Annotated in this window: 36 protein-coding genes and 2 pseudogenes (1 of these 38 cut by a window edge); 24 read left to right on the plus strand and 14 right to left on the minus strand. The window is 67.9% G+C overall.

The genetic code is table 11. From position 1 onward, the window contains the following. The 5 genes and pseudogenes from AB0L59_RS26790 to AB0L59_RS26810 all read left to right on the plus strand — a co-directional run. On the plus strand, window positions 1–1,827 hold the 3' portion of the coding sequence (locus AB0L59_RS26790; RefSeq protein WP_365588298.1) for a BTAD domain-containing putative transcriptional regulator. The gene continues 78 nt to the left of window position 1, outside the view; 1,827 of the gene's 1,905 nt are visible here — the last part of the coding sequence; its start codon lies off the left edge, out of view; its stop codon occupies window positions 1,825–1,827. A gap of 790 nt (window positions 1,828–2,617) precedes the next feature. Beyond that, window positions 2,618–3,199 (plus strand): sigma-70 family RNA polymerase sigma factor, encoded by a 582-nt coding sequence (locus AB0L59_RS26795; protein ID WP_365588301.1) that lies wholly within the window; start codon window positions 2,618–2,620, stop codon window positions 3,197–3,199. A gap of 133 nt (window positions 3,200–3,332) precedes the next feature. Beyond that, window positions 3,333–3,866, plus strand: a pseudogene (locus AB0L59_RS26800) (winged helix-turn-helix domain-containing protein). Then, window positions 3,863–4,390, plus strand: coding sequence for a transposase (locus AB0L59_RS26805; protein WP_365588302.1), 528 nt, complete (start codon window positions 3,863–3,865; stop codon window positions 4,388–4,390). The pseudogene AB0L59_RS26800 and the gene AB0L59_RS26805 overlap by 4 nt, the downstream one beginning before the upstream one ends. Window positions 4,391–4,475: 85 nt before the next feature. Further along, a complete protein-coding gene (locus AB0L59_RS26810) occupies window positions 4,476–4,943 on the plus strand; it encodes a hypothetical protein (RefSeq protein WP_365588305.1) in 468 nt (155 codons plus the stop codon). Between the two features lie 233 nt (window positions 4,944–5,176). Here the strand turns inward: AB0L59_RS26810 and AB0L59_RS26815 are convergent, their stop codons facing one another. The 5 genes from AB0L59_RS26815 to AB0L59_RS26835 all read right to left on the minus strand — a co-directional run bounded on the left by AB0L59_RS26815 (window position 5,177) and on the right by AB0L59_RS26835 (window position 9,621). Beyond that, window positions 5,177–6,343, minus strand: a complete 1,167-nt coding sequence (locus AB0L59_RS26815; RefSeq protein WP_365588307.1) for an MFS transporter — start codon at window positions 6,341–6,343, stop codon at window positions 5,177–5,179. 690 nt (window positions 6,344–7,033) lie between these two features. Continuing rightward, window positions 7,034–7,690, minus strand: a complete 657-nt coding sequence (locus AB0L59_RS26820; protein ID WP_365588310.1) for a PP2C family protein-serine/threonine phosphatase — start codon at window positions 7,688–7,690, stop codon at window positions 7,034–7,036. 253 nt (window positions 7,691–7,943) lie between these two features. Continuing rightward, window positions 7,944–8,579, minus strand: coding sequence for a hypothetical protein (locus AB0L59_RS26825; RefSeq protein WP_365588313.1), 636 nt, complete (start codon window positions 8,577–8,579; stop codon window positions 7,944–7,946). A gap of 54 nt (window positions 8,580–8,633) precedes the next feature. After that, a complete protein-coding gene (locus tag AB0L59_RS26830; RefSeq protein ID WP_365588405.1) occupies window positions 8,634–8,843 on the minus strand; it encodes a PAS domain-containing protein in 210 nt (69 codons plus the stop codon). Between the two features lie 124 nt (window positions 8,844–8,967). Continuing rightward, on the minus strand, window positions 8,968–9,621 hold the full coding sequence (locus AB0L59_RS26835) for a TetR family transcriptional regulator C-terminal domain-containing protein (RefSeq protein WP_365588315.1): 654 nt from the start codon (window positions 9,619–9,621) through the stop codon (window positions 8,968–8,970). A 186-nt stretch (window positions 9,622–9,807) separates the two neighbouring features. On the opposite strand from AB0L59_RS26835, the gene AB0L59_RS26840 reads away from it, so the two are divergent. From AB0L59_RS26840 to AB0L59_RS26880, 9 genes and pseudogenes are all read left to right on the plus strand, one after another. Continuing rightward, window positions 9,808–10,356, plus strand: a complete 549-nt coding sequence (locus tag AB0L59_RS26840) for a carboxymuconolactone decarboxylase family protein (RefSeq protein ID WP_365588318.1) — start codon at window positions 9,808–9,810, stop codon at window positions 10,354–10,356. 110 nt (window positions 10,357–10,466) lie between these two features. Continuing rightward, window positions 10,467–11,261, plus strand: coding sequence for an isocitrate lyase/phosphoenolpyruvate mutase family protein (locus AB0L59_RS26845; RefSeq protein ID WP_365588320.1), 795 nt, complete (start codon window positions 10,467–10,469; stop codon window positions 11,259–11,261). Window positions 11,262–11,312: 51 nt separating this feature from the next. After that, window positions 11,313–11,960 carry a nitroreductase family protein gene (locus AB0L59_RS26850; protein ID WP_365588322.1) on the plus strand — a complete coding sequence of 216 codons (648 nt, stop codon included), beginning with the start codon at window positions 11,313–11,315 and terminating at the stop codon, window positions 11,958–11,960. A gap of 48 nt (window positions 11,961–12,008) precedes the next feature. Then, window positions 12,009–12,926 carry an NADP-dependent oxidoreductase gene (locus AB0L59_RS26855; RefSeq protein WP_365588325.1) on the plus strand — a complete coding sequence of 306 codons (918 nt, stop codon included), beginning with the start codon at window positions 12,009–12,011 and terminating at the stop codon, window positions 12,924–12,926. A gap of 132 nt (window positions 12,927–13,058) precedes the next feature. Next, window positions 13,059–13,442: an MmcQ/YjbR family DNA-binding protein gene (locus tag AB0L59_RS26860; protein WP_365588328.1), complete on the plus strand. Its 384-nt coding sequence runs from the start codon at window positions 13,059–13,061 to the stop codon at window positions 13,440–13,442. A gap of 29 nt (window positions 13,443–13,471) precedes the next feature. Continuing rightward, on the plus strand, window positions 13,472–14,359 hold the full coding sequence (locus AB0L59_RS26865; protein WP_365588330.1) for an SDR family oxidoreductase: 888 nt from the start codon (window positions 13,472–13,474) through the stop codon (window positions 14,357–14,359). Window positions 14,360–14,849: 490 nt separating this feature from the next. Next, the gene (locus AB0L59_RS26870) at window positions 14,850–15,284 is read left to right on the plus strand and encodes a hypothetical protein (RefSeq protein WP_365588332.1); all 435 of its coding nucleotides are present in this window, start codon (window positions 14,850–14,852) and stop codon (window positions 15,282–15,284) included. Between the two features lie 223 nt (window positions 15,285–15,507). Then, window positions 15,508–15,732 (plus strand): annotated as a pseudogene (locus tag AB0L59_RS26875) (helix-turn-helix domain-containing protein); the annotation flags it as partial. Window positions 15,733–15,895: 163 nt separating this feature from the next. Then, entirely contained in the window at window positions 15,896–16,762 is an 867-nt protein-coding gene (locus AB0L59_RS26880; RefSeq protein WP_365588335.1) for a DDE-type integrase/transposase/recombinase, read from the plus strand. Window positions 16,763–16,805: 43 nt separating this feature from the next. Here the strand turns inward: AB0L59_RS26880 and AB0L59_RS26885 are convergent, their stop codons facing one another. Next, window positions 16,806–17,135, minus strand: a complete 330-nt coding sequence (locus AB0L59_RS26885) for a hypothetical protein (RefSeq protein ID WP_365588337.1) — start codon at window positions 17,133–17,135, stop codon at window positions 16,806–16,808. A 176-nt stretch (window positions 17,136–17,311) separates the two neighbouring features. On the opposite strand from AB0L59_RS26885, the gene AB0L59_RS26890 reads away from it, so the two are divergent. Further along, on the plus strand, window positions 17,312–17,665 hold the full coding sequence (locus AB0L59_RS26890) for an AAA family ATPase (protein ID WP_365588339.1): 354 nt from the start codon (window positions 17,312–17,314) through the stop codon (window positions 17,663–17,665). Between the two features lie 119 nt (window positions 17,666–17,784). Further along, entirely contained in the window at window positions 17,785–18,411 is a 627-nt protein-coding gene (locus AB0L59_RS26895) for a nucleotidyltransferase family protein (protein WP_365588341.1), read from the plus strand. On the opposite strand, the gene AB0L59_RS26900 is transcribed toward AB0L59_RS26895, so the two are convergent. After that, a protein-coding gene (locus AB0L59_RS26900) for an IS5 family transposase (RefSeq protein WP_365588408.1) occupies window positions 18,403–19,211 on the minus strand; the annotation gives its coding sequence in 2 pieces (ribosomal slippage) (window positions 18,403–18,872 and window positions 18,872–19,211; 810 coding nt in all). The two genes, AB0L59_RS26895 and AB0L59_RS26900, sit on opposite strands and share 9 nt — an antisense overlap. A 162-nt stretch (window positions 19,212–19,373) precedes the next feature. Beyond that, window positions 19,374–19,499: a hypothetical protein gene (locus AB0L59_RS26905; protein WP_365588344.1), complete on the minus strand. Its 126-nt coding sequence runs from the start codon at window positions 19,497–19,499 to the stop codon at window positions 19,374–19,376. A gap of 335 nt (window positions 19,500–19,834) precedes the next feature. Here AB0L59_RS26905 and AB0L59_RS26910 point away from each other — a divergent pair, with 335 nt between their 5' ends. The 3 genes from AB0L59_RS26910 to AB0L59_RS26920 all read left to right on the plus strand — a co-directional run bounded on the left by AB0L59_RS26910 (window position 19,835) and on the right by AB0L59_RS26920 (window position 23,221). Continuing rightward, entirely contained in the window at window positions 19,835–21,223 is a 1,389-nt protein-coding gene (locus AB0L59_RS26910) for a hypothetical protein (RefSeq protein ID WP_365588347.1), read from the plus strand. Window positions 21,224–21,707: 484 nt separating this feature from the next. Continuing rightward, window positions 21,708–22,256, plus strand: a complete 549-nt coding sequence (locus AB0L59_RS26915) for a hypothetical protein (protein WP_365588349.1) — start codon at window positions 21,708–21,710, stop codon at window positions 22,254–22,256. Beyond that, the gene (locus AB0L59_RS26920) at window positions 22,253–23,221 is read left to right on the plus strand and encodes a hypothetical protein (protein ID WP_365588352.1); all 969 of its coding nucleotides are present in this window, start codon (window positions 22,253–22,255) and stop codon (window positions 23,219–23,221) included. The genes AB0L59_RS26915 and AB0L59_RS26920 overlap by 4 nt, the downstream gene beginning before the upstream one ends. Window positions 23,222–23,293: 72 nt before the next feature. Here AB0L59_RS26920 and AB0L59_RS26925 read toward each other — a convergent pair whose 3' ends face one another. Beyond that, window positions 23,294–23,569, minus strand: coding sequence for a hypothetical protein (locus AB0L59_RS26925; protein WP_365588355.1), 276 nt, complete (start codon window positions 23,567–23,569; stop codon window positions 23,294–23,296). Window positions 23,570–23,746: 177 nt separating this feature from the next. Further along, window positions 23,747–25,837, minus strand: coding sequence for a P-loop NTPase fold protein (locus AB0L59_RS26930; RefSeq protein ID WP_365588357.1), 2,091 nt, complete (start codon window positions 25,835–25,837; stop codon window positions 23,747–23,749). A 342-nt stretch (window positions 25,838–26,179) separates the two neighbouring features. On the opposite strand from AB0L59_RS26930, the gene AB0L59_RS26935 reads away from it, so the two are divergent. Then, complete coding sequence (locus AB0L59_RS26935; RefSeq protein ID WP_365588360.1) at window positions 26,180–28,261, plus strand: hypothetical protein; 2,082 nt, start codon at window positions 26,180–26,182, stop codon at window positions 28,259–28,261. Window positions 28,262–28,270: 9 nt separating this feature from the next. After that, window positions 28,271–28,897 carry a nucleotidyltransferase family protein gene (locus tag AB0L59_RS26940; protein ID WP_365588341.1) on the plus strand — a complete coding sequence of 209 codons (627 nt, stop codon included), beginning with the start codon at window positions 28,271–28,273 and terminating at the stop codon, window positions 28,895–28,897. Here AB0L59_RS26940 and AB0L59_RS26945 read toward each other — a convergent pair. Then, a protein-coding gene (locus AB0L59_RS26945) for an IS5 family transposase (RefSeq protein WP_365588411.1) occupies window positions 28,889–29,697 on the minus strand; the annotation gives its coding sequence in 2 pieces (ribosomal slippage) (window positions 28,889–29,358 and window positions 29,358–29,697; 810 coding nt in all). The two genes, AB0L59_RS26940 and AB0L59_RS26945, sit on opposite strands and share 9 nt — an antisense overlap. A 142-nt stretch (window positions 29,698–29,839) precedes the next feature. Here AB0L59_RS26945 and AB0L59_RS26950 point away from each other — a divergent pair. Further along, the gene (locus tag AB0L59_RS26950; RefSeq protein WP_365588362.1) at window positions 29,840–30,895 is read left to right on the plus strand and encodes a hypothetical protein; all 1,056 of its coding nucleotides are present in this window, start codon (window positions 29,840–29,842) and stop codon (window positions 30,893–30,895) included. 297 nt (window positions 30,896–31,192) lie between these two features. Here the strand turns inward: AB0L59_RS26950 and AB0L59_RS26955 are convergent, their stop codons facing one another. Continuing rightward, complete coding sequence (locus tag AB0L59_RS26955) at window positions 31,193–34,084, minus strand: N-6 DNA methylase (RefSeq protein WP_365588414.1); 2,892 nt, start codon at window positions 34,082–34,084, stop codon at window positions 31,193–31,195. 253 nt (window positions 34,085–34,337) lie between these two features. Beyond that, window positions 34,338–38,777 carry an AAA family ATPase gene (locus tag AB0L59_RS26960; protein ID WP_365588365.1) on the minus strand — a complete coding sequence of 1,480 codons (4,440 nt, stop codon included), beginning with the start codon at window positions 38,775–38,777 and terminating at the stop codon, window positions 34,338–34,340. A gap of 125 nt (window positions 38,778–38,902) precedes the next feature. Here AB0L59_RS26960 and AB0L59_RS26965 point away from each other — a divergent pair, with 125 nt between their 5' ends. Together AB0L59_RS26965 and AB0L59_RS26970 are read left to right on the plus strand one after the other, a co-directional pair. Beyond that, a complete protein-coding gene (locus tag AB0L59_RS26965; RefSeq protein ID WP_319697824.1) occupies window positions 38,903–39,760 on the plus strand; it encodes a hypothetical protein in 858 nt (285 codons plus the stop codon). Between the two features lie 303 nt (window positions 39,761–40,063). Continuing rightward, the gene (locus AB0L59_RS26970) at window positions 40,064–41,011 is read left to right on the plus strand and encodes a DUF6602 domain-containing protein (RefSeq protein WP_365588368.1); all 948 of its coding nucleotides are present in this window, start codon (window positions 40,064–40,066) and stop codon (window positions 41,009–41,011) included. 182 nt (window positions 41,012–41,193) lie between these two features. Here the strand turns inward: AB0L59_RS26970 and AB0L59_RS26975 are convergent, their stop codons facing one another. Continuing rightward, window positions 41,194–42,225: a hypothetical protein gene (locus AB0L59_RS26975; RefSeq protein WP_319697820.1), complete on the minus strand. Its 1,032-nt coding sequence runs from the start codon at window positions 42,223–42,225 to the stop codon at window positions 41,194–41,196. Window positions 42,226–42,409 lie beyond the last annotated feature (184 nt).

Here is a 42,409-nt window from a genome sequence, read left to right on the forward strand (position 1 = left end):
GTGCTCGGCCCAGTTCGGCTCCACAGACAGGGTGGCGAGGCCGGAGCTGGTCAGCCGAGGCAGTGCGCTGTCCTCGCGTCGCTGTTGCTCAGGGCAGGCAAGCCTGTAAGTCTCTCGAAGCTGGTGGAGGACGTGTGGGGCGACGAGGCCCCACCGTCGGCGGTAGGCTCCGTGCGCACCTACGTCTACCGGCTCAGGCAGGCACTGGGGGAGCAGAGTGACAGCTCCGTAAGCCTGGTCGACGGGGGTTACCTGCTGCACATTCAACCGGACGCTCTGGACCTGAACAGATTCAAGGAGACCACGGCAAGGGCAAGGGAGGCCCGCAGCACCGGCGACTTGGTGTCCGCAGCGAGACTGCTGCGCGAGGGCCTCGACATGTGGAAAGGAGTGGCCCTTGCCGGGGTCCCAGGGCCGTTCGCGGAGCAGCAGCGCAATGTCCTCGGCGAGCTACGCCTCGCCTGTGCTGAGGAGCAGCTCGCCTGCGAAGTGGAGAGAGGGCGCTACGCAGAAGCCGCTGCAGAATTGTCCTGTCTGCTTGCCGAGCACCCGCTTCGGGAGCGCATATGCAGCCTCCTCATGACGGCGCTCTACGGTGCGGGGAGGCAGTCCGAGGCACTGACGATCTACCACGCGACCAGTCACCTGCTGCGTCAACGCCTTGGCGTCAGCCCATCGCCCGAACTGCAGCAGGTCCACGAGCGCATCCTCTCCCGGCGATTCCAGCTCCCGCAGAGCGCCGACCGCCCGGAGGGCGCGCCACGGACGCCCCCGCCCCACGTCCCGGCTCAGCTCCCAGCCGCCCTTCCGAGCCTCGTCGGCCGCGAGAGAGAGCAGGAGCAGGTCGAGCGCTTGGTCGCCGATGCTGAGGCGACGTCCTCTGTCGCCATCTGCATGGTCGGCGGACTAGCCGGCGTTGGCAAGACGGCTTTCGCCACCACGGTCGCCCACCGTCTGGCTGACCGCTTCCCGGACGGCCAGCTCTTTGCAGATCTGCAAGGAGCCGGTCCGGAGGCCGAGCCCCGAGACCCCTCGCACGTGCTTGAGGACTTCCTCCAGTCCCTGGGGGTCCGCCCCGAGCACATGCCCGAGACCCCGCAGGCACGGGCGCTCATGTTCCGCGGCTTGCTGGCCAACCGCCGAGTGCTCGTCGTGCTCGACAACGCGTGGAACACGGGACAGCTAAAACACCTCCTCCCCGGAGGTGCCGGCTCCATGGCCCTTGTCACCAGCCGCATGCAACTGCACGCGCTCGTAGCTGCCTACCAGGCGCTTCCGCTGACACTCATGCCCCTGAGCCGGACGGACGCACGCAGTCTCCTCGCCCGCCGACTCGGCGCAGCAAGGACAGCAGCTGAACCAGAGGCCGTCGACCGCATCATCCGGCTGACCGGGCAGCTCCCCTTGGCCCTGGCCAACGTCGCCGCCCGCGCGGCCTATCGACCGCAGCTGTGCTTGGCGAGCCTGGCCGACGAGTACGAGGGGCCAGAGCACAGCACTCTGGACGCCTTCGCGAGCGGTGAGGACCAGGCGCTCGACGTCCGCGAGTCCATCGCCCGGTCGTACCGCCTCCTCGACACGGAGACAGCCGCGCTCTTCCGTGCGCTGAGTGCCTGCCCAGCCTCCATCTTCGCGGCATCGCAGGTCGCGGAGCTGGCCAGACGGCCCGAACGCCGGGTCCGCCAGGTCCTGTCACGCCTCACCCGAACCCACCTCGTCTCGGAAATCGGCCCTGGACGGTACAGCTGGCACCGGCTTGTGGCCGCATACGCAGCGGAGCAGGCGGGGCAGGGGTTTCTCGACCAGGAGGAACCAGCCCGTCGGTAGGGCGAGCCCGGCAGGCATTCATGTCCTTGCCACAGGCACCCGGCAGCGAGGGGCGAGCTCGTCGCCGGCGCCGCAATCTTCCCACTGCTCACGGACAGGGGAGGCAGAACCGGTGGGACTGCCCCTCTCACGCGGCCGTCGTGCTCGCCGGCGAGACATCCGCGTGAACGCTGTGACTCCAGTCGTCACCATGCGACCTGTTCAAAAAAGGTGTTTCCCGTAGACCAGTTGGACAGTGCGAGGGAGCCGTTGAGCAGCCTGCACCCGCTTGACAGGGTCGGCACCCCGCAGGACCTGGCGTCCGCGGTCATGTTCCAGTTCTCGTCGGCCTCGAACTGGACCACCGGCACCCTCCCCACGTCCACGGCGGGCTCATCGCAGACCCAATTACCAGACGCACCTGCAAGTCGATTTTGGTCGCGCGCGCATCGGCTCAGGCGTGGGAGCCCGGAAATCAGTGCATCAGCCGAGAGTGAGGGGCTGGGCGACTCAATCGGCGCACGCCCCGCGCCGTGCGCGAGTCCCTCGTCTAAACACGCCGGAATCCTGTCCGTGAATTCCGAGGATGTGCGCACGCCGAGGGCAGCGATTTTGCGTAGACGTTGTGTAGATGGTCTCGTGATTGGTTGGTCCCCACGAAATGACCTGGGGATGGAGAACCATGCACTCTGCGGATGTTAGAAGAACGTGCCGCTCGGCTCCGGATGGACACGCCGGAATCAGCTGTAACGCCCCGGCAGCAGGAACCGCCTCGGAACGAGGGCAGCTCGACCCGGAGTCCGCTGCGTGGGTGGACGCGCTCGAGGGCGGTCGTGGGCCGCAGTACGAGCAGGCCTGCACGCAGCTGTACGAACTGCTGGTGCGGATCGCCATGAACGAAGTGTTCCGACGGGGCCCTCGTTACCGAATTGCCGGGCCCGAGCTGAGCGATCTCGCCCACCAGGCGGCCGCCGACGCACTGATGGGGATCACGCGTAAAATCCAAGAATTTCGAGGCGACGCTAGGTTCACCACGTGGGCGTTTCGATTTGTCGCACTTGAAGTGTCCAGCAAGCTGAACCGCCATTTCTGGCGTGTTCCAAATGCCCGGTTGGACCTGGTCGAAGGGCAAGTACCCGACCGCTCCGGCATCGATCCCGTCAGCCACTGGCAGGCACGAGAGCTGGTTGAAGCCACGCGCGACGCAGTCGAGACAGCACTGAGTGCCCACCAGCGGCGGGTCTTCACCGCGGTCGTCAACGGAATTCCTCTGGAGACGCTCGCCAGTGAGCTGAAGACGAACCGTAACGCGCTCTACAAGACGATGTTTGACGTCCGTAAGAAACTGCGGGCTCAGCTGATAGCTGGCGGACATCTCAGCGCTTTGGGCTAATGCGGCGACGACGTCGTCGGCCAGGGGGTGGCTGAAGATCGCGATTTGCAGCTGGAGTACTACTGAAGTTGAAAGGGTGAAGTCGGGTCGGTTTGCCTGACGGGTGCTGACCGGCGCTGGTAGCCATCTGGGTGTGAGGTACGCGCAGGGCGGCGGTTTGACCGCTGCGGGGAGGGCCGCCCGGGAGCGGGTCAGGCTGCAGGCCGTGGAACGCTTCGAACGCGAGGATAAGAACCGGGAGATCGCGGCCGCGCTGCGGGTCAGTGAGCGGTCGGTTGAGAGATGGCGCCGAGCTTGGCGGGAGCAGGGCGCGATGGGGCTACTGTCCGCAGGCTCGCCTGGACGGCCCAAGCTCAGCGCGGCCCAGGTCGACAGGCTGGAACGTGAGTTGGAGCGGGGACCGCTGGTCCACGGCTGGGCAGATCAGCGGTGGACGCTGGCACGGGTGAAGGCCCGGATCGGCCGTCTCTTCCATGTCACCGTGGAGGGCACCTGGCAGTTGCTGAAGCGGCATGGCTGGTCATGGCAGCAGCCTGCTCGGCGGGCGATCGAGCGGGATGACGAAGCGGTCGAGCTGTGAAAGAAGGAGGTCTGGCCGCGGGTAAGAGCACCGCGGCGGCGCTCGGGGCCTGGATCGTCTTCCAGGACGAGGCCGGGCAATCGATGACGCCGCCGCGTGCCAGGACCTGGGGCCGGGTCGGCCGCACTCCGGTGGTGCGGGTCCGCGGCCGGGGATCCGGACGGGTCTCGATGGCAGGAATGGTCTGCTACAGGCAGGGGAAACGGTCGCGGCTGATCTACGCCGTCCGCGAGTACCGCGGCCGCAAAGACGAGCCGAAGGGCTTCGGCTGGCGCGATCTGCGGGACTTGCTTGTCCGAGCCCGCATCCAGCTTGGCGGCCCGATCGTGCTCGTCTGGGACAATGTGCGCCTGCACCTGACCGCCGGGATGAGGGAGTGGGCCGCCGCGAACGTGCACTGGTTCACCATCTTCCAACTGCCCGCATACGCACCTGACCTCAATCCGCAAGAAGGCATCTGGTCGCTGGTCAAACGAGAGGCTGGCAACCGCGCCGCGGCCGACCTCGCCCAGATCACCAAGGCCGTCAAGCGCAGGCTCAAGCAGATCCAGTACCGGCCGGACATAGTCGACGGCTGCCTCGCCGGCACTGGCCTTGCCATCCACGAGTAACGAACCCGGGAACGGCCAGCCGGCACGGGGCCCTACGATCGCGGCACCCCACCGAACGCCTGTGCCCGACGAATTGAGTGAGTCCGTGAGCGACGACGTCCTGTCGATCATTCCGACCGATCCCCAGTGGCAGCCCGACCGGGCGGCGGCCGAGCGGACTGCCGCGCTCGCCGCGGATCTGGCTCCCGGACTGCCGGATGGCGTGGAGGTCGAGATCGACGTCACCTGGCACGACGCCCTCACCCCCGTCGACTGCGGCGACAACCTGGAACGGATCGGCTGCCCGCACTGCGGTGCCTCGATCGACACCGAGTGGTACGCCGACCTGCTGGAAACCCACTGTGAGGACGGCTTCGCCACCTTGGCCGTGGAAGTGCCCTGCTGCGGCGCCGCAACGTCGCTGGACGTGTTGGAGTACGACTGGCCGTGCGGCTTCGCCCGCTTCGAGATCGCCATCTGGAACCCCGAACGTGACTGGTTCGGCGACGAGGAACTGGCCACTATCGGCGACACACTCGGGCATCCGGTGAAGCAGGTCAGAGCCCACATCTGACTCGGGTCCCAGCAGGAACCAAGTGCAGCCGTCCAGCCCGACATCACCCATTCAAGTTCAGTAGTGTCCGTCGTGCGTCGACGGGGAAGGTCGGCTGGCCGCCCTTCCGAGTGGCCGAAGCGGACTCCGACCCCGTTGCTGCAGTAGTACCGTGTCAACGAGGCTTCGTGGACGGCTTTTTGGCGCAGACACCCCTTTTGGCTATGGGGAGGTCCTGCCTTCAAGCGTGATGATTATTGACCATGCCGGCTGTTCCCGGTCGGGTCCGTATGCGGGTTGTGTGCTGCCAGGACAGTGATCACGGTGGCAACGAGGGCGAGTGCCCCGTACCCGAGAGCGATCTGCGATAGCGAGAAGGCGTTGGAAAGCTGCCCGGAGATGAAGCTGAGGACGGCGGCGCCGACGTAGCAGAGGAGGTAGATCGCGCTGAAGATCGGTGCCCGGTCGGCGAGCGTGCTGCCGTGCAGCAGACCGCGGGTGGCGGCACTGATGGCGATGCCTTGACCTGCACCTGCCACGATGGTTGCGGCGATGAACAACGCCAGTGCGCCTACGTCGATTGCTGCGATGATGCCAATCCATCCGGCCTGGAACATGAGCATGCCGGTGCGTTGGGCCGTCGCGGATGTGAACCGGCCGCCGAGGGGTGCGCCAAGAACGCTCGGGGCCATATAGGCGGCGAACACCAGTCCGAGGATGAGCGAGCTGTGGGTGTGGAGTTGGTCCTCGACGAGCGAAGGCATGAAGGCCTGGTAGAAAGCCCCGGTCGTCCAGGTAGCCACGAACACCGCGGCCGCGGCAGGAAGCAGATGCCTGACCCGTGCCGGCACACGGACTCGGGGCACCATTGATCGCCAAGCGCCGGGCGTCGGTTTCGCAGTCTCCGGGCTGATGACGATAAGTGCGGCAGACAGCACGAGCAGACCGGCGGAAATCAGGTAGATGAGGTGGCGTGGCCAAGGGCCGAACTGTACCAGGGCGCCGGAGGCGATCGCGCCGAGGGAGAGGCCGAGCATCGGTCCCTGGCTGGACGCGACGGAGGCCAACCAGGCCGGCCTGGCGGGTGCGGCGTCGACGATGTAGGAGGTAAGGCTGCTGCCGGCCAACCCTGTGCCGACGCCCATCAGCAGGCGAGCAGCCAGCAGAATGCCGATGTCCTGCACGTTCAGCAGCAGCAGACAGCCCAGTACGAGCAAGCCGAGGCTGGCGATCGCGGTGAGCCGTCGGCCTAGGTGGTTGGACAGTCGTCCCAGCACCAATAGGGCAGCGATAGTGCCGACGGAGTTGGCGACGACGGCCAGCGCGATATCGGCGTTGGTGAACCCGTCCTCGGCCCGGTAGGTGTTGAACAGGGGAATCGGCGTGACCAACGCGGCGAACGAGGCCACCAGGGAGACCACCGCAGATGAGAATGCCAGTCGGAGCGTTCTGCGCCCGCGAGCCAGGTTGATCACTGATGCCACGTCTTGCATCGCGCCGTGCCTTTCCGTTGTTGCGTCGTCGTCCGTCTCCTTCGCGTCGATCCGTGGCGCCGTCTTACCAAAGCTGTTCCGGTCTCGCGCCCGCTCCCTCGTCGCCCTCGCGGCGCAGCGGGCTGCGCCTGCATGAGCCGCTGCTGGCTGAGAATCTCGCGCCGGCCCTACAGCGACATTCACACGACGAGCGCGTACCGGTACTGGGGCGCCGGCTGTCCTGCGCTCGGCCCGCCGGACCAGGCGTACCTGTCAGTAGCGGGGTCTCCGTACCGGCTCGGACGGGTGTCCACCAGGGTGGGTGCATGCCCGTCGCAGGATCCGGGCCAGGTCGAAAACCCGTACACCGCTTCTCCGGACGCAACCCGGACGTATCGATGCCCTGTCAGCCTGCTGGCCGGCGCCGGAACGCGGGATCATTCGCTGCTGGGCTGTTTGCGCTCTCGAGTCTCATGCGCGTCGGATGACCAGCACGGCCACGTCGTCGAGGTGATCGAGCTCGGCCACCGCGTCGAGTATTCGGTCTGCGGTCGCCTCGACGCCGAGCCGGTCGTGGAGGGCTCGACCGGCCAGTGCTCCCGCTCGCTCCAGTCCGTCGTCCAGGGTCAGGCGCGGCCCTTAGACCACGCCGTCGGTGACCATGACCAGCGCGGTGCCCTCTTCCAAGGTGAAGGTCTCCTCGGGGTACTCGGTGCCAGGGACGATTCCCAGGACCGGCCCGGCGGGGAGTGTGCGGATGGTGTGGCTGCCGTCGTCGCGTGCATGGAGCAGTGGCACATGGCCTGCGCTGGTGCCGATGACCTGTCCCTCGTGCGGATCGAGGTGCAGCATGGTGCAGCTTGCGAAGCGTGGCGCGTCCGTCGCGACGAGCAACTCGTTGGTGCGCGTCAGCACCGTTGCCGGGTCGGGTTCGTGGGCGGCGATCGCGCGCATGGACGAGCGCGCCTGGCCCATGAACGCCGCGGCGTCCACGTCGTGTCCTTGAGCGTCGCCGATTTCCAGTGCGACTGCACCGTCGGGCAGGAAGAACGCGTCATACCAGTCTCCGCCGATGTCCGGGCCGTCGCGGCTGGGCTGGTAGCGGGCGGCGATTTCCAGGCCTGGGAGGTGCTCCGGCAGCGTCGGGAGCATGCTCTGCTGGAGCGCCGTGGACAGCTCGACGTGGGCTTGCTGCAACCTGATGCGCCTCAGTGCCTGGCCTGCCGGTTCGGCCAGAGCCGTAATGAAGGCGAGCTTCTCGGAGGACGGGGGGTGCTCGCTCTCGTACGTCACCACCCAGGCCCCCAGCGGCCGGTCGCCGGCCGGGCGGGGGGGTGATCGACAAGGCAGTGCCGGGAACGGGGTGCGGCGGGGACAGACCGTCATCCTGCAGCAAACGCCGGACGAGCTCCTCGTGGTTGGGGAAGAACTGCCTCTGACCGGTACGGATCACGCTGGGCAACGGCCGGTCCTCGTCCAGCGACAGGCCGTGCAGAGCATCCTCCTCCCACGTGGGATCCCGGCGTCCGAGGAGACCCGCAAGCGCCCGTCATCGACGACGGCGAAAGAGCGCGCCGCAACCTCCGACGGCCGCGGCGAGCCGCGCCAGGACAACCTGCTGCAGTTCCTGCTCGGTGGCGGCGGTGAACAGGGCGGAGGAGAACGCGGTGATCCCATCGGCGCGCTCCCGCTCCGCGTTCACCGCGGCCGGCATCGCTTGGCGGTGTGTCTCGGACTCGATGTCGTCGCGGATCACCGCGAGGACACGTTCGGGGCCGCCGTATCCCAACCGGATCCGGCGGGTCTGGCCCGCGAGAACATGCCAGCCATCGTGCTCGGTGAGGAACCGCGTCATGATCCACGGGGACCGGGCGGCGGACGAGCGCACAAGCCGCCGTACGTTCCTGCGGTCCTCAGGGTGCACTCGCCTGATCATCTCGGACAGGGGCACCGACGCCTGCGGGAAGAGCGCGGCCAGGGCGGGTGCGCCACCCAGTGACTCCACGTAGTGCTCATCGGGGGAACACATCCACAGGCCGAGGCCGGCATCCTTCGCCGCAAGCTGGAACGGGATCAGCAGACCACCGAGGTCGTTTCTGGCGTCCAACGAATGCAGGTTGAGGGATCCGCTACCGGTTGCGCCTCGACGAGGCAGACCACGGATGCGGTGCTCGAGCCGGGACATTCCAGCGCGCGCACCGCAACCCCGTTCGCCGTGGCCCCGTGCGCCAGCAGGCTCTCAGCCGAGATGCGCTGGTCCTTCGGAGAGCAGATCGACGAAGCCGCGACCCACGCACTGTTTCCACGGCCTGCCCAGCTGAGTGGCCATCGCGGCGTTGAGGGAGCGTATGACACCGTCCAGGCCCAAAAAGCCGACGGCGTCGCCCTTTGAAGAAGTTCGTCCGCGGCGTCCACGTGCCGCTCCCTGACCATCGTCGAGCGATGTGATCTCTTCTCACCCAGAGTATCTGCCGCAGCGTCCCGGGCGAAGGGCGGCACCGCGGTCGTCGCCTGTCCAGGCCCGCAAAGGCGTCCACCGTGGCGTGCTCCGCAGACCCTGCGCGTGGAAGCGGCTACCGAGCTTGGGGCAGGCCGGCGTCGGGAGACGTCGCGAAGGTCTGCAGGTGGTCGATGGCCGCATGCAGCGCGTCCTTCAGCGGGGTGATGTCCCGCGCGACCAGTGCGAGGAGCATGCCGCCCTGGAAGGCGGCAAGGAGCAGATTGGCCAGTCGCGTGGGATCTGCCTCAGCGCTGATGCGGCCGAGTTGCTGCATGCGCTCGATTCCATCGCGGAAGATCCCCCTCCACTGGTCGAACGCGCTCGCGAGCTCGTCGTGCACGTCGAGGTCCGTCTTGATGATCTCGCTCGCCAGGGAGCCGAGGGTGCAGCCCTCCTGGTAGGCGCGCTCGTAGCCGACGTAGAAATCCGCCCAGGCCCGGAGCGCGTCGAGGGTGTCGAAGCCGGCGAATCGCTCGTCGCGGTGGAATGTCAGGACGCGCTCGGCCTGCCATGCGATCACGGCCAGGACGAGACTCTCCTTGGTCGGGAAGTAGTGGTTGAGCTGCGATCCGCTGACGCCGGCGGCGCGGCGGAGCTGCTCGTTGTTCGTCGCGTGGACCCCATTGGTGTAGATGAGTTCCGCCGCGTGCTCCAGGATGCGGGCCCGCGTGGCCTGCCCCTTTGACGTGAGCTTGTGCGGCGCGGGAGCCGCCGTTGTGGTGGTCATGTCTCAAGGATACCCGGGACTGGGCTTGACAGCCCAGAACGCATGATGTTCACTCCGAGAAGTGGGCTGTGCAGCCCAAAAATGCGACAGGGTTCGCAGCCACATCGGGGCTGGACCGCCGAAGCAGTAAGAACCGGCCTGGTCTCGACGCTGACTCCTCACCCATTCACCGGAGGTTGATTCGCCATGTCACGACTGAACGTCCTCTCTGCTGACGAGATCCCCGACGAGGCGAAGGGCGTCATCGACAACGTCGGCGCGCAGTTCGGCTTCGTCCCGAACATGTTCGCCACGCTCGCGTCGAATCCGGCCGTCCTCGACGTCGTCATGACGCTGCAGGGCTCCTTGAGCCGGGTCCTGGACGCGAGGACGCGGCACACCGTCGCGCTCGCCGTGTCGCAGGCCAACGGGTGCGATTACTGCCTGGCGATGCACACGTACGTGTCGTCCGAACTCGGCGGCATGTCGAGCGACGACATCGCCCTGGCCCGGGCCGGGAGCTCGACCGATCCCAAGCGCGCCGCGGTCGCCCGGTTCGCTCAGCAGGTGGTGGAGAGCCGCGGCCAGGTCAGCGACGCCGACCTCGCGGCCGTGCGAGACGCCGGGTACACCGACCCGCAGATCCTGGCGATCGTCACGGTGGCGGTGCAGGTCCTGCTGACCAACTTCATCAACAACGTCAACCAGACCGACGTCGACATCCCAGCCGTCAGCCCGGCCGGTACGCCCGGCTGATCGCCGGGGCCCCGTCCGAGGCCGCGCACACAGCCGATACACCCTCACCGCACCAGAACGATCATCCGGGAAGGATCGATATGCCCGGCTCCGAGCTCTACGAAAAGTTCATGGCACTCCACACCCGCGACGGCGGCTTCCTCATGCCGAACGCATGGGACGGCCTCTCGGCGCTGATCCTGGCCGACGCCGGCTTCGAGGCGATCGCGACGTCATCGGCGGCCCTCGCCACCACACTCGGCCGGTCCGACGGGCGTCACGAAGTCACCCGTGGCGAACACCTCGAGCATGCGCGGCTGCTCGGCCGGCTCACCGGGCTGCCCGTCAACGGAGACTTCGAGGACGGATACGGCGACACGCCTGAAGACGTCGCGGCCACCGTGGAAGCCGCCGTCGCCTCCGGCCTGGCCGGTGTCGGGATCGAAGACACCTCGGGCAATCCCGATCAACCGATCCGCGACTTCGACGACGCCGTCAGCCGCATCCGCAGCGCCGTCGAGGCGGCCAAGGGTCGCATCGTCGTCACCGGCCGCACCGACAACTTCCTCCAGGGACGGCCCGATCTCGACGACACCATCCGGCGTCTGACGGCCTTCGCCGAGGCCGGCGCCGATGTGCTCTACGCCCCGTACCCACCCGACCTCGACGCACTCGTCGCGATCGTCGCCGCCGTCGCGCCGAAACCGGTCAACGTCCTCATCTCGCCGGCGGACAAGGTGCTGACCGTCGCTGAACTGCAGAAGGCCGGGGTCAAGCGCATCAGCGTGGGTCCAGCGCTCTACACCCACGCGATGGAGGCACTCCAGCAGGCCACCAAGGCCCTCGTCGCCGGAGACCTCACCGCCGCGACCACCGGAATGAGCTTCGACCGCATCAGCGACCTGCTCGCCCGCACCGCGAACTAACAGGCCCAGCCCACCGCTTCTCACCCACTCATCGCACGAAGGAAGAGTGACATGAACCTCGACAAGCTCATGAGCAAGCACCTCACCAGGTACTTCGATCCCAGCAAGACCATTCCGGAGGAAACCCTCCAGCAGCTGCTGAAGTTCCTGCGCTCCACGCCGTCATCGGTGAACGTCCAGCCCAACCACTTCTACGTCCTCGCCACGCCCGAAGGAAAGGAGCGGCTCGCCAACAACCTGGGCGAACGATTCAAGGACAACGCCGAGAAGATCCTGAACGCGTCGCACACCATCATCCTCACCACCCGGGCAGATCTGCCCGACGGCCACCTCGAGGCGGTGTTCGCGAAGGAGAGGGCCGACGGCCGGTTCCCCGACCCGGCCAAGCAGGAGAGGTGGGAATCCATGACCCGGGACTTCCTCAACCTGCGCACCTACGGCTACAAGGACCTGAACCACTGGATGGAGAAGCAGACCTACATGGCGGTGGGCCTGACCATGATGGCGGCCGTCGAGCTCGGCGTGGAGGCCACGCCGCTGGAGGGCTTCGACCCGGTCAGTGTCGACAAGGCCTTCAAGATCCGCGAGAGCGGACACACCACGACGGTGCTGCTGGCCCTCGGCTATCCCGACCCGGAGAGGGTGTACACCACTCCGATCTCGCGATTCGACGCCGATCAGCTGTTCACCTTCATCTAAACCGGGAAACGAAAACCCGCCATACGTACAAGGAAAGGGATAATTTCCATGAAGGCCATTGTGGTCACCGACCAGGCTGCGGGAACGGCCGGAATGACGCTGACGGAGCGGCCCGAGCCAGTGGCAGCGATCAACGACGTCATCGTCCAGATCCATGCATCGGGCTTCGTTCCCACCGAGATGGAGTGGCCCTCGACCTGGGCCGATCGCGCCGGCCGGGACAAGACACCGTCGATCCCCGGCCACGAGCTGGCCGGAGTGGTCACCGCCCTCGGCTACGGCACGACGGGGCTCTCGGTCGGGCAGCGGGTGTTCGGCCTCGCCGACTGGCACCGCGACGGCACCCTGGCGCAGTACGTGGCGATCGAGGCACGCAACCTCGCACCGCTGCCCGGCGACGTCGACTTCACGGTAGGCGCGTCCCTGCCCATCTCGGGTCTGACCGCCTGGCAGGGGCTGTTCCAGCACGGCCGCCTCCAGGCCGGCCAGACCATCCTCGCCCATGGCGCGGCCGGGGCGGTCGGGACGATGGTGACCCAGCTCGCACGTGAGGCCGGCGCCTACGTCATCGGCACCGGACGGGCCGCCGACCGCGAGAAGGCGCTCGACTTCGGCGCGCACGAGTTCGTCGACCTCGAGAACGACACGCTGAAGGACGTCGGCGGCGTCGACCTGGTCCTCGATGTCATCGGTGGCGACGTCCAGAAGCAGTCCGCCGCCCTGATCAAGGCCGGAGGAACACTGGTGTCCGTCGTCGGCCCGGTCGAGGCACGGCCCACCGACGGTCTGGCCATCGACTTCGTCGTCGAAGCCGACCGCGCGCAGCTGGGTGAGATCGTGCAGCGGGTGCGGGACGGACGGCTGCGGACCAACATCGGTGATGTCGCGAGCCTCGACGATGCCGTAGACGCCCTCAACCCGACCACGCGACGCCGCGGGAAGACGGTCATCCGCGTCCTTCCGTAGGCAGCAGACAGCCACCGTCCGACCGGCAGGCCATGGCCCTGATCTACGCCATGGCCTTCGGTCACCGACCGGCGCAAGAACCCGGACCGACACACGCGCCCGGCTCGCGAACCGACAGAGGAGGTGATCACCTTGGACGGACAGCAACTGCAGAAGATCGCACGCGACCACAGCGCGGAACTGCCCGGAACTGACCAGGAGCGTCGTTTCGGCCCCGACTGGGAGCTGCACAAGGTGGGCGGCAAGGTCTTCATGCTCATGACCGACATGCCCGGACGGCCCGTCGTGATCCTGAAAGCCGATCCGGACGACGCCACGGCCCTGCGTGAGCAGTACGCAGACATCACCGCCGGCTACCACATGAACAAAAGACACTGGATCACAGTGGAGGGCGGAGACACCATCGACGACAAGCTGGTCAAGGAACTCGTGACCGACTCCTACCGTCTCGTGGTCGGCGGCCTCCCCAAGTCCAAGCAACCCGTAAATCCCCCCACCTACAACCGCCGCGCCTGACACGGCGCCGCAGCACTCTGGAGCCTCCCATGCGCGTGTTCGTCACCGGCGTCAGCGGCAGCATCGGCTCAGTTGTCGTTCCCGAGCTCATCGCCGCAGGCCACGAGGTCCTCGGCCTCGTCCGCTCCGACGCCGCCGCTACGGCCGTCGCCGCCGCCGGCGCCACGCCGCTCCGCGGCGACCTCACCGACCTCGACAGCCTCCGCAGCGGCGCCACGCAGGCCGACGGTGTCATCAACCTGGCCTTCAGCAACGACTGGAGCAACCTGGAACAGGGCATCGACGACGAAGCGCGCGCCGTGCAGACCCTCGCGGCCGCACTCGCAGGCAGCGGCAAGCCGTTCGTGCATGCCGGCCTCACCCCGATGATGCCAGGCCACACCTCCACCGAGGAGGACCCCGACACCAGCGACGGTCCGGTCGGCGGCCGCGGCCGCACCTCCGGCGCAGTGCTGGCCCTGGCCGCCCAGGGCGTCCGGTCCTCTGTCGTGCGGCTGCCCCGCTCCGTGCACCAGTACGGGACCACATACGGCTTCTGCTCGGTGCTCATCGCCGCCGCGCAGAAAACGGGCGTGTCAGCGTACGTCGGCGACGGCATGCAGCGATGGCCGGCGGTCAACCGACTTGACGCCGCCCGGCTGTTCCGCATCGCACTCGAGGACGCTGCGCCGGGCACGGTCCTGCACGCGGTGGCCGACGAGGGCGACACCATGAGGTCGCTGGCCGAGGTCATCGGCGGTGTTCTCGGCGTGCCGGTCGAGTCGGTGCCGCCTGAGCGCTTCGGCGTCATCGGTCGCGTCTTCGCCCTCGACATGCCGTCGTCGAGCGCGCTGACCCGGCAACGGTTCGGCTGGCAGCCCGCCCACCCGAGCCTGACCGACGACCTTGCTGCGGGCGGCTATCCCGCCCCGGGCTGAAATCCTCGGGATGCCCCTGTTCGATCTCGAAGGGATCCGCAACGTCAGGTACTGGCATCGGGTGTCTTCCGGACTGCAGCTGACCTCGTAGACCAGGCCCGGGCACCTGGGCGCCCTCGACCCGATGTGATGATGAGGGCACCCAGGTCACCGTGAACCCCCAGCTCGCGAGATAGCACACCGACCGCGGAGAGCAACGCCTGCATCGATCCCGCGCTCCAGACCGCCCCTCCAGACATCACCCACCGTGGTCACCCCGCTCGCCAGCCTGGCGTACTCCTGCAAGGGCCCCTTTGTAGATAGCCACTCAGGATGCTGATGAGCGGGCAGTGTTGTGCCACTGACGGTGGTGATGGTGGGGATGTCGGTGCTGGAGGGTTGATCTTCGGGGTGCTGGGCGGCACCGTGACCATGTCCTGCACATGATCGTGGCCCTCCCGCTCGTTTGCCGGCGTCCGGGAGGGCCACGTGAGCGCCAACGGAGGGCGCCTTGGTCACGGTAGAGGTGCCGCCTTCGGTTGTCGAACGGCGGCTGTCGGCGGGCGAGTTGCTGTGTCCGGACTGCGGTGGGGTGTTGGCTGGATGGGGCTGGGGCCGGTCACGCCGACTGCGGGGGCCGGCGGGGGTGGTGAAGGTCCGTCCGCGGCGGGCGAGGTGTCGTTCCTGCGAGGAGACGCACATCCTGCTGCCGGTGGTGTCGCTGGTCAGACGTGCGGATGCGGCCGAGGTCGTCGGGGCCGGGCTGGAGCTGGCAGGGGTCGGCTGGGGGTCGCGGCGGATCGCCGAGCGGCTGGGTAGGCCGGTGACGACGGTGCGGAGCTGGCTGCGGTGCGCGACGTCGGGCATGTTGAAGGTGCCTACCTGGTTGTTGGTGTCGGCTGCCAGCCACGGGCGGCTGCTGGCGCCGGGCCGGCCGCCGGCCTGACCACGAAAACGATCAACACGGAGCTCACCCTGACGAAAGCGGTGGGACGGGTTCCATCCTGGCGGCTGGCATGTCCGCAACCGTCCCGGGAGGGCTTCGGATGGCGTTGGTCGATGAGGAGGAGCGACGGCGGGCCGAGCGGGCCCACCAGGTCGCTTTGTTCCGTTACCAGTTGATCCGTGAGGCGGCTGACGCTGCCCTGTCGCCGCGGCAGCGCGGGGCGATGGTCAGGGCGATCGCCGCTAAAGTGCACACGGATCCGTTCGGGAAGCCGGTCAAGATCACACGCGGGACGGTGGACCGCTGGCTCAAGCTCTGGCGCGAGGGCGGCTTGGAAGCGCTGCTGCCGCCGACCCGCCAGGTCACCCCGCGCACGCCGGAGGAGGTCCTGGACCTGGCCGCGGCCTTGAAGCGGGAGAACCCGTCGCGGTCGACCGCGCAGGTGGTGCGGATCCTGCAGCAGCACCTCGGGTGGGGCCCGTCCTACCGCACCGTCCATCGGCACCTGCAGCGGCTGGAGCTGCTGACCCGTCCGGACGGGAAGCCGCCGGAGGCGTTCGGCCGGTTCGAGGCCACGCGTCCGAACGAGCTCTGGGTCGGCGACGCCCTGCATGGACCGAAGATCGCAGGCCACAAGGCCTACCTCCGCGTTCGTCGACGACAACAGCCGGGCCGTGGTCGGCCATCGCTGGGGCGGTGCGGAGGACAGCGTCCGCCTCGCCGCAGCGTTGCGGCCAGCGCTCGCCGCACGCGGCGTCCCCGAAGGTGTCTACGTCGACAACGGGAGCGCGTTCGTGGACTCCGCCCTGCTCAGAGCATGCGCGAGGCTCGGGATCAAGCTCATCCACTCCACCCCGGGACGGCCGCAGGGTCGCGGGAAGGTGGAGCGCTTTTTTCGAACAGTCCGGGAGCAGTTCCTGGTCGAGATCGACACGGAGAAGGTCGCTGACCTGCCAACTCTCAACCGCCTCTTCACCGCCTGGGTCGAACAGGTCTACCACCGGCGGGTCCACTCCGAGACCGGTCAGGCTCCGTTGGAGCGCTGGCTCGCAGGGGCACCGTTCCCCACGCCGACACCGGACGCGCTGCGGGAGGCTTTCCGCTGGTCAGAGCTGCGGAAGGTCGCCAGGACCGCCACGGTCTCGCTCCAGTCCCACACCTGCAACGTCGACGCGTCGCTGTTCGGGCGGCAGGTCGAGCTGGTCTTCGACCCCTTCGACCTGACCGACATCGACGTCCGCTTCGGCGGCCGCTCGTTCGGCAAGGCGATCCCGCACCTGATCACCCGTCACGCGCACCCCAAGGCAAGGCTCGAGACCCCCGCTGCGGCCCCGCCTGCGCCGACCGGGATCGACTACTTGCGGCTGATCGACACCGAGCGCACGAAGGAGCTCGGTCGGCGGATCAACTACGAGGTCTTCCTGCCGGGCCAGGACCAGCCGACCCCGGCCGTCGACCTGAGCGAGGAAAGCTCGTGACCAGCGGTAATCCGGTCCACGAAGGACTTGTCCCACGCGCCGGTCAAGCGGACGCCTGGGCGCCTGGCTCTGGGGCCAGCTGGAAATCGACGAAGAAGGTGCCGGGGTTGCCGGGCACGACACGGCAACTGAAGTGGCGCCCGAGCAGCGAACCGACCTCGGTCTTGAGGTTCTGCGAGAGAACGGCGGCCGAGGTCACGTACTTGTTCGTCGGGTCATCGACGGCATGGGCGTCGACGAGCGCTCCGCGGATCCCGGTCACGACGTATTCGACTCGTCGACCGCCGCTGAGGTCGGGCTCTTCGCCCTCGTGGTCGCAGCTCACTACGTGGGTGAGCACGTCACCCAGGCCGGTCTTCGGATGGTCGCTCATGAGCGCACACGCTACTTGGCTGCCACCGCAGCCGCACAGAGCCTGCGGCTCTCGGCCAGCCGCTCCTACTGCCGGGCCGAGAAGGCCGCAGATGAACGGGACTGCGCAGTCGCCTACTTGGAGAGGATAGACGGACATTGATAGACAAACTGACCGCGCACTGGGGCTTCACACGCATGCCGTTCGGCAAGGACCTGGCGCCCTCGATGCTGCACCGGCACTCTGCCCATGCGCAGGCCGTCGCCCGGATCACCTGGTGCATCGGCGAACGCGCCCTCGGGGTGATCACCGGCGAGGTTGGCGCGGGCAAGACCGTCGCGGTTCGGGCGTCGCTCGCGCAGCTGGACCACCCCCGTCACAAGGTCATCTACCTGGCCAATCCCGCCGTCGGCGTCGCCGGCGTCCACCACGCGATCGTCACCTCGCTCGGCGGCGTCCCCCCACCGCACAAGTCGACGAGGCGCGCGGAACTCTCACTTCCTTCGATACCACGGTCACCTGCCCGTCAGATGAAACCTCCAGCACCGTGACGGATGGATGGAAGCGCACGCCGTGGTGCTTTACTGATCGTTTCAGAATCACATCCATCACGAGAGTCTCGAAGGCTGTGTGCAGGCGTTGCTGGCCTGTGGCGTGGTAAGCATGGGCGGTGATTGGTCGCCTTCCGCTCGACGAGCAACTCGCCGCCCTGAAGTCAGTGCTGTCCCGCAACGAGGTGCTGGTGGATGTGCTGCACCGCACCGCAGCACTGAATCTGTCCGGCTGGTACGTGACGGCGGGTTGCCTGTTCCAGACCGTCTGGAACGTGGTCACTGACAGGCACCCCACCAGTGGGATCAAGGACTACGACGTCTTCTACTTCGACAGCCGGGACCTGTCGTGGGAGGCGGAAGGTGCAGTGATCAGGGCCGCTGGCGAAGCCTTTGCAGGGCTGCCGGCCGAGGTCGAGGTTCGCAACGAGGCCCGCGTCCACCTGTGGTACGAGCAGAAGTTCGGCGTTGCATGCGCCCCGTATGCCTCCACGGAGGCGGCCATCGACAGCTTCGCGGCGACCACTTGCTGCCTGGGTGTGCGCCTGGAGCCGGGCGGGCGATGGCGTATCTATGCGCCGCACGGGCTCTCCGACGTGTTCAATCTCGTCGTGCGTCCCAATCCGGTGCTCGCCCCGCGAGAGGTGTACGAGACCAAGGCGGCGCGCTGGCGACAGCAGTGGCCCGAGTTGACCGTACTCGACTGGCCCTCGGCTCCCGCCTTCCCAATGCCTTCTTCATCCTGATGCGCGGAGCCGACGCAGGCAGATGATGCTGCACGCGAGCTGGAGCAGACCGGTGTGGAGGTCGGCCCGACGCTCGTAGCGAATCCGCAGGCGCTTGAAGTGGTGGAGCCAGGCAAAGGCGCGCTCGACGACCCAGCGCACCTTGCCCAGTCCGGAGCCATGGGCGACGCCGCGTCGGGCGATCATTGGCTTGATGCCGCGCTTCCACAGCAGGCGGCGGTACTTGTCGAAGTCGTAGCCCCGGTCGGCGTACAAGCACCGGGGCCTTCGGCGGGGCCGTCCTTGCAGTCCGCGGATCGGCGGGACCGCATCCAGCAGCGGCAGGAGTTGGGTGACGTCGTGGCGGTTGCCACCGGTGAGCGTGACGGCAAGCGGAGTTCCGTGCCGGTCGACGATCACATGGTGCTTGGAGCCGGGTCGGCCGCGGTCGACAGGCGAGGGCCCGACCAGGTCCCCCCTTTCAACGCCCGGACGTGTGAGCCGTCCACGGCGCAGTCGTCCAGGTCTAGAAGGTCCGCACGGCGCAACTCTGTCAGCAGAGTGGCGTGCAGGCCGGACCAGATGCCAGCCTCGGTCCAATCCCGAAGCCGACGCCACGCCGTCACCCCGGAGCAGCCGACAGTCTCGGTGGGGACATCGCGCCAGGCGACACCCGTCCGCAGCACGTACAAGATCCCCGCGAGCGCCGTCCGGTCCGGCACGCGAAGCCGCCCTGGGTAACGGCGACGCCGCTCGGGAGCAGGCGGCAGGAGCGGAGCCACCCGCTCCCACAGGTCATCCGGAACAAGATCAGCACGCACCTGGACACCCTGCCGACCAAGATCGTCGAACACAAGACTGGGGGATCAACTCATTCTGAAACGATCAGTTAAGGGAGCGTAGCGGGTTTGCTGGCCATGGCGGTTCTGGTCGTGCACGCTGCCAGGGTCTCGGTGCCCGCATTGGCCGGGCCGGTCGGCTGGCTACCAGCCCTCGTGGCGCCACGGCATGATGAAGGAGATCTTGAGGGCCTTCCCGTGCGTTTCGCCGTCCAGGCTGGTCAGCAGTCGTAGGACGATGAGCCAACCTGTTCGGCCGGTGTGATGCATCGCGCCGTCTGTTACAGACGCTGCACGACCTCCTACCGCAGCGTGCTGCTCTTTCGATTGCGTCAGCCCCGAGTTGACCTCGGCGGGCGGTGGCGGTGCCCCGGCAGATCCCGCTCTTTTACAGATGTCCGGGGTACGCGCCGCCAGGCGCGGGTAGTGTCTGTGTCAGCCGAGTCCGGGTCTTCGTTCGTAGCGAGGACACCAACTGGCACCCCAACTTGCCTCTTTCACCGTCCGGGGACGCGGCCGCACCGTGTCCACCAGCGGGTTCCTGTCTGTGCGCGTGCGCCGCCCGTCCGGTGCGCCCCGCGTTCTTCCCCTTTTGGAGTCCCGCGATGACGTCATCGCTGTCCGTGGCCCGGGCCGTCGACTTCCTGTGCGAACACACCTCCAGCAAGAGTCGGGTGCTTGCCCTGCTGGCTCACGACTACGGGCCCAGTTCCCTGACCGCCGTTTTGACCTGTAAGAACCCCGAGCACGCCGTCGAGGCGACAGGCATTCTCCGCCGGGTCCTGGCGCTGCGTGACGCCGCAGCCGTCGATGACGAACTGACCGCTCTCACGGCTCAGATGCCGGATGCACCGGCCGGCTCCCTGCGCCAGGCCGTCACGCGAGCCGCGAGCGGGACCTGGCCCGCGGAACCCGGCACCCTGCTCACGGCGACGGACCCGGACTCGGAGCCGTTCGACGACGAACCGGATTCCTCGGCAGCGCCCGCAGCGGCGGGTCACCCCCGGCTTAAGGACCTGCCGGGGAAGGTCGTGCGGATCACCCACCTGCGCGAGTTTCACATCACCGACGAAGACGCGCTCCTTCACGCCGCTGCCCGCCGCGGCTGGGAGCCGCTGCCGGCCTCCGAACTCGGCGACGACGACCCACGCGACCTGGCCGGCGCCGTGATCACCCTCACCGAGGACAGCGACGTCACCGGCAGCCAGACGCTGGAAGACCAAAGCTCGGCAGAGGTGCTGAGCATCGAAGACGGCGACGAGCTGGCCGACTGGAGCGCAGCGCCCGTCGTCACCCGGTTCGTCCACGGCTGGCGCCTGCGCCAGCAGCGTAAAAGGCCCACAGCCGGTGAGCAGACGCCGAACTTCGCCGCCCTCTTCGCCGTCCGGGACTGCCCCTGCAAGGGCGAGGACCCCGACTGCGAGGAGTGCGGCTGGCAGCTCACCCCCCGCACCGCCGACCTGCTCCATACAGCCCTGGTTCTCCTCGCAGACCAGGCCTACGACGACGCACACCGCCTGGGGGACCAGTTCCTGCCGGACGCCAACGCCACCACCTGGGAAGTCTTCGGCCGACTGCCTGCGCTCACCTGGACTGCCGACCACCGATGGCGGCGGCGCATGGCGCGCGCCTTCGACGACCTGGCCGCAGACCTCGGCCGGGGCAAGTGGCCCGAACCCACCTGCACCGCGGAGGAGATGGCCCTGCACCTGGCCATCGAGGACGCCCCCACCCACCTGGAAGACCGCCCTCCCACGGACCCCCACCACACGCTCCCCGAACACGGCGACGACTACAGCTGGGACGACTGTTCCGATCTGCTGTTCCAGGACCACGACGTCCTGATGCTCTTCGACCCGAAACTCGGCGGCATCGCAGACCCGGAGGACCCAGCGAACCAGTCCATGGGTGTGGGCGACCTCAGGGCTGCCGCCTGGTTCGATCCCTTCGGCAGCCACAGCGTCCGCGATCCCGGGCGAGGCTTCCGCCGGTAGGGCACAGCGCCTCCACACCGGGCGCCATGAGGCCCCCGAGCCACAGCTTGAGCGCGGAGTTCGCAGGTCGTCCGTCCGACACACGCTGCAGCACGCATCCAAAGGCCGGTCCTGCGGGCGGATTTGCGTCTGCGGGGACCATCCGAGGCGGGAGCCCCAGTGTGAGCGCTCGAGAGAAGCGCAGCGCCGTTAACCGGCGTGGTGGCCGGTTGAGACGGGGGCAGGTGCGGTCCTGTCGATCAGGTTCGGTGTTGGGGTGGGGCTGGTCGAAAACCATGGTGGGATCAGGCCCAGTTGCCGGGCCAGGTCCTGAACTCAGTTCAGGGGGCGAGTGTGATGCCGGGCCGGGGCACTCACTTTGTCCTGGCTGGAACGGACCTCGAAACTACGGCTGGATACCGTCGATCAATTTCGGGCTGTGGCGTGCTGCCCGTGGGAAGGCCTTGGACGTCAGACGTCGGTCCGTGGGCAGGGGGACGGAGCAGTGAGCAAGGTACGGCATGAGATAGAGACCGAGTACCGGCAACTGCAGCAAAGGCTTCTCGCCCGTCATGGTGAGACGGCCCGGTATGAGGCAGGGGATGAGAACTTCGGTGCCGAGTACGCCCGGCTGCTCCAGGCGGCCGATGAGCTCCTGGCATTCGAAAAGACAATCCCCGCCAGGCTTGCTGAGCCCGAGCGGCACCTGAGCGAGCGCATCGTGCGGATCTCGTGGCTCGGGCAGACCGCTGTCGCGCTCGCGCTGATCGTGCTCACCTTCGCCCTGGGGCACTCGGCTTGGTGGCTGGTGGTGCTGGTACCCCACTGCATCGCCACACTGTCCCTCTCCTTCCAGAAGGTCACGCACAAGAACCACCGCTTCTACCGGCACTTGACCATCGGCCTGCACCTGGAGTGCTTGCTGGTCGCGCTCATCACCTTGAGCGTGATCTCACTGTGGTTCGTGATCCTCGCCATCATCGGGTGGCTCGTCCTCGCCGTCACCGTCAGCGAAGGACCGGGTGACGCGGTCAAGAAGGGACAGTCCAGGTGAGCCTGAGCGACGACTACAGCTACAAGATCCGGAGCCTGGACAGCCGCATCGAGGACCTGGAAAACGACCTGGAGTCACTGAAGAGAAGCTTCGGCTACATCGACGACCTCGAACACGAACTCCGCAGCATCCGCAGCGCGGTGAGCGACGCGGACGACAAGGCCGACGAAGTCCGCAGCAACCTCGAAGACCTGGACACCGACGCCCGCGGACACATCGCCGACACCGACCGGGCCCTGAAGAAGCTGACCGCGCGCATCCAGCTTATGGAGGCGAACCTGGCGGCCGCGGACAAGATGCCCTGCGCCGACTTCGACTCGTTCCCCGCTTCGTGGTGCGCCCTTGGCGCACTCGCCGGCAATGCTCGCGCAGCCCGCACCATGCTTCTCACCCACTCCGAGCGGGACAGCAATTCATCCTCCATCCGCTCCCACCAAGAGGCCCTCGAGCAGCGCGACGAGCAGTACGCGGCCGTCCTGGCTGCTGCCGAAACCCTGGCCAACACCGCGTTCGGCGCACCCCAGCACGAGCAGGCCAGCCAGGCCTTCACCACGGCCCGACGCCAGGCTGACCAGTACGCTCGAACGGCAAGCCATCGTGCCCCCTACGCCCGGCGTGCGCGGGCCGCGTTGGCCCGGGATCGTGAGACGCGGGTGCGCGACGCCGAGCTTCTCACCGAAGGCATCGAGGCTCAGAAGCAGCTGTACCAGAAACTGCGCTATCGCATCGCGGAGGCGATCCGGGACAGGTCACTGCTGCCCATGTGGTTCGTGACGGTGCTCGGCCCGGTTGCGCCGACGCGCAAGACAGAGGACTGGCTGGAGGCAGCGACATCCCTGCTTGCCTACCGCATCACCTACAACATCACCGACCAGGTCCTCGCCCTGGGCGGAGAACCAGACGACGATGATCCCGGGCGAGATCAATGGCGTCAGGAACTGACCGGGGCACTGCGCCACTGGTAACGCCCGGCGAGCATGCCGTCGCGGCACAGTGCCGCGACTGACCGAGGTGGTTCTGGGCACGCTGAGGCGGATTCATTCCATGATCCGGTCGACGAACAAGCCGGCGGCGGTTGCGCCGGCGGTGACGGCCACGGGCCAGGAACCCGCGGTGAGGATGGCGAACAAGCTGGCGCCGATGCCGGTCAGGGCGACGAGCAGGAAGATTGTGGCGGAGCGCTGGTTGAGCAGCGCCTTGCTCTTGCCGACTTGGTATGTCTGGACCTGAGAGCACCACGATCCTGCTGCCGCTGAACACGGCAAGGCCCTTCCCGGGCGGTCCTTGGCGGTGCAGCGATGCCAGCGTTCCACTGCGCGGCCGCGCCACTGCGCGGCCGTGCCCCTTCTGACCGCAGGCCTCCGCACTGGCCGTGCCTTGCAGAGCCGGTGCCAGAACTCAACGAAGCGCGGTGGGCGGGCAGCGGTGGTGGGGAACACGTGGCGCGAGCCGCCCGCGGAGCATGGTGCGTGTCAGAACTCCTCGGGGCGCTAGCCTGTCGCGTACTTCTCGTACAGAGCCAGAGCGGCCGCCAGGTCCTCGTTCAGCTCGACCGTCCCCTCCTGCAGGCACTGCTGCAACAACGCGACGGCCTCGGCCAGATGCGCTTCGCCGCCGTAGACGCTCACCAGGGAGTCCCACCTGAGCTGCTTCTCGGTCCGTACGGCCACGCTGCCCATTGTCTGGCTGTGCACCGGCGCCACTCCGCTTTCCAGCAGGCGCGCGACGACGCGGGCATCGAAGGCCGGCTCAAGGACAGGCGGACCGTCTGCTGCTGCCACAAGGACCGTTCGCAGCAGCATCCGCTCGTCGGCAAGGTTCTCGGGCCCGGCCGTGCGGAGCTGGGAGGCAAGTTCCTGCCTGAGCAACCGGGCGGATTCGTCCGGAATCAATCCCTGCTTGCCTGGTCGGCTCGCGGCGATGTCGAGCAGAAGGACCTTTCCGTACAGGCTCGGGATGCCGCTAAAGAGGCTACGGACGGTGTGGTCGGCCACGTCGCTGCTGAGGTTGCGCAGCAGAACACTCACCGGGCTCAGCACCGCCCATTCACCGCCGGGGGAGTACATGCCCGTGGAGCCCAGCCGGACCCGCGGCAGCTGTCGCATCAGCGCCGCGGCCGTCGGCAGCACGCTGCCCTCGGGCGCGTCGCGACAATGGGGGACCAGGCGCTTGAGCGTGTCGTCCAGCAGGGCGTCCGGCACCTGCCCCAGTACCTCGTCGAGTGCGCTCTCGTCGCCGATGCAGTCCGCAACCTGGTCGACGTACTCGGCGGGTGCCCGTCCGGCCGGCAGTCGGCGGTGGAGATAGAAGTCGAGCACCGTGCTGCAGGCGACCCGCCGGTCCTGTTCCCAGGTCTGGGTCCAGTCAGAGCTGTAGTTCTGGCCGCCGAAAAGCCTTTCGGCGGCAGGGAACAGCAGGCGGATGACCGGCTGGGCGTGGCCGTTCAAGAGGCCGGTGAACTCCTCCACGAACGCCCTCTCTCGCTCTGTCCGGTCCGTGCCGGCCTGGTACCTCGTCTTGGCCGGCGCCAGCAGGTCCGCGGCGGCCGGCAGCATCGCGTGCGCTGCGGGAAAGCGCACGCGTAGGACTTCAAGTGCCAGAACGTCGACCAGATTCACCTCCGTACCCAGGCTTCGCACGGCCAGCGGCACCGATGCCAGGTACCGCTTCACATCCCGGATGGTGGAGAACATCGGGAGAATCAGCTGCACGAACACGTCCGGCCACCGCGACGCATGCAACGGCCCGGACTGGATCCCGTCGAGCGCCTGGGTCAGTCCTTCGGCGATGACAGGGGAGAGCGCTTGCGAGGGCAGCGGCGGCACCTCCACCGACATCTTCACGATCTTCTCCAGGTACGCGGACCCTTTGACCGCCTCATCTGTCAACGCCGTCTCTACCACCTCGCGGTCGAAGCACAGGACGTAGACGATGTTCGGGAACGAGCCGGTCAGGCGCACCAGGCGGAAGAGGTCCCGGATCTCCTGCTGCGACAGCCGGTCAATATCATCGATGAACACCACGATCCGCCCCGGCAGATTGCCCAAGAGCTCAGTGAGCTGCGCTCGTTGTTCATGGATGGTCTCCGGTCCCTCACCTAGAAGCTTCGACGTTCCTGCGGCGACTGCGCTCGCACCCTCCAAGACGACACCGGCCCCGGGGACGAACTTCAGCGGCGACAGGGCGGCCGAGTACCTGCCCAGCCGCTCAGCGACGGTCCGGCCCGCGCCCTTGAGCTTGTCCTTCAGCCGGCGTCCGTCCCGCAGCTGCCCGGCAAGTTCGTCGAAGAAGAACCGCATGAGCTGGTCGGTGCCGGAGAAGAACCACGGGTTGAACTCGACGACTTGCACATCATGGACCCGGTCGAGGGCTCCGCGGGTGAGATTCGCCAGCGACGTCTTGCCCGACCCCCATTTCCCCGTCAGAGCGACAACTGCGCCGTGCTTCGCGGACGTTCGACTAATTTCCACCGCGAACGCGTCAGCCAATTCCGTCCGCTGCAGCAGGTCCTGGCCGGCGTCATCGATCGGGTCGTCTCCGTTGAGGAGACTGCCGACATTGATCGACGCGTTGTCCGTCATGCCCCACCCATCCTTGGTCTCGAAGCAAGCGAGCGTAACGCCGCCCTGTGACAGTGAGGCGGCGACCGGCAGGCCACCCGTACCGACGTGCAGGCGTCGCGGGGTGCGATCGGCCGGCCTGAGCCTTCCGGCTCCGCGAGGTGATCCCCGCATGGATCGCTGGGCTCGCGGTGGCCCGGCCGAAAAGCGCGACCGGCACCGCTGCCTTCGACGCGGGCTGGCCCGTGGCGCCGGGAAGTCATTCAGGGAGGAGGATTTGGATGAGCGTAAAACCCATGTCGGTGAGACCTCGTAGGCTTGAGGACTCCGCCGTCTGGGCGGAGTCGTCCGTAAGGGGTGCGGGTGCCGACTCTTCCTCCTCCCAGCGCCACGGGTGTGCGCGTGGCCGGGGACACCTACCAGTGGCTGTACGTGTGGGAGGGGTGCGTCCAGGCCTACAAGGACGCGCTCGACGGTGTCCGCGGCGCGGTGGTGGCGGTCGGTGTCGAGGTCACGGGGGCCGGCAATCTGGATGACGTCGTCTGCTACTACGCGGATGGGATACCGACCCGCTATGCGCAGGTCAAGTACGCGGCGGACGCGTCGACCGCGGTGGGGGAGCAGTACCTGTTCAAACCGAGCGGCGACGGCGGACTGTCGATCCTGCAGAAGATCGCCCGCTCCTGGCAGACCCTGACCCGGAACGGGGAGCAAGTCCAACTGACCCTGCTGACCAACCGGTCGTCGGATCCCGCGGACGTCCTGTTCCAAGGCCGGGACACGCGAACCGGTCTGCTGCGGCCCCGGGCAGACCAGCAGGGCCCCCGCTCAGAGCGGGGACAGGCGCGCGCCCGCTGGGCCGCTCACGCCGGGCTCGATGAGGCCCAACTCCTCCAACTTCTGGATGTGTTGGAGTTCCATCTGGGGCGCGACGAGCCCCTCCAGCGCACCCTCGTCTCCCGCCTGATGCAAGCAGCCGGCCTGCAGCACGACGAACAGGCGATCATGACCGGCATCCAGTGGGTCACCCAACAGGTCATTGGCGGCAAGCGCCGGCTGTCCCTCACCGACATCCGCGCGGCGATCAGTAAACTCGGCCTGCTGGCCGGTCGCTCGGCCGGCCCCGGCACCGCCCTGAACGGCGAGGCGCCCACGCTGATCGCAAGGCCCCGCCCGGTGACCGCCTGGCAGCCGGATCGCCTGGGCGTGCACCGGGCCGTCCAGGAGCACGACGGCATGAAGCTGCCCCCTTACATCGAACGGGACCACGACGGCGAACTGCGCCGCCACTTGCACACGGTGGCCGGCGCGGGCGCAGGCATGGTCGTCGTACGCGGGGACTCCTGCAGCGGCAAGACCCGCTCGGCCTGGGAAGCAGCCACGGCCTGCGTGCCCGACTGGCAGCTGCTGTATCCGAAGTCCGCCGCCGGACTGCGCTGCTGCCTTCAGGCCAATGTTCTCACCTCTCCCACGGTGATCTGGCTGGACAACGCCCACTATCTGTTCGCCGAGGCGGACGGCAACCATGCTGCCGAAGACCTGCTCGCACTGCTGGAACAGCCGCCCACCCCGGTGGTTGTCCTGGCCACCATGTGGCCCACCCTCCTCAACGCGCCCGGAACCAACCCCAAGAAGAAGGGCCGGACCCGGCACATTCACTCCCTGCTCGACCTGGCCCGCACCGTCCACCAGCCCAGGGCTTTCGACACCCGCGGGCTCAACCGGTTCGAGGACCAGGCCCGTGGGGATGGCCAGTGGACCCAGGCAGCCGCCCAGGCACGCGCGAACGGTGAACTGTGCCAGCGCCTGGCGGCCGCCCCCGAACTCCTGGACCGCTACCGCCATGCCGACCACATGCCCGGCAAGGCCGTGGTGACCGCAGCCGTCGAAGCCCGCCGCCTGGGCGTACGCGGGCCGCTTCCCCTGGCCTTCCTCGAGCACGCCGCCCTCGGCTATCTCAGCCCCGACCAGTGCCGCAAGCTGGACCGGAAGACCTGGTTCACCGACGCCCTCGCCTGGGCGCGGACCCCGGTCAAAGACGTCGTCTCATGCCTGCAGGGCATCCTCGCGCCCGACGGCATCGGCGAGGCAGCGGACCTGGTCGACCTCAGCGACATCATCGAGCAGCAGATCGCCCCCGAGCGCTGGGGCATAAAGCCCCCGGCCCTACTCTGGCAGGCCGCCCAGTCGGACCTGACCGACGGCGGCGACCTGGAAACCCTCGCGCTGCAGGCGTTCTCCTTCGCCCGCTTCCGCATCGCCCGGGACCTGTACATCGCCGCCCTCGACCGCGGAACCTCCTCCGCCTTCGAAGGCCTGTGCTTCTCCTACACCGAGACCCAACGCCTGCGCACCAGCCAAGGCCTTACTGATCGTTTCAGAATCACATCCATCACGAGAGTCTCGAAGGCTGTGTGCAGGCGTTGCTGGCCTGTGGCGTGGTAAGCATGGGCGGTGATTGGTCGCCTTCCGCTCGACGAGCAACTCGCCGCCCTGAAGTCAGTGCTGTCCCGCAACGAGGTGCTGGTGGATGTGCTGCACCGCACCGCAGCACTGAATCTGTCCGGCTGGTACGTGACGGCGGGTTGCCTGTTCCAGACCGTCTGGAACGTGGTCACTGACAGGCACCCCACCAGTGGGATCAAGGACTACGACGTCTTCTACTTCGACAGCCGGGACCTGTCGTGGGAGGCGGAAGGTGCAGTGATCAGGGCCGCTGGCGAAGCCTTTGCAGGGCTGCCGGCCGAGGTCGAGGTTCGCAACGAGGCCCGCGTCCACCTGTGGTACGAGCAGAAGTTCGGCGTTGCATGCGCCCCGTATGCCTCCACGGAGGCGGCCATCGACAGCTTCGCGGCGACCACTTGCTGCCTGGGTGTGCGCCTGGAGCCGGGCGGGCGATGGCGTATCTATGCGCCGCACGGGCTCTCCGACGTGTTCAATCTCGTCGTGCGTCCCAATCCGGTGCTCGCCCCGCGAGAGGTGTACGAGACCAAGGCGGCGCGCTGGCGACAGCAGTGGCCCGAGTTGACCGTACTCGACTGGCCCTCGGCTCCCGCCTTCCCAATGCCTTCTTCATCCTGATGCGCGGAGCCGACGCAGGCAGATGATGCTGCACGCGAGCTGGAGCAGACCGGTGTGGAGGTCGGCCCGACGCTCGTAGCGAATCCGCAGGCGCTTGAAGTGGTGGAGCCAGGCAAAGGCGCGCTCGACGACCCAGCGCACCTTGCCCAGTCCGGAGCCATGGGCGACGCCGCGTCGGGCGATCATTGGCTTGATGCCGCGCTTCCACAGCAGGCGGCGGTACTTGTCGAAGTCGTAGCCCCGGTCGGCGTACAAGCACCGGGGCCTTCGGCGGGGCCGTCCTTGCAGTCCGCGGATCGGCGGGACCGCATCCAGCAGCGGCAGGAGTTGGGTGACGTCGTGGCGGTTGCCACCGGTGAGCGTGACGGCAAGCGGAGTTCCGTGCCGGTCGACGATCACATGGTGCTTGGAGCCGGGTCGGCCGCGGTCGACAGGCGAGGGCCCGACCAGGTCCCCCCTTTCAACGCCCGGACGTGTGAGCCGTCCACGGCGCAGTCGTCCAGGTCTAGAAGGTCCGCACGGCGCAACTCTGTCAGCAGAGTGGCGTGCAGGCGTGACCAGATGCCAGCCTCGGTCCAATCCCGAAGCCGACGCCACGCCGTCACCCCGGAGCAGCCGACAGTCTCGGTGGGGACATCGCGCCAGGCGACACCCGTCCGCAGCACGTACAAGATCCCCGCGAGCGCCGTCCGGTCCGGCACGCGAAGCCGCCCTGGGTAACGGCGACGCCGCTCGGGAGCAGGCGGCAGGAGCGGAGCCACCCGCTCCCACAGGTCATCCGGAACAAGATCAGCACGCACCTGGACACCCTGCCGACCAAGATCGTCGAACACAAGACTGGGGGATCAACTCATTCTGAAACGATCAGTTAAGGAACTGTGCGACCAGGTCGACCACCTCCGCGACGGCGGCGCCGGCCTCGCAGACCTGGGCACCGCCCTCATGCAACTCGCCCTCGCCGACGAAACCGTTGAGTACGCCGACACCCTCCAACCGCTCACCGAAGAACTACTGACCCGGGCCTGCCGCGAAGGCAACCGAGACGCCTACCTGGCACTGGAGCACTTCCTGTACGACCAGGGCCGCCACCGCGACGCCGAAGCTCTCACCCCGCCGGCCGAGCCCCCGGCACCGCACGACCCCGCCCAGCTCCTGCACGATGCTGCCGCAGGCGACGCGACCGCCCTGGAACGACTGCGGAAGGTTGTGAGCAGACAGAACGAGACCTTCCGCCAGATCGCGGCTGCCGCCTTCACCGCCAGTCCCGCACTGTGGAGTTGGCCCGCCAAGCTCGCCCGTGCAGGCGCCCCCGAACTGGTCGAACCGCTGCTGCGCGCCGGCGCCGACAGCGGCGACCGCCAGGCCCGTCAACGACTGGTGAGCCTCCTCGACGATCAGGGACGCACCCATGAGGCTGAGGCCGTGCTCCGTACTGTCTCCGCCACCGACATGTACGCCCTCAACAGTCTGTTTCACCGCCTGTGGCCCCACCGGCCCCGGACCGCCCGAGAGGTTCTCACCGAGGCCGCGCAGGCGGGCCACATCCTGCACGTCCTCACTGTGCTGCGGCCCCTGACCTACGGGGGACGCCTTCCCCGCGATCGCCGCTTCGCGATCACCGCCATCCGCGTGCTGGCCCGGCTCGGCTATGAGCCCGCCCAGGTCCAGCTCGCCCGGACCCTGCTGGCCGAGGCGGACGAACTCGAACGGGAGAAGACACCACACCACGACCTCGTCGCCCGCAAACGTGACGGGGCGCACCAACTGCTGCGGCAAGCAGCCCCAGGCCACCGTGAAGCCCGTAGCCTTCTAGGCCGACTGGCCGAGCAGGAGGACAACTACACGCAGGCCGCCGACTGGTACCGCCAGGCGATCGACGTCGGCGACTACGAGATGTTCCCCTCCCTCCTGCAAGCACTGCGCCACGGAACACCGCCGAACGAGCATGAGGTTCTCTACGGCCTGGACGCCGACGGCAGCCTGCTCCCCCCGTGGTGATGCCGCGGACCTTTTCGTCCCGGCAACCTCACCGGTACAACGGCGACGTGTTCTCTGGCCCTGTCTGCGATCGATGGTTGAACCTTCACGCTGTCGGTGACCCTGTTGCCCGGAGTGGACTGGCGGGCGTTGCTCCGGCCGTCCGCGACGAACTCGTCCGCAACGGCATCACCGATAGCTCTGCGCGCCTTCTTGCGATGCGCAGGCTGTGCGGATCGTGACTCGCCCGGCCACGTTACGCCCTCTCTCCGATCCCTTCTCGCTCATCCCTTCGCACCCTCATGCGCAGTCGCAAGTTCACGTGGTGCTCCACTCGCGCAGTGCCTTGAAAACGGAGTCGCTGTCGAACTCGTGGCCTCGATCCAGACTCTTGAGGAGAGCTGTGGAACTCGTCATGCGGTCGGGGTAGTACAGCTCGGGTGCCAGACATGTGGGGCAGTCGCTCAGGAGGCAGAAGGGCGAGAGGGGGAGGGGTTCGTCGTTTGGGGGGATGAGGTAGAGCTGGTCGTCTGCCAGAGGGTGTGCCGTGTCGAAGGAGACCGTTGCGAAGTCGGGGTGGTCGCCCATCAGGGCCAGGCCTGATACGCGGAACTTTCCGGCGTCGGGCATCCATTGAAGGCGGTCGGTGTGTACCCATCGGGTGTGGGCGAGGAATGCGCATCCCGACAGGCTGCTGAGCATCAGCGGTTCGATGCGTCCAAGGCTCTTCTCCAGCTCGGCTCGTGTCCGGGGGCCTGCGCCGTGACGGATCTTGTTGCGGAGCTCGACCAATTGGTCAAGGTCGGCGACCAGGCCCTTTTTGCCCTTCTTGCGAGCTGTTGCCTCGACGAGGCCGGCGGCGGGGTCTCCGTGCTGGCGTGCGTCGTCGGCTACTGCCCTGACCACCCCCACCCAGTGGCCGAGGGAGACACCGCCCCGCTCAACGGACTGGCTCCACTGGGCGATGGCCGGCAGATCCTGACGGCCGCGGTCGGTGGCCAGGGCAAGGGCCATGATGCCAAGAGAAAGGATCAAGGACTCGGTGCACTGGATGGCTGCCTCGTGCTTTTCCGCCAGGGACAGGGAGTGGCGGAACTTGCGGACCGCGCGGGCTACGGCGTAGGGGTAGGAGTCCTGGAACAGCTTGTAGGGCTCGTTGTGCCGGCGCAGGTTCTGCGCGGTCAAAGAGCTGATCGCGGCGGCGTCATCCAGCCGCCCGCGCCGGACCGAACCCGTTCCGCTCTCGAAAATCTGCATCCGTCTCCGGTGGAGGTCGTCCTGGATGCGTGCGGCTTCCCGTTCTCCTGCGTCGAGCATGGCGAGGGCGGCGCGGATTTCCGACAGGCTGCCATCACACCGGGGGATCCAGAGGTCGGCCATCTCACGGGCCTTGATGCGCGGGATGACTCCGTACTTGGGCAGCTGCTGCTCGGCCAGAGCGCTGGACAGGTAGGCGATCACATACTCGTGGGGCAGAGGCTCCTCGGTGAGCCGGATGACGATCAGGCCCTGGCCGGGCTGCACGCCGTCGTATTGGCTCGGCACGCACGTCCAGTGGCGGGTCCCGGCGAGATCCCGTCCGATGATGTCGCCCTGCCGCAACCGGCGGCGCGGTTCGCGCTGGTCTGCGCGCAGGGGCAGGTCTGCCACGTCCGGCAGCGTGCTGGTCAGCAGGGTGGGTGTCAGAACCCGCCGTCGCTCGTCCGTGTCCGTCGCATCCGGTTCTTCGTCCAAATCGGCTTTGCGTACGGACCCGGGAAAGATCTCAGCGAAGTCCCCCAGACGGATGCCTTCCTGCGCGGCCCGCTGCATCTCATGGATCTGACGGAATCGCTCCAGTGACAGGTTGTAGTCCTCTGCGGCGATGTCCGCGCTGGTCACGCAGAAGCTCTGCTCGGACCGGGCACGCCGGCGCTCGCTGCTGTGCCGCAGCCGCCAACGCCGCATGAGATCCGGGAGGTTGTTGCGCGTGTGATCGACGGCATCCAGAACGCTGTCGGGAGCCGGCCCGAGCTTGTCCTGCGCCAGCAGCGGCTCACGCCGGTCGTCCAGGCTGAAGCCGTCCGCCGTGAGATCGTAGAACCACACGCTGTCGGCCTGTCCGGCGTCCTTGGTGAAGAACAGGATCGCCGTCGAGACCCCCGCATACGGCTTGAAGGTGCCGCCGGGCAGCTGCACCACAGCCTCCAGCCCATGCACGTCTACCAGCAGGCGCCGAAGCTCGATGTGTGCAGAAGTCGAGCTGAACAGCAGACCGGCCGGGACGATCACAGCCGCGCGTCCCTTCGGCTTCAACAGCTCCAGAATCATGGCGAGATGAAGAATCTCGGCCTTCTTCGTACGCACCATTGCGAGCAACTCGGGTGCGACGGCCTCGTAGTCGACGCTGCCCGCGAACGGGGGATGGGCCAGGACGACTGAGTAGCGCTCACGCTCCGCCCCGGCGCCCTCCGCCAGATTGTCCCGGTAGCGCAGATCGGCACCCTCGTAGCCCTGAAGAGGCAGCCGCATGCTGCTCAACCGCAGCATGGTCGTGTCGAAGTCAAACCCGTGGATCCTGCCGCTCACCTCCGCGGCGCTCCGCTGCACGGTTTCCCGGCGGGACCGGTGGACGAACTGAGCAGCGGCAGCGAGGAGACCGCCCATGCCGCAGGTTGGATCGCACACCTCGTCGTCAGCTCCGGGCTCCGCCATCGCTGCCATCAGAGCCGCCAGATGAGGAGGCGTACGGAAAGCACCATAGGGACCGGCCGTGGCGACCCGGGCGAGCAGGTGCTCATACAGAGCACCCGCGATGGCATCCCCAGCCGAGAGCGCCTCTTCCAGCAGGCCCACAACCCTTGCGAGGAGACTGGGAGTCGGGATCGTGAAACGAGCATCCTTGACGAGCTGCGAATAGCCCACCCCGGCGAAAGTGCGGCGACGCAGCCAGGGAAACACCTCGTCGGTCATCGACGTGTACATGCGTTGAGGCGTCAGGCGGATCAGATGGGACCAGCGCAGATGCTGCTCGTCCTGAGCGAAGACTGGCTGCCGCTGCGGGGATTCCTGCCGAACAGTCTCCCGCTCCCAGTGTCCCTGGACGTCGTCCAGCTCGCGGAGATAGAGGAGGTGAGATACCTGCTCCACGATCTCCAGCGGACTGGAGATTCCCGCTGCCCAGAAGGCGTCGAAGAGCCGGCTGGTGGTACGCCTGAGACCGTCGTTCATCACGCATCGGAGACTATCCGCGCTGTCCGTGGCCCGGTGGTGAATCCCGGCAAACCGGCGGGCGCCTGCGCCACGAACCCCCCCGCTCGAGAGCGTGCTGACCGTGCGTGTCTTGCCCAGGCCCGTAGCGGCGCCAGGACACGAGCGGGCTGGATCTCGGGCCTTCGCATAGGCGTTGCGGCCCAAGCGCGTGGGGCCCGACCCGCATGCGGGCCGTCGGCGGCGACACGTCATCAGCGGGAGCTTGTCGTCCCTACGACGGCTCTGCTTTCAGCGGCCAGTCCAGGGTGGCGAGTCCCGTTGGACCGCCGATGTGCACGTACTGCGTGCGGCCGGGGGTGTGGACGATGTTGGTGACCGGTGCCGCGGTGAGCAGGGAATGCACGAGACGCCCGGTGAGGGGCTCCCACAGCCGCATGCCGGTGCCGTTGCCGGCTGCCAGCAGACAGGTTCCCCGGACGTGGGGGAGCGGGGTCATGACGGCGGTGTACGGGGTGTCCATCCGGCTGATCGGACTCCGGTCTCGAGGGTCCCAGATCACGATCTCGTGGGGCGTGGCGACGGCCACTGCGCCACGGCCATCGGGCAGAGGGATGAGAGACAACGAAGTGACTGCGGGGCGGTGGGGCAGCGTGCCGTCCTCGACGAGTTCGCCACTGGCCACGTCCCACACCAGCAGCCGGGAGCGCGCGGCCCCCATCACCAGGCAGCGGCCGGTGGGGGAGGGCAGCGCCAGCAACGCGGTGATGCGCCGCCCGCCGTCGGGTAGTCCTGCCACCTCGCCGGTGGTGGCATCGACGACGACCGCTCCGGTGTTGCCAGCCACCACGACAGCGATCCGGTCGTCCGGAAGCCGCACGGCGCAGCAGCGGTTCTCCTTGAACGAGCCGCTTGCGATCGGCTTGGCGGCATCACGCCCGACGTGCCACAGATGAATGGTCTTTTCGTCGCCCACCACCACGGCGGTCTCGTCTTCCGGGCCGGGTACTGCCTCCAGGAACGTCACGGGCTTGGGGTGCTCGTAGTACTCCAGGCGTTGGCCTGTCGCAGCGTCGAGGATATCCACGATGTACGCAGTGGGGACGGCGAGCCGCTGCGCGCCGTCGGCCGGTGGCAGTGCGGTCATCTTGCGTGCTGTGGCCAGGGCACGCGGCGGCTCGTTCACCGCAGTTCGGTGGATGGGAAACGTGCTCCGTCCGGCCCGATGCAGCAGGATGCCCTCGTCGCCGCTCACCGCAAGCTTCCAGTTTCCGTTCGGGGCTGAGACAGCGGCGAACATTGCCCGTGGCTGTGCCGGATACGTTCCCACCCGTCGTGCCTCGGACCGAGACACATCCCATACTTCGATGGACTCGTCCGTGACGACGCCCGCCAGGCGGGCACCGTCTGCATCGGTCACGCTCACCATGCGCTGGGTTGCGTCGGTCGGGCGGCCCGCCTTGTCGCTCCAGAAGTGGGTGGGGAAGATGCCGTCCCGGAAGGGGTCGAACAGAGCCACCGGCTGGTTCTGGCCGAGTACTACTGCCAGCAGGTCGCCTCCGGATGGACCCCGTACGGCCGCGATGGACAGGTCCGTGGAGAACGGTACATCCAAGGGGAGCACGTCCTGCGTCAGGGGATCGAAGAGCACCCACCCGGCGCGATACAGCTTGAGGAGGTGGTAGCCGCGGCCTTGCGGGTCACGGACCCAGGTCAGCCGCTCCGGGAGGCGGGCACCGTCGGGCAGGCGTACCGGGCGGACCATGTCTTCCGAGGGCTGCCACAGGAGCAGTTCGTTCCGCCTGCTGGCCACCACCATCGTCCACCGAGCATCACCATCGCGTGCCACGGTCACCATGCGCACGCTGTCCCGCTCTAGGCCCGCCAACTGGCGGCCCGAGAGCGGGTCGAACACCGCTGCGCTGCGAGGATGGGCCGCCACCAGGAAGGAACGTCCGCTGGTGCCCCTCGCGATGGTCAGGGCGTGTGCCACACCCGTATCGATGTGAGTGAGCTGCTGGCCCGTCGCGCTGTCCCAGACGCCGATGCCGCCGCGGGTGCTGGCGGCGAGCAGCTGCCGACCGTCCAGCGTCCTGAACGCGCACAGGGCATGCACCCGGCCGGAGGGGGAGGCCACCACGTTGGCACGCCCCTGCCAGCGCCCCCACTGCGTCTCCAAGGCCCCGCCGACGACGCGGGCGCAAGAAGGAGGCGACGGCACCGGGCTGTTGTCCCAGTCCGGTGCATCGTTCGCCGCCAGATGGAAGGCGATGCTGCTCAGGCGCGACGGGACATCGACGGATGCATCCAGGTAGGGCTCGATGAGCCCAGCCGCCGTGAGAACCCTGCGCTGGGTGTGGCCCACCGGCAGAGGCAGGCCCAGCCGTCCGCGCAGCGAGCCCGAGCTCTCCCAGACCGCCAGTTCCACCGGCATGATCGAATCGTCCAGGGCGTGGCCCAGTTCGGCGTGGGCCACCGTGTGGCGGCGCACATAGGGATGGGGCGCCAGGCGGCCGCCCTGCTCGGCCAGGCGGGCACAAGCCTCGGCGATGGCACGGTGGACCTGCTGCACGGGCTGCATGTCTTCCATTTCGGCAGCCCATGCCTCAGGAATGCCCGCAAGGGGATCCACGGCCAGCGATCCGGGCTCGGTCAACAGCACCTCGGCCACCCGCTGGTGGGCGGGCCGGTAGGTGACCCGGCCGTCCTCTTCACCGGCGGCTAGGTAACCGACCAGGCGGCTGTGGCGCACTGTGCGGATCACCGCGTCGATCTCGTCGGCGGGCGGTGCCGCCGGGCCGAGAACCGCGGCAGCCACCGTCGGCCACACTTCCGCCCACGGTAGGCCTGCGCCTTGGGCGAAGGCGGTGGCCCGCAGCACCGCCAGCAGCAGCCGCAGGCTGATGTGCTGGTCCCTGGCTACCTGCCGCAGGTCGTTGCTGAGCAGCGCTGTCGTTCCGGCCTGCAACCGGTCGTGCCAGAGGGGATCGTGCACGTCCTGCCGGCCGATCGCGGACCTCAGCTGGGTGGCGGCCAGCCGGGCGTCGAGGAACGACGGTGTCACCGCCTGCGCGATCACCGCCGCCACCTCGGCCGCCGCCGCATCATGACCGGCATACGGGCTGCTCTCGGTCGCTTGCAGAACCATCTCCACATAGGCGGTGATGTCGGCGACGGTCTGGCCCCCGTCCGTGCGCAGCAGGTCCAGCGGCACGCTGCTCTCGCCCATCCCCGCCTGCAGCACGGTGTACAGGAAACCCAGCAGCTGGTCGGCCGCCGCATCCTGCAGCTTGCCGCCCTCGATATCCTGGGCCGAACTACGCATTCCCAGTACCAACCGCACCGCCGGTTCCCCGTCCGCACTCCGCAGCCGGGCCAGCGGGGCGATCACATCGGACAGGCAGGCGGTCGGTTCCTGCGCCTCATCCAGACCGTCGACCACGAGTGTTACCGGCTCCCGCACCTCCGCGCAGACTGCGGCCACCCGGTCCAGCAGTGCCTGCAAGTGTGGCTCGCCCCCGACTCTCTCGGTGCCGAGGGCGGCCAGCAGATCCTCGACCAACGCCAGCGACGACTTTCCCCGCGCCAGCACGGCCGCGTCCACCGCACGCGGCCGCGGCCGCAGCGGTGTGGGAACCGCCTCCACAATGTCCGCGAACCGGGTAACGAACAGCGGATCGCTCAGCGTGACCAGCCGAGCCAGCAGCGCCGACTTGCCCGAGCCGGCCGCCCCGGTCACCACCAGCACCCCCGCCCCGGCATGGACGAACTCCACCAGTGCCTGCATCAGCGTCTGGCGCCCGCTGAAATACCAGCCCGGATCATCGTCATCGGTACGGCCCGAGGCGCGGGCCAGCCAGTACTGCTCCAGGGCGGACGCCGACAGCGACACCGGCTGCCGGGAGGCCGCCACGACCTGGTCCTTCGGCTGATAGTGCGGGTTGGGCAGGCACAGACTCCGCTCGTCGCGGCGCGAGTCCGGCCACACCCACAGCGCCCGCAGCAGGCCGGGGTTCTCATCCCCGACCGTGTTGAGGAGCTTCTCCCATTCCTCGAACGACAGATGGGACGCGGTGAAGCCGGCCGACTCATCCCTGACCTTGTCCAGCGCCAGCTTCAGCAGCCACGTGAACTCGCCCCGGTGCGGCTCCTGCTCGAAATCACCGCTGGTGATCACAGCGAGAGTCTTCAGGTCACGCCGCTGCGCGCACAACTCCTCAAGCAGCACGCCCAGTTCGCTCTTGAGGCTGCCGGCGAAGCAGGAGTCGACGAGCACCAGCACGTGCTCCGCCTCGCTGTCCATGACCTGCGTGATCAGCTCGCTGGTGGGAAACGCGGTGCCCAGCAGCCGGTCGGGGGCAGTGTGGCCGAAGGTCAGGTAATGGCGCCGGGAGTGGCCGCGCAGGCCGTGCCCGGTGATGTAGACGACCAGCGCCTGGTCCCACTGCGCCTGCGCGAGTTCCTGCTCGGTCAAAAACAGCCGCAAATCCTCCGGCTGCGTCAGCTCCTTGGGCCGCGCGACCTCGAACCGCCGCTCCGCGTCCATCGCGGGATCGGCCAGCCAGCCGGTGATCGTCTCCACCTGCTTCTGGATGCCTGTGGTGAAGGCTTCATCCTCGGTGAAGTACTCGTCGACCGCAACGACCACCAGCCGCCGAGGCCACGGCGCCATCCCGTTCAACCACGCCCCCTCACAACCCATCTTGCCCAGCAATCTAACCACCAGCAGGACAGGGGCTCAGCCGATGCAGCGCCACCGCCACCGGGGGCCGGATACGATCCCGGCAGTCACCACAGCCCCGCATCCTGCGGGGGCACATTCCGGGGGGAAAGATCAGCGTGCACATCGTCGGCATCCATGGCATCTGGCAGGGCAACACCAACGCCGTGAAACTCTCGGCCGACTGGGCCGGCGCCCTGGCCAAGGGCCTGCGCACCCACCACGGCCCCGCCTGCCCCATCCCACCGCTGACGGTGGCCTACTACGGCAACCTCTTCCGCACCCCGAGTAAACGCCTGGGCGCACAGGACGCCACCCCGCTCGTCGACGACGCCGACCCCTTCACCGACCAGGAAGAGGCATTCGTCCTCGACACCCTCGCCCTGTACGCCGCACCCGATCTCGATCCCGAACAGCTCGAGACCGAAACCCTCGGCCTGGGCATCCCCTACATCCCCCGCCCCATCGCCCAGGCCGTGGTCGCCGTCGACCACAAGATTGGCCGTGACATGGGGCGGCGCCTGCTGGGCTTCGTCCGCCAGGTCTACCGCTACCTGCACCACGACATCGGTGAGCGCATCCGCGCCGAGGTCCGATCCGAACTGCACCGCCCCGGGCCCCGCCTGGTCATTGCACACTCCCTGGGCAGCGTCATCGCCTTCGACATGCTCACCCGCGAGGACACCGGCCCCGGCCCTGACGGCCTGACCACCCTCGTCACCTGCGGATCCCCTCTGGCCTGGCCCACCATCCGTCATTCGCTGGGCCAGGAGGGCACTCTTGAACTGCCCGACGGCATCAACTGGTTGAACCTCCACGCTGCCGGTGACCTTGTCGCCCAGAGCGGACTGGCGGCCGTCGCTCCGGCCGTCCGCGACGAACTCGTCCGCAACGGCATCACCGATCCGCACACTGCCCTGCGCTACCTCGAGAAGCAGCCGCTCGCCGACCTCATCGTCGAAACCAGCGCCCTGTGAGCCCGAACCGCCACCGCCAGCAGTCCAACGGGCCGAGTGGGCGGGCGAACTCCGCAGCGATGCATGTCCAGTTCCACCGGCAGGGATGACATCTGCGGCCGGGCACAACTGCGCCCGGTGCCGCAGCGCTGAAGTGGCGCGGTACAACCGCTGTACGGCGCGTACGCAGCCACGGCTATTTCCCGGCTGACGTGTCACCGGCTCACCGGGCGGGGGTGGCAGCCGACGACAACACCAGCAGGGCCGCCAACTCGTCCTGAGGCGGTTACGCTGCTGCCTCTTTGAGTAAGCGGGGGGCGAGCAGTGGAAGACTACGACCTGGATTCCCTGGTGGAATCCTGGCAGCCCAAGCAGACCAGTGATGTGATGCGGCGTACCTTCGCCGAGCGCTGCCGATGGGTCGAGACCATGCTCCAGGTCCGCGCTGATGCCGAGATCCGTATGAGGGCTGCCAATTATTCGTCGGGACCGGCCATCGAAGCGATCTTCCGGGAAGAACTCGGCAGGATCCTGCCCCGGCGCTACCAGGTGACCTGCGGCACCTTGTCCGACCGCGGAGGCAACACAGCAGGAGACTGTGACGTTGTCGTCTTCAATGACACCTGGTTCCCGACTGTCAAGCAGCGCGCCACAGCGGACGACCGGCAGCACGTCATGCCGATCGAAGGCGCCTACGCCGTCATCGAAGTGAAGCAGACTCTCACCCAGCGCTCCCTGGACGAGGCGCTGGGCAAACTCGTCACCTGCCACCGGCTCGATCGTCCGCTCATGCCGGTGGGTCGCATGGTGGAAAACCGGAGTTTCGGAGGCAGCGGTAACCGCATCGGCAATCCCCTGTTCTCCGCGATCGTCGCCACCCGACGCGACCCCGACACACCGCTGAGTGACCTCGTCGAACGCTTCCTGGCCATCAACCGGCGCCTGAACCGCCTGGAGATGGTGCACTGCCTGTGCATCCTGGGTGAAGCCTGCTACCTGTGGGGCTGGGTTCCCCAGGGCAGCAGCGAAGCCAATGTCGCCACCTTCTTCGGTCCGCAGGACCTGCAACAGCCGCTCATGCTCATCGAGGGCACACCCGTCCGAGCAGAGTCTCCTCTGGGCGTTCTCGTCTCCCGTCTGTTCGTCCACGTGACCAATTCAGTGCTGGGAGAGGTCCAGGACATTCCGTGGGAGTACGGGATCGGTCACGACCTGCAGCCCTACCAGCAGGGCATGTTCCAGACCCCGCCAGCGCAGGGGCCGTGGCAGTGACTGCCGCCCCTGCTGGGGGTGCTCCGGCGGCAACGCTGCCGGTCCTCATCGTGCCTTTCAGAGCCTGTACACCGCGGCGTGGGCGGTGCTCGCGCGGCGGTGTCCGCGGCTTTGCGGCATTGAGTCCACGGCCACCGGTTGCCGCGGGCCTACAGCCAGCCACTGGCGCTGGCAGCAGGCGGTCAGTGCGCAGATGAGTACGTGGAGCCGGAGGCGGACCGGGGAAGGGCAGCCGGCTGCCAGTGCACCTCGTCGGTGTCCCGCTGATGGTGCCAGGCCGCCAGGGTACGGCCGGCGACCAGCCGGTCGAGCAGTACTCCGGTCTGCTGGGGGGAGTGCCCGCACAGATGGGCAACAACGGCCATGTTGGCTGTGGCATCGGCCGCGGTGGTGTGGGCGGCCAGGACCAGCCCAGTCAGCCGTTCTGCGGGTTTTGCCATCGCCGGAACGATGAGTGAGGTGGGCTGCAGGGCCCAGTGGGCGGCGCGCCGACGGGCGCTGCGGCCCGGGCCCTGGTTCAGCGCCGCGTCGTCGAGCAGCCGCACCTGCAAAGGCGCTGCCCGGGGATCGGGCAGGTCGAGCCAGCCGTCCTGCACCAGCTCCTGCCACGCCTCGGTGTGCCGGTTCAGGCGCATGCCGCGCAGCAGGCCGGCTGGCAGCCGGGCGCAGCCGTGTGTGTCGGCGCGCAGGGCGCATTGCAGGGCCAGCAGCCGGGCGGCGGGGGAGGTGACGCAGCCGAGCGCGGAGGCGAGGTGGGTGAGCATCTCCCGTACCCGTTGCGGCTCGTCTCCGTGCACCCGCGGCCGGACGGGGGCTGAGGCGGCCGGTCGGTGAGGGCTGAGCAGAGTGTCCGGCACAACAGCGGTGTGGCTGGTTGCCGCCGCGCAGGCCGCGCATGCGTCGGCCAGCCGCCAGGTGCGGCCGCTGCGGTCGCGGGTCAGGGCCAGCAGCACCCGCCCGGCACAGCCGCGATGACGCGGATGCCAGACGCAGCCCCGCAGCCGGCACTGGCAGCTGCGCAGGTGCGGCGGCAACGCGTCCACACGGGCGTGGCAGGCCAGATGGGACAGGGCGGCCGACCGTGCGGAGGACGCCTGCAGAGGGAAGGTCTGGGCGGTACACGAGGGGCAGACGAGTGCGGGGCCGCCCGCCTGCGGACGCAGCTCCACTGTCCAGATACGCCGCACTGCGGCATGTGCGCCACCGAACCTCATGGGCCGGTCGTCCTCCCGTCCGTCTGTCCTTCTCGTGGCGGGGTTCACCATGACGGCCCCCGAGACGGACGCACTGTAGTGCAGATTCCCGCTGTGATTCCGGGGTTCGTAGTTGGTGTGGTGAGGGTGGCTTGAGCTGGGGTGTTGTGGATTCCTTGATAGCGGTCCCGGTGCTTGCGGGACG

This window comes from Streptomyces sp. NPDC052109, from assembly GCF_040680195.1.
Lineage (GTDB): Bacteria > Actinomycetota > Actinomycetes > Streptomycetales > Streptomycetaceae > Streptomyces.

Coding starts and splice junctions, on each gene's coding strand:
- AB0L59_RS26805 (WP_365588302.1), top strand. CDS start 3,863: ATGACGCCGCCGCGTGCCAGGACCTGGGGCCGGGTCGGCCGCACTCCG.
- AB0L59_RS26825 (WP_365588313.1), bottom strand. CDS start 8,579: ATGTCCCGGCTCGAGCACCGCATCCGTGGTCTGCCTCGTCGAGGCGCA.
- AB0L59_RS26835 (WP_365588315.1), bottom strand. CDS start 9,621: ATGACCACCACAACGGCGGCTCCCGCGCCGCACAAGCTCACGTCAAAG.
- AB0L59_RS26840 (WP_365588318.1), top strand. CDS start 9,808: ATGTCACGACTGAACGTCCTCTCTGCTGACGAGATCCCCGACGAGGCG.
- AB0L59_RS26845 (WP_365588320.1), top strand. CDS start 10,467: ATGGCACTCCACACCCGCGACGGCGGCTTCCTCATGCCGAACGCATGG.
- AB0L59_RS26850 (WP_365588322.1), top strand. CDS start 11,313: ATGAACCTCGACAAGCTCATGAGCAAGCACCTCACCAGGTACTTCGAT.
- AB0L59_RS26855 (WP_365588325.1), top strand. CDS start 12,009: ATGAAGGCCATTGTGGTCACCGACCAGGCTGCGGGAACGGCCGGAATG.
- AB0L59_RS26865 (WP_365588330.1), top strand. CDS start 13,472: ATGCGCGTGTTCGTCACCGGCGTCAGCGGCAGCATCGGCTCAGTTGTC.
- AB0L59_RS26880 (WP_365588335.1), top strand. CDS start 15,896: ATGGACCGAAGATCGCAGGCCACAAGGCCTACCTCCGCGTTCGTCGAC.
- AB0L59_RS26885 (WP_365588337.1), bottom strand. CDS start 17,135: ATGAGCGACCATCCGAAGACCGGCCTGGGTGACGTGCTCACCCACGTA.
- AB0L59_RS26890 (WP_365588339.1), top strand. CDS start 17,312: ATGCCGTTCGGCAAGGACCTGGCGCCCTCGATGCTGCACCGGCACTCT.
- AB0L59_RS26905 (WP_365588344.1), bottom strand. CDS start 19,499: ATGCATCACACCGGCCGAACAGGTTGGCTCATCGTCCTACGACTGCTG.
- AB0L59_RS26910 (WP_365588347.1), top strand. CDS start 19,835: ATGACGTCATCGCTGTCCGTGGCCCGGGCCGTCGACTTCCTGTGCGAA.
- AB0L59_RS26930 (WP_365588357.1), bottom strand. CDS start 25,837: ATGACGGACAACGCGTCGATCAATGTCGGCAGTCTCCTCAACGGAGAC.
- AB0L59_RS26950 (WP_365588362.1), top strand. CDS start 29,840: ATGCAACTCGCCCTCGCCGACGAAACCGTTGAGTACGCCGACACCCTC.
- AB0L59_RS26955 (WP_365588414.1), bottom strand. CDS start 34,084: ATGAACGACGGTCTCAGGCGTACCACCAGCCGGCTCTTCGACGCCTTC.
- AB0L59_RS26975 (WP_319697820.1), bottom strand. CDS start 42,225: ATGAGGTTCGGTGGCGCACATGCCGCAGTGCGGCGTATCTGGACAGTG.